Raw genomic sequence first — 55,739 nt, forward strand, 5'->3', positions numbered from 1 at the left:
CTGCGCCGCCCTCGCGACTGCCCCTTTGAGTCCCACCCGGCCCCGCACCTCACGCCTCCCCAGCCTCGCGGTTCGCGCTCTCCGAGCGCTCACCGCGTCCCTCGCGCGTGCGACTCGCGCCCTTCCGGGCGCTCGCCGGCACGCGCCACCGCGCCGTTGTTATTTATAAGCAATCGTCGCCGTGGCTCTCGTATTTAAATACCGTATCGACGACCGTACTCTCGGGTACTCGCTCCCGCCGTCGATCAGATCGCTTGCCGATACGCCTCCAGCGTCCGTTCGACGTCCTCCTCGGTGTGCGCGTAGGAGGTGAACTGGCACTCGAACTGGTTCGCGGTGAGGAACACCCCCTGCTCTTTCATCGCCTGCCAGAACACCCGCTCCCAGCGGTCGGTGGCCGCGTTGGCGACGTCGGCGCCGGTCTTCGGACAGGAATCGTATCGGGCGCAGTCGGGGTCCTGGCGACAGCCGCCCGGACAGCAGGCGTCCGGGTCGTCGGGGGCGTCCCGGGTGAATATCGTCTTGAACATCGAGTCGGTGCCGACGACGGTGTACTCGGGCGCGCGCTCCGCGCAGATGTCGGCGATCCCCTCGCGGAGCTTCCGGCCGAGGCGGTTAACGTGTTCGTACACGTCGTTCTCGGCGGCGTACTCCAGCCCGGCCTTCCCCGCCGCCATCGTCACCGGGTGCCCGGAGAAGGTGCCGGACTGGAACACGTCGCCCGCGGGCGTGAACCCCTCGATGATCTCCGCTTTCCCGCCGATCGCGCCGACCGGGAAGCCGCCGCCGATGATCTTCCCGAAGGTGGTGACGTCCGGCGTGACGCCGAGCTTCGACTGCGCGCAGCCGAGGCCGCCGACGCGGAACCCGGTGATCACCTCGTCGAAGATCAGGAGCGAACCGTGACCGTCACACAGCTCGCGGAGCGTCTCGTGGTAGCCGTCGACGGGCATCACGATCCCCGTGTTGGCGAGGATCGGCTCGACGAGGACGCCGGCGATCTCGTCGCCGTGCTCCGCGAACACCTCCTTGGCGGCCTCCGTGTCGTTGAACGGGATCGGGAGGGTGTGTTGGGCGAACTCCTCGGGGATCCCCGCCGTCGACGGGTGTGCGTCCCCGGGTGACCCCTCGACGAGCGTCGACTCCTGTGCGCCGTGGTAGCCGCCCTGCATGACGACGATCTTGTCGCGGCCGGTGTGGCCACGCGCGAGCCGCACCGCCGAGACCGTCGCCTCCGTCCCCGAGTTGACGAACCGAATCGACTCGACGCTCGGGACGTGTCGCGCCACGAACTCCGCGTGCTCGACCTCGATCTCGGTCGGCGCGCCGTACATCGGCCCCTCGGCGGCGTGTGACTGGACCGCCGCCTCGACCGGGTCGGGCAGGTCGTGGCCGTACAGGAGCGGCCCGTACCCCATCACCCAGTCGACGTACCGGTTGCCGTCGGCGTCGATCACGTGGCCGCCGTCGCCGCGCTCGACGAAGAAGGGGTGCGGCATCGTCGCCCGGACCGAGGAGTTGACCCCGCCCGGCATGACCGACAGCGCGCGGTCGTACAGCGCGCGGGAGCGCTCGTGGTTCATGTCCGACGGTTGGGCCGGAGGGATGAAAGTAGTTGCCGACCGCGTCGCGAGCCCGGCGTCGGACCGCCGGTTTCGTCCCGGCCCGTGCCGCGGCTCGCTGCCTCGGAGTCACCGAAAAAGCGCGCGTCGAGGTCGACCGCTCGATTCGCCTCTCTCCGAGTGCCGGGGCTGACGCCGACTTACACCGCCTCCGGACCGGTCGCGCCGGTGCGGACCTGCAGCGCGTCCTCGACCGGCATGATGAACACCTTGCCGTCGCCCGGCTCGCCGGTCTTCGCGGCGCCGGCGATCGCCTCCGCGACCTCGTCGGCCGGGATATCGGCGACGACGATTTCGACCTTCACCTTCTGGTGAAGGTCGACCGTGAACTCCTCGCCGCGCCACTGGCCCTTCTTCGCGGGCTGGGAGCCGCGACCGGAGACGTTCGTCACGGTGAGCGAGGGGGCGTTGACCTCCGCGAGCGCCTGCTTGATGGCCCCGAGCTTGTCGGGGCGGACGACCGCGGTGACCATCTTGATCTCCGAGCCGACCTCACTGCCGCCGTCGGCGCGCGGGGAGTCGTCGGTGGTGTCGACGACCGAGGGACCGCCGTCGGTCGCGACGCGGTCGCCGCCGAACTCGGGATAGGTCTCGACGCCGTGTTCGGAGATGTCGAGGCCCTCCTGTTCGTGTTCGGGCGTGACGCGAGCCTCGCCGGACAGCTTGAGGACGTACCAGACGGCCGCGGTCGCGGTGAGCGTCCAGCCGCCGATGATGACGACGCCGGTCAGCTGGGCGACGAAGTGTGCGCCGACGCCGGCGCTGAGGGTGCCGGGAGCGGCGACGAACGGGAACAGCAGCGTCCCGAGTACGCCCGCGCTGCCGTGGACCGGGAACACCGCGCAGACGTCGTCGATCTTGAGCGTGTCCGAGACGAACTCGAAGACGAGCGGGAGCTGTCCGCCGGCGAGGAGGCCGACGACCAGCGCACCCCACCACGCCGTGGTGTCGGGGATGGCGGTGATGCCGACGAGCCCGGCCAGCAGGCCGTTGGCGACGTACAGCGTGTCGACCTTCCCGGTGCGGAGCCACACGACGAGCGCGGCGCCGATCCCGCCGGCCGCCATCGCGACCGTCGTTCCCATCGCGACGAGGTTGACGGTCAGCGTGTTGAACATCCCGCCGCTGACCACGGAGGCCGTCCCGACGTTGAAGCCGTACCAGCCGAACGCGAGGATGAGCGTCCCGAGGACGGCGAACGTCAGCGAGTGACCGGGAATAACGTTCGTCGAGCCGTTCTCGGCGTAGCGGTCCATCCGCGGGCCGAGCACGGCCGCCGCGGTGAGTCCCGCGATACCGCCCATGCCGTGGACGATCATGCCGCCGGCGAAGTCGTGGAACGCGGTGCCAGTCAGCTGCGCGACGAGCCCGTCCCCGGACGCCGACCAGGTGAACGCGATGACCATCGGGTAGATGACGGCGGCCAGCAGGAACGTGTAGGTGACGTACGCGCGGAGCTTCGCGCGACCGGCGACCGCGCCGGACACGATAGTCGCCGCCGTCATGGCGAACACCGCGCCGTAGAGCCAGTTGACGTACGGGCCGACCGTGCCGGCATCGACGGCGAGTTCACCGCCGGAGAACAGCGTCCCGGCGGCCGAGACGGGCCCCCCGGAGCCGCTCATCACACTGGTGAACGCCGTCCCGATCAGGAAGAACACCGTCACCCCGACGCTCCACGTCAGGAGGTTCTTTGTCAGCTGGTTGGCGACGTTCTTCGAGCGAACCTGCCCGGCTTCGAGCATGGCGAAGCCCGCGTGCATGAAGAAGATCAGGAACGTCACCATCAGGATCCACGTCCCGTTCACCGCGGACGCGAACGTGCTCGGGTCGACCGTCGCGAGTACGCCGGTCGTCACGCTCTGACCACCTCAACTGAACATACGTCTCCTAAACAGCGCGTTTCGTCCGTGTTCATGTGTTGAATCACGTTCCGACAAGGAGTAGTGGAAGTACATAAACCTTTGACTTGGGTTTCACAAAAAATGGCTTTGATAATGCGGCGTCTGTCAGATATAATGACGGATACATTGTGTATAAGGACGTATGTCCGGCGAAGTTTCCGCAATCCTTGCGATCGAATCGAACGAGTGTTTTATACTTATTCTGTCACTACGCGTCGGATCGGACTGTTTCGGGGCCCACGGCGCCGGGCGCGGCCGCTACTGGCGATTTTTGCCGTCGGATATTCCGGCGATATCTGCGTTATAGCCTCACACGGCCGATCTCGGCCATTTCGGGGGTTTCTCAAGGAAGTTTACGTTCGTCAACCGGATCCGAGATCCGGTTTTCACTCGGGCGGCGCGCCGCTCGTTCGCGTTTGGATCGATAACTGAGAGCCGATCGAAGGGGGCGGTTCCGGCTACTCCGGCTTCAGCCCCTCGCCCTCCACGCGCATCACGGCCTCGCCGTCGGCGAGGTTCGGCGCGTCGACGAGCCGGACGATCCGCTTGTTGCCCTTCGACTTGCGGAGGTAGATCCGGAAAGTGGAGGCGTGCCCGAGGATGTTGCCGCCGATCGCCTGCGTCGGATCGCCGAAGTAGGAGTCCGGGTTCGACGCCACCTGGTTGGTGACGAGGATGGCGGTGTTGTACAGGTCGCCGAGCCGCATCAGGTCGTGGAGGTGCTTGTTGAGCTTCTGCTGTCGCTCGGCGAGCTCGCCCCGCCCGACGTACTCGGCGCGGAAGTGGGCGGTCAGCGAGTCCACGCAGACGATCCGGATGGGCCACTCCGTCTCCTCGTGTTCACCGGCGAGCTCCTTCGCCTTCTCCGCGAGCAGGATCTGGTGGTTGGAGTTGAACGCCTTCGCGACGTGGATCTGATCGAGGAAGGCCTCGATGAGCTCCTCCATCGCCGCGTCGTCGCTCGGGGTGCCCTCGATTTCGCGACGCTCCATCTCGTCGGCGAGGATCTCGTCGTCGAGTCCGCGGACCATGTCGTCGATCCGCTCCGGGCGGAACGTGTCCTCGGAGTCGACGAAGATACAGCCGCCCTCCAGCCCGCCGTTCTCCTTGGAGAGCTGGACGTTGACGGCCATCTGGTGGGTCACCTGCGACTTCCCGGACCCGAACTCGCCGTACACCTCGGTGATCGACTGCGTCTCGATGCCGCCGCCGAGCAGGTCGTCCACCTCGTCGATCTGCCAGGAGAGCTTGCCGATCTCCTCGCGGCGTTCGAGCACGGCCGCGCCAGTCTCGAAGCCGCCGACGTCGGCGGCCTCGCGGGCGGCGTTGATGATGTCGCTGGCGGACGACTCGCCGATGTCCGCGGTGTTCGACATCTCGCCGGGGCTGGCGACGGCGATCGACTGGTAGCTCTCGAACCCGTTGTCGACGAGCTTGTCCGCGGTGGCGGGGCCGACTCCGGGGAGGTCCTCGAGTTCGTCTTCAGGCATGTACACGACCCTTGTTCGCCATCCCGTATAAAGACTGGTTTACACCCAGGTGAAAGTGAAATATCCGGCGGCGGTGCGCTCGGCCCCCGTAGGTTCCGTATATAAGCGTCCGCGCTGGAGCGGCTCGTCGCTTCGTGGGCGAAACTGGTCGTCAGAAACCGATTCGACCGATCAGAACCCCACGCGACGGACGTAGCCGAGCTCCCGGATCTCGACGAGCAGCTCTCCGGGTAACTCCGCGTCCGTGATCACGTACAGCTTCGGGTCGTCGGTGAACTCGGGGTCCTCGCTCAGCACCTGTCGGATCGAAACGTCGTGGTCGGCGAGGATTCCGGTCACCTCGGCCACGATCCCGGCCTCGTCGGCGGCCGCGACTTCGATCGTGAGGACCGTGAGATCGAGGACCGGCGCCAGGTCCATCAGGCTCGGCACCGACGAGATGTTGGTGAAGATGCGCTTCAGCTCGGGGTCCTCCAAGATGGCGTCCGTCGTGGAGTCGACCACACGCCGGTCGACGTCGAGTTCGCGCGCGATCCCGGTGTACGGGATCTCGATCCCGCCGGAGACGACGCGGCCCTCCTCGTTGACGGAGAAGCCGCGCTCTAAGAACAGGCGGATGACGGCCTGCTGGCTCGGTGACCCCTCGAACTTCTCGAGGATCTCGTCGAACATTCGTTACTACGGCCGGTGGCGGCGCGTCGGTATAAATGAGGGTGCGTCGGACCCGCGGCGGCCGTCGGCGTCGCCAATCAGTTCGCGAGCGCGCCGTAGGCGCCGCCGAGGACGACTCCGTACGCGAGGTGACCGACCGCGCTCATCGCGCTGATGTTGGGCAGGGGCGGGTTCGCCGGCGAGCCGACCGCGGAGAGCCAGATCGGCATCGCGATCACGGCCAGGGCGACCCAGACCACCAGGCCGTACGCCGCGCCGGCGCCGAGCGACGTCCCGACGCTCTCGCCGACCGAGGGCTTCAGCCCGACCAGGGCGGCGAAGCCGACGCCGAGGACCGCGCCGTGCGCCATGTGTATCACCCAGCCGACGAACGGCGCCGCCGGCGGTGCGAGCCCGTACATCGACGGGATCACGACCTCCAGCAGCGGGGCCGGAATCACGTACGTCATCAGGAGCCCGAAGACCACGCTCCCCGCGAGCCCGCCGGCCACGCCGGCCTTCCAGTCGCCCGTCGCGGTCGATACCTCGCCCGTCGTCGTCGCCGTTTCGGTTGCCATGTCGGTTCGCTGTTGGCTCAAGAACCGGTAGTATATGCCGGTATTATGTGTTGCTTGCGCACACACCCCGAAGCCATATAAATTTCAAAATTAACTGGTAACAAAATTGTAACTCGGGCGGCGCCGGACCACTTCCGCCGCGGCACCCCACCCCTTTTAGCCGGTGGCGACGAACTCCGTCCCGTGTCAGAGTCGCCGCATCTGCGGTTCTTCCCGTACGAGGAGCCGTATCCGAACCAGCGCGAGGCGATGGACAGGATCGCCAACGCGCTGGACCGCGGGCAGGACGTGCTGTTCGAGGGCGCGCCCGGGACGGGGAAGACCCTCTCGGCGCTCGTGCCCGCCTTGGAGCACGCCCGTGAGCACGACCGCACGGTCGTGATCACGACCAACGTCCACCAGCAGATGCGGCAGTTCGTCGAGGACGCCCGCGCGATCACCCGGGAGGAGCCCATCCGCGCGGTCGTATTTAAAGGCAAATCGTCGATGTGCCACATCGACGTCGACTACCAGGAGTGTCAGACCCTCCGGGACACCACCCGCGAGCTGGTGGAGACGGAGAGCGACGTCCGCGAGCTGGAGGCCCGCCAGCGTGAGCTGCTCGCCGAGAGCCGCGAGGGCGACGCCGGGGCGGCGGAGTCCCGCGAGGCGGTCATGGAGGAGCTCGACGAGCTGGAAGACGAGATCGACGAGTACGAGGCCGCGAACGTCTGCGCCCACTACCGCAACAACCTCGTCGAGGACACCGACGAGTTCTTCCGGTGGCTGTTCGAGGACGTCCGCACCCCGGAAGACGTGTATGCGTACGCGGACGAGCGCGAGCTCTGCGGCTACGAGCTGCTCAAGGAGGGAATGGAGGGAGTCGATCTGGTGGTGTGTAACTACCACCACCTGCTCGATCCGAACATTCGCGAGCAGTTCTTCCGGTGGATCGACCGCGACCCCTCCGAGATAATCACCGTCTTCGACGAGGCCCACAACGTGGAGGACGCCGCCCGCGACCACGCCACCCAAACCCTCACGGAGACCACGCTTGACGCCGCGTTAGAGGAGCTCGCCGACAGCGACGACTCCCGCGCGGAGGCGGCCGAGAACGTCGTCCGCGCGTTCCGCGACGCCCTGGCCGAGACGTACGACGACGCGCTCGGGTTCGGCCAGCGCGAGTCGGTCGGCGAGAGCTGGGAGGACCTCTCTATCGCCAACGAGGACCGTCGCGACGACCTCACCCTCGCGTTCCTCCGCAACTACGAGGGGAACGGGATCGACACGGAAACGGAGCTCGCCGTGCAGCTCGGGGGCGCCTTAGACGAGGAGTACGAGCGCCGCTACCGCGACGGCGAGACGACGACTCGGACCGAGTGTCAGACCCTGCAGGTCGCTCGGTTCGTCTCGACGTGGATGGAGGAGGGCACCGAGCTCGGCCAGTACCCGGTGGTCTCCGTGCGCCGCGACGGCGCGACCGACGAGGTGTACGGCCGCGCGGAGCTGTACACGTGCATCCCTCGCGAGGTGACCGAGGAGCTGTTCGACGAGGTCGCCGCCTCGGTGCTGATGAGCGCCACGCTCCGCCCCTTCGACGTCACGAAGGACGTGCTCGGCTTGGCGGACGTGGCGGCGCTCGCGTACGAGATGGGCTACCCCGAGGAGAACCGCCGGACGTTCGCGGTCGACACGCCGCCGCTGTTCGCCTCGGAGCGAAACGACCCGGAGACCCAGGAGACGGTGTCGTCGGTGCTGCGCGACGCGATCCGATTCACCCCGGGAAACACGCTCGCCTTCTTCCCCTCGTACGCCGAGGCCGAGCGCTACCACGAGCGACTCGGCGGGTCCGCGGGGACCGGCGCCGGCGCCGACGTCGGCTCGGGCGGCGGGCTCGCGGGCGCCGACCTCGGCTCGCTCTACCTCGACGGTCCCGGCGAGGACGAGGAGGACCTGCGCCGGACGTTCGTCGAGAGCGACGACGCCGCGCTGTTCACCTCGCTGTGGGGCACGCTCGCCGAGGGCGTGAGCTTCGACGACGACGACGCCCGGACGGTCGTGGTCGTCGGCGTCCCGTACCCGCACCTCTCCGACCGGATGGAGGCGGTCCAGGACGCGTACAACCGGGCGTTCGCCGACCGCGACCGCGCCCGCGACCCCGGGTGGGCGTACGCCGTCGAGATCCCGACGATCCGCAAGACGCGGCAGGCGATCGGCCGCGTGGTCCGCGGTCCCGACGACTTCGGCGTCCGGATCCTCGCCGACCGCCGGTACACGACCGCTGACATGGGGAAGTACTCGGTCCGCGGCGCGTTCCCGCCGGAGGAGCGCGAGGAGCTGCTCGACGTCGACCCCGAGAAGCTGAAGTTCGCGACGCTGAATTTCTACGCCGACCGCGACGCGTACGACGGGGCGCCGCCGGAGCCCTAATCTCACCCCGGCATCGTCCCCAGCAGCACCGTGACACCGAACAGCACGATGGTGAGAAGCGTCGTGATCACGGCGTGGATCGCCGTCATCGCGATCACGACCCGCCTGGGCTGGTCGTAGCTCCACGCGAACATCGCGCCGTCGACGAGGAGCGCGGCCGGGACGAGCAGCGCCCCGGAGACGGAGAACGCTCCGCCGACGATGCCGATCACCGCGGGGAGCGGGCCGACGTAGAGCGCGCGGCGCGGGTTGACGTCACCGAGAACGTTCCGGGCGGCGAGGTGGGCGGTCACGGAGAGGAACAGCGCGAACAGGAGGGTCGTCCCCAGCACCGTGATCGGCGTCACCGTCTGTAGGAGCATACGCGGGCTACGGGACGGCGGGTAAAAGTGATCGCGGGATCGGGCGAGCGGGCCCGGCGGTCAGCCGAGCAGCCCGAGGCCGTTCAGCTCCTCGACGATCACGTCGACGGCCGCCGCCGCGTCGTCCGGGCTCGTCCCCCCCGTGACGACGAGTTTTCCGCTGCCGAACAAAAGCGCCACGACGTCCGGCTCGTCGAGCCGGTAGACGAGCCCGGGGAACTGCTCCGGCTCGTACTCGATGTGTTCGAGCCCGAGCCCGATCGCGATCGCGTTGAGGTTGAGGCTCTCGCCGAGGTCGGCGGACGTGACGATGTTCTGCACCGTGATCTCGGGGTCGTCGATCGGGATCTGGAGCGCGCCCAGCTCCTCGAACACGATCGCGAGGCTCTCGTGGACGGCGTCGATGGAGTTCGCGCCCGTACACACGATCTTTCCGGACCGGAAGATCAGCGCGGCCGATTTCGGGTCCGTGGTGCGGTAGACGAGCCCGGGGAACTGCTCGGGGTCGTAGTCGGCGCCTTCCAGATCCATCGCGACGCTCTGGAGATCGAGCTCCTGCCCGATCCCCGTGGAGGCAACGACGTTCTCTATCGTGATCGTCTCCTTCGGATCGGCCATCACTACCACCACAATCGCTTGAAATATTTAAAAAGGTGCGTGGTCGGAACCGCTATCCTCTTGCGAGCGGCCGCCCGACCCGGGAGCGTGTACTGGCTCGAACTCGCCGGGGAGACAGACCCGTTCGCTGCCCGGGAGGCCGCGACCGCGGCGACCGGCGTGGAGCTGACCGCGCCCGGGGTCGCGAGGGCCGGGAGCGTCGGATCCGGCCGTCACGGGGGGTCGTCCCCTGTCAGCCGGCTCGCCTACACCCGCGCCGCCCACGAGGCGATCGCCCGGACGGACGCCGACGTTGACGCGGCCGCCGCCGCGCTCGACGCGGCGCCCCTCGACCGCTCCGGAACGGTCGCGGTGCGGGCCCGCAACGTCCGGAACACGACCGACGCCTCGACGACCGACGCCGAGCGCGAGCTCGGGAGCGTCCTCGTCGACCGCGGGTTCGACGTCGACCTCGACGACCCCGACCACGTCCTGCGCGCGCTGTTCGCCGCGGGCGAGCGCGCCGCCCACGAGGCGGTCCCCGGCGCCGACGGCGGCGACGCGTCGGTCTGCGCGCTCGGCTGGGTGGCCGCGGAGGCCGCCCGCGATTTCGCCCCGAAGCCGACCGATCGACCGTTCTTCCAGCCGGGGAGCATGGCCCCCGCCGACGCCCGCGCGTACGCCAACCTCGCGGGCGCCGCGCCCGGTCGGACGCTGCTCGATCCGATGTGCGGCACCGGCGGGCTCCCGCTCGAAGCCGGGCTCGTCGGAAGCGACGCCGTCGCCTGCGACGCCCAGCGGAAGATGGTCCGCGGGACGCGGGAGAACCTCCGGGAGTACGTGGACGCCCGTTCCGAGAGCCCCGACTGGCACGTCGCCCGGGGCGACGCCACGGCCCTCCCCCTGCGCGACGACGCGGTCGACGGGGTCGCCTTCGACGCGCCGTACGGCCGGCAGTCGAAGGTCGCCACCCACGAGCTCGGAGACCTCGTCTCGGGCGCGCTCGCGGAGGCCGCCCGGGTCGCGCCCCGCGCCGTCGTCGTCGCCGACCGCGACTGGCGCGGGCCGGCGCGCGCCGCGGGCTGGACCGTCGACGCCGCCTTCGAGCGCCGGGTCCACCGGTCGCTCACCCGGCACGTGCTGGTACTCGACCGGGCGTGACCGCGGTCGCTCTCGGGGCGCGACAAGCCTGAATTTGGCGCGATCGCACCGTCCCGAGAGTGAACGACCGGTCGGTGATACTCGGCATCTGAGCGTCGCAGCCGACAAGTTTCAGTTTCACTCTCCCTCCGGGCAACGGTTAAGTGGACGGCCTCTCGTGGTGTGCATATGACCGGGGACGCCGGCGGCGACATGCTCTCGTGGGACGAGTCGGTGTTCCGCGACGAGTCGGTGTTCGAGATCGACCACGTCCCCGAGACGTTCCGCCACCGCGAGAGCCAACTGGAGAGCCTGAAGTACGCGCTCCGCCCCGCGGTGCGCGGCTCCCGCCCGCTCAACACGATGGTTCGCGGCCCGCCCGGGACCGGGAAGACGACCGCGGTCCAGAAGCTGTTCAGCGAGCTCGGCGCCCGCACCGACGTCCGGACGGTCCGGGTCAACTGCCAGGTCGACTCGACCCGCTACGCCGTCTTCTCGCGGCTGTTCGAGAGGATATTCGACTACGAGCCGCCCTCCTCCGGGATCTCGTTCAAGAAGCTGTTCGGCCAGATCACCGACCGGCTCGTCGAGGCGGACGACGTACTCGTCGTCGCCCTCGACGACGTGAACTACCTCTTCTACGAGAACGAGGCGTCCGACACCCTCTACTCGTTGCTCCGCGCGCACGAGGCGCACTCCGGCGCGAAGATCGGCGTCATCGTCGTCTCCTCCGATCTGGGCCTCGACGTGATCGACGACCTCGACACCCGCGTGCAGTCGGTGTTCCGCCCGGAGGAGGTGTACTTTCCCGTCTACGACGCGACCGAGATCTACGACATCCTCCTCGAGCGCGCGAAGCGCGGGTTCCACGACGGGGTCATCGGTGACGCCGAACTGGAGCGGGTCGCCGACCTCACCGCCGAGAGCGGTGACCTCAGGGTCGGGATCGACCTGCTCCGCCGCGCCGGCCTGAACGCGGAGATGCGCGCCTCGAAGACGATCGCCGAGGAGGACGTGGAGTCGGCGTACGAGAAGTCCAAACACGTCCACCTCTCGCGGTCGCTCCGCGGGCTCTCGGAGTCCGAGCGCGCCCTCGTCCGCGTGCTCGCGGAGAACGACGGCGAGCGCGCCGGGGCGGTGTACGAGGCGTTCCACGACGAGACCGACCTCGGCTACACCCGCTACTCCGAGATCATCAACAAGCTCGATCAGCTCGGCGTGATCGAGGCCGAGTACGCCGACGTGGAGGGACGCGGCCGCTCCCGCGAGCTCTCTCTAGCGTACGACGCGGAAGCGGTGCTGGACCGGCTGGAGTAGCCCGACGCCTTTTCAGTCTCCCCCCGCCCAATCGACGGTATGAAGACGAGCGGCGGGAGCGACGCGGCGAAGCGACGCGCCGGCGAGTCGGCGGCCGGGGCGGTCGACGACGGCGACGTGGTCGGACTCGGCACAGGCTCGACTGCGGCACACGCGATCCGACGGCTGGGCGACCGGGTTGATGGCGGGCTGAGCGTACGGGGCGTCCCGACTTCCTTCGCGAGCCGCGAGCTCGCCGCTTCTCGGGGGATCCCCCTGCTCGACCTCGACGAGGCGGTGGGTCCGGACGCGCCCGGGATCGACGTCGCGATCGACGGCGCGGACCAGGTCGCGGTCGGCGACGGCGACGAGCCGACCGCGGGGGCCCTGATAAAGGGCGGCGGCGCCGCCCACGCCCGCGAGAAGCTGGTGGACGCCACGGCCGACCGCTTCCTCGTCGTCGCCGACCCCTCGAAGGAAGCCCCGGTGCTCGACCGGGCCGTCCCCGTCGAGGCCCTCCCCGCCGGTCGGTCGGCCGTCGCCCAGGCGGTCCGCGCGGCCGGCGGCGAGCCGACGCTCCGCGCGGCGGAGCGGAAAGACGGGCCGGTCGTCACCGACAACGGGAACCTCGTGCTCGACTGCGCGTTCGGCGAGATCGCGGCGCCGTCGGAGCTCGCCGCGACCCTCTCCGCGACGCCGGGCGTCGTCGAACACGGGCTGTTCGTCGACCTCGCCGATGAGGTCCACGTCGGGACGGAGTCGGGGGTTCGGGTGCTTACGCGCTGACCGCGCGGGAGTCGGCCACCGAGGACGACCGGGACAGGCGCGTCGCCGCCGAGACGGGCGGACGGACGCGTCGCTCGCCGGTCGGCCTGGGATAAAAAAATCGGGTCGAGAGTCGCGTCCGCCTTAGAGGTCGCGCGGCTGCACCGTCTTCCGGTCGTTGGCCTCGGCGCGGCGCGCGGCGTCTTCGAGCAGCTCGTCCACTTCGTCGTCCAGCGCGTCGTAGAAGTCCGAAGCGACGTTCTTGTCGTCCAGCGCTTCCTTGACGGCCGCTTTGACAATAAGGTCTGCCATGCGATCGGTGGTATCCGTCGATAGTTAATAAGAGTTCCTGAATTCGCCCGCGAGGGGCTCCGTGCGGCCCGTTCGCGAGGGGTTGCCGGATTGGTGACTTATAAACTTTGTGAGAACGGTCGGCGAGCGAGAACTATCCCGGCGAGATCGACCCGGAATCGACCCGGAGTGGTCCCGATTTCGCTCCGAACTCGGGTCGAACCGCCCTCGCGGGTCCGCCCGTCCGCCGCGGACCGATAGGTTCGACCCCCTCCGACTCCGACGGGCGTTCATGCGCGACACGCTCGAGGCGCTCGACGCCGGGGAGATCGGCGTCGCGGAGGCGGAATCGCGGCTCGCGGGCTACGCGACCACGGCGGCCGGTCGCTTCGACGCCGCCCGCGAGCACCGGCGGGGGATCCCCGAGGCGGTCCTCGCGGAGGGGAAGACGCCGGCCGAGGTCGCGGCGCTGGCGACGACCGCGGTCGAGACGACCGGCCGCGCGCTCGTCACCCGGGCCGACGCGGAGGACGCGGCCGCGATCCGGACGGCGGCGGCGGACCTCGATCTCGACGCGGCGGACTCGATCGACCCCGCCGTCACTCACGACGAGCGGGCCGGGACGGTCGTCGTCCACGCGGCCGACTTCGATCCGCCCGCGTTCGACGCCACGATCGCGGTCGTCGCCGCCGGTACCGCGGACGCGGCGGTCGCGGGCGAGGCGGCGGTCGTCGCCGGCGAGGTCGGCGCGGAGATCGATCGCGTCGACGACGTCGGTGTCGCGAACCTCGACCGGATCTTAGACCAGCGCGACCGGATCCGCGAGGCCGACGTCGTCGTGGTCGCCGCGGGCCGCGAGGGGGCGCTCCCCACGGTCGTCGCGGGGCTCGTCGCGGCGCCGGTGATCGCGCTCCCGGTCTCCACCGGGTACGGCGTCGGCGGCGAGGGCGTCGCCGCGCTACAGGGCGCGCTCCAGTCCTGCTCGGTGCTCACGACCGTGAACGTCGACGCCGGCTTCGTCGCCGGCGCGCAGGCGGGGCTGATCGCCCGCGCGATCGACGCGGGGCGGGGCGAGTGACCGGCGGTTCGACACCCGACTTATGACGGGGGTTTATATGCGATTCTCCGGAAGCTGGCGGGGGTGAGAAAGGGTATTTGTTCGTCGAACCCATACAGTAGTACGCCGGTGAACACCGGTACCGAATGCCACGCTGTGACCACTGCGGGTCGCACGTCTCGGACCGTTTCGCGCGCGTCTTCACGGACGAGTACGGCGACCTGAACGCCTGTCCGGACTGTTCCGCGAACGCCGGGATCGCCGAGGTCTCTCGGGAGCGCGCCCGTACCGGAGACTGAACCGGTCGAGCCCCCGCGACGCCGGACCGAGACCGCCAGCTATTCGTCTCGGTCGCGTCGATCCCGCACCGTGTCGACGTCGAATCGAGACTCCCGCCACCACGTCTACGTGATCGAGTGCGCGGACGGAACGCTTTACACCGGCTACACCACCGACGTCGAGCGACGCGTCGCCGAGCACGACGCCGGCGAGGGCGCGAAGTACACCCGGGGGCGGACCCCCGTGACGCTCCGGCACGTCGAGTCGTTCGACTCGCAGTCGGCGGCGATGTCGCGCGAGTACGCGGTCAAGTCGCTCACCCGCGCGGAGAAGGAGGCGCTGATCGGGGCCGAAGACGACTGAGAAGGCGGGCTTCCGACTACTCGATCAGCCGCTCGATCTCGGTAACGAGGATCCCGCTGGCGCCGACGGCCTTCAGTTCCGAGATGGTCGCGAACACGTCGTGCTCCTCGACGACGGCGTGGACCGCTACCATCCCGTTGCCCTCTTCGTCGGCCTCGACGTCCATCACCGTCGGGCCGCCGAGCCCGGGGATCACGTCTTTCACCTCGTCGAGCCGCGCCTTCGGGGCGTTCATCATCAGGTAGCGGCGGCCGTCCGCGGCGAGGACGGACTCGAAGGCGGTCACCACCTGCTCGACCTTTGGGTCGTCGACCACGTCGGGGCGGGCGAACAGCCGCACCGAGGAGTCGAGCACGTCGTCGATCACCGCCAGCCGGTTCACCTTCAGCGTCGTCCCCGTGGAGGTGATGTCGACGATGGCGTCCGCCATGTCGACGTGGGGGGTCAGCTCCGTCGCGCCGGTCACGGTGACCACGTCGGCGTCGACGCCCACCCGGTCGAGGTAGTCGCGGGTGACCGCCGGGAACTCGGTGGCGATCGTCCCGCCGTCGAGGTCCGAGACGACAGAGATGTCGCCGTCTTCCGGCGCCGCGAGGACGAGCTTACAGGAGCCGTACCCCAAATCGAGCAGGTCGACGAGGTCGTCCTCGCCCGCCTCGCTCGCGGAGTCGGGGACGCCGCCGGACTCCGCGGCTTGGTCGAGGCCCGTGATCCCGAGGTCGGCCGCACCGTCGCGGACGTACTCGGGGATATCGGCCGCGCGCGCGAAGAGGATCGACACGTCGGGGTCGACGGTGTCGGCGTACAGCTGACGGTCGGCGGTCTCCTCGACGTGAAGCCCCGCGCGCTCCAACAGCGAGAGCGTCGGCTCGTGTAGGCGGCCCTTGTTGGGGACGGCGATGCGCATACGGAACGCGTCGCGGGGACAGGGGGAAACGTTTTCGTCCGGCGGGCGGAACGGATGTCGACGCGAGATCGCTTATAAATAGTCGCGGTGGCGCGTGCCGACGAGCGCCCGCAGGGCGCGAGTCGCACGCGCGAGGGAGTCGCTGGCGCCATTACTGGTAGTCATAACTTTTGAAAAGATAAGAAGCGATCAACCCACGCTCTCGCAAAGCTGAGGCGATGAGCATATTTACGAAAAATGTCACAGATGAGCGTTCGATACGTTTCTACATCGGGTGCATCAAGCGGCGACAGATCGCGTTTTACACTCTTCCAGATCTGTTCGATCGGATTGAGATCTGGTGAATACCGCGGTAATGCTACTCTCGTCAGATCGAGCTGTTCTACTATATTATCGACATACTCAGCAAAATGAGACGAAAAGTTGTCGCAAACGATGATGATCGGTCGCTTAGGATTCTTCTCGCGGATCTTGTGGGAAAAAATCGCCCACAGATTCCTTGCTTAGATCCGCTTTGCAGTCGACGACACTCGTTCCATTAAGCGCGTAAAATCCGAAGACGACATCGTCAAAATTCTCTGTCGGCGTCTCCTTTTGGATCGTTGGTTTCTCGAAGGCCCACAACCGCCGGCTGTTGTCCGTCGGTCGAGGCCACGCTTCGTCAAGAAACCCGACGACGACACCGCCGTCAGTCATCGCGTCGTCATCAAGATCGTCGAGAGCGGCCTCAAGACGTTCTTCGAGCTGCTCTTCAGCATCATCAGGGCGATCCGGAGATTCTGGTCGAGGGATCGCGTATTTAAGTCCAAGATCTTTGAGAACTCGTGAAAGATGTCGTTGTGAGTAAGATACGTTAAATCCATCTTCGATAAGCCGCTGAACTTCGTGGGTGGTGAGCGGTTGATGCCGTTCAAGCACCTCTCGAAGTCTTTCGCGCTGGTGCTCGTCAAGTTTTGGCGGACGGCCATCACCGAACTCGGGTCGAAGACCGTCGACAGCGCCGTCGTTCCAGCGATCGATCCAGCGGCTCGCGGTCGGCGTCGAGACGCCGACACGCGTCGCCGCTTCGGTGACTGTATCGCCGAGATAGACGTTTTTAATCAAGCATAATCGCCGGACGAGACGAGGTTCTTCGTCCGATTGAGCTTGATCAATCGTCTCGTCGATCTCCTCTTCAGTGAGATGTTTGACGAGCTGCTTCGACGGTCCAGGCATACCTGACGATCTCACGCGAACATTACAAATTTTTCGACTATCACTATCGGCGCCAGCGACGAGGTTGGGGAGGCGTGAGGTGCGGGGCGGTGCCGTGCGGGGTGGGACTCAAAGGGGCAGTCGCGAGGCGGGCGCAGGCGACGTAAGCACCGCAACGAAGGAGCGTAAGCGACTGAGTGAGGAGCACAGCGAGCGTGCGTCCGCCTCGCAGCTGGGGCTTTGGCGGTGTTCGCCGCCGATCTGCTGTCAACCATTTATAAGCGGCCGGCTGGGACTTTGGACGCGTTCGACGGCGATCTGCTATCAGCTATTTATAAGCAAGCGGCTGGGATGTCGGAGGAGATCACAGTTGCCGACCTACACGCTCTGGTCTCGGAACCGACGAACGTCGACCTCGATGGGCAGGTCGTCGAAGTCGTCGTCCGCGCCGGCGACGAGCGTCGCGTCGCGATCACGAGCGAGCGCGACGGCGTACGCGTCGGCGAGCGAGATGTTCCCGTGAGCTTTCACCTCGGCCGCCAGTCGCCAGTCCGCCGACTCGATGTCCAATCCTCGCCGCTCAAGCGCGCGGAGGTCCCGGTCGGCCTCCCGAAGCGAGGCGTCCGTCGGGACGTCGTCGACGCCCTCGAACCGGGAGACGAGGTAGAACACCTCGCCGGCGTTCGTCTCGGCGAGCGCCCCCGCCGATTCGCCGGCGAACACGTCGTCGAGGAGCGCGGCGACCGCTTCGTGACCGGGTTCTCCGTAAAGGTACGCGACGATCGCCTCGGTGTCGAAGACGTAGCCGCCGCTCATTCGTCCTCGGACGGGCGGAGCCGGTCGGCCCGCTCGGCTTCCCGACGCTTCTCCTCGTCTCGCAGCTCACGGAGCCGCTCCGTTGCTTCCCCGCGCTCGTGGCCCTCGGCGTGGATCCCGTGGAGTTCGTCCGGCGAGGGGACCGGTTCGACGACGATTCGCCCCTCCTCCTCGTAGATGAACACCTCGCCGGGCGCCTCGATCCCGAACTTCTCGCGGAGCCCCTTCGGGATCGTGGCCTGCCCTTTCTGTGAGACACGTACTACCATTGGTTCACTTGTACTACTCATCTGTCTTAGTTGTACCTACGAGTTCGGTATTACTAAAGGCACCGCCGATCGAGTCGCGTACTCTCTCGGTGAACGTCCGCGCGGAACCGGTTTCGCCGCAGTCACCGACGTAGCCCCGCCGCTCAAGTGTTTCGCCGCCCAACAGGGCGTATCGTGAGCGACGCCGACTCCCCCCTCTCCGAGGACCGCCCCACCGTCGACCGCCCCCTCCGCGTCGACGCCCCGTTCGAGCCCGCGGGCGACCAGCCGGAGGCGATCGAGCAACTGGTCGAGGGGTTCGAGTCGGGCGCCGACAAGCAGACGCTGCTCGGCGTCACCGGCTCCGGGAAGACGAACACCGTCTCGTGGGTCGCCGAGGAGTTAGACCAGCCGACGCTCGTCTTAGCGCACAACAAGACGCTCGCGGCCCAGCTGTACGAGGAGTTCCGCGAGCTGTTCCCGGACAACGCCGTCGAGTACTTCGTCTCCTACTACGACTACTACCAGCCGGAGGCGTACGTCGAACAGACGGACACGTTCATCGACAAGGAGATGTCGATAAACGAGGAGATCGACCGCCTGCGCCACTCGGCGACGCGCTCGCTGCTGACGCGCGACGACGTGATCGTGGTCGCGAGCGTCTCGGCCATCTACGGGCTCGGCGACCCGGGGAACTACCGCGATATGGCGCTCCGCTTGGAGGTCGGCGAGGCGGTCGGCCGCGAGGAGCTGCTCACCCGGCTCGTCGACCTGAACTACGAGCGCAACGACGTGGACTTCACGCAGGGCACCTTCCGCGTCCGGGGCGACACGGTTGAGATCTACCCGATGTACGGGCGCTACGCGGTGCGAGTCGAGCTGTGGGGCGAGGAGATCGACCGGATCATCAAGGTCGATCCGATGCACGGCGAGGTCGTGAGCGAGGAGCCCGCGGTGATGCTCCACCCGGCGGAACACTACTCGATCCCCGACGACAAGCTGGAGCAGGCGGTCGCGGAGATCGAGGACCTGATGGAGAAGCGCGTGAGCTACTTCGAGCGCCAAGGCGATCTCGTGGCGGCCCAGCGCATCGAGGAGCGCACCACCTTCGACATCGAGATGCTCCGGGAGGCGGGCTACTGTTCCGGGATCGAGAACTACTCGGTCCACATGGACGACCGGGAGTCGGGCGACGCCCCGTACACTCTGATGGACTACTTCCCCGACGACTTCCTCACCGTGATCGACGAGTCTCATCAGACGATCCCGCAGATCAAAGGACAGTACGAGGGCGACAAGTCGCGGAAGGACTCCTTAGTCGAGAACGGGTTCCGCCTGCCGACCGCCTACGACAACCGCCCGCTGACGTTCGAGGAGTTCGAGGAGAAGACGGACCGCACGCTCTACGTGTCGGCGACGCCGGCCGACTACGAGCGCGAGACCTCCGACCGGATCGTCGAGCAGATTGTCCGCCCGACCCACCTCGTCGACCCCAAGGTGGAGATCGCGGAGGCGACGGGGCAGGTCGAGGACCTCCTCGATCGCGTCGACGAGCGGATCGAGCGCGACGAGCGCGTCCTCGTCACGACCCTCACGAAGCGCATGGCCGAGGACCTCACAGAGTACTTCGAGGAAGCCGGAGTCGACGTCGCGTACATGCACGACGAGACGGACACCCTCGAACGCCACGAGATCATCCGCGACCTCCGGCTCGGCAACATCGACGTGCTCGTCGGCATTAACCTGCTCCGCGAGGGGCTCGACATCCCGGAGGTGAGCCTCGTCGCCATCCTCGACGCCGACCAGGAGGGGTTCCTGCGCTCCACCACGACGCTCGTCCAGACGATGGGGCGAGCCGCCCGCAACGTCAACGGCGAGGTCGTCCTCTACGCCGACCGAACCACCGACTCGATGCAGGAAGCCATCGACGAGACCCAGCGCCGCCGCGAGATCCAGCTCGAGTACAACGTCGAACACGGCTACGAGGCGACGACCATCGACAAGCCGGTCACCGAGACGAATCTCCCGGGGTCGAAGACGGACACCTCGAGCGTCAGCGTCGGCGACGTGGAGAGCGAAGCCGAGGCGGAGGCGCAGATCGAGGCGCTCGAAGATCGCATGGACGAGGCCGCGAGCAACCTGGAGTTCGAGCTGGCGGCCGACATCCGCGACCGGATCGCCGAGCTCCGCCGCGCCTTCGAGCTTGACGCCGACGACGGGGGGGTCCCCGCGCCGGTGGCCGACGAGTAGCCGGGCCCGGCGGTCCAGTCGATCGTCCTCGCGTCGGCTCCGATTCTCACTCCCCGACACGCGCGACGACGGGGTTTTTACCCGCGAGCCGTGGAGGCTGTCACATGTATCGCCGCGCGGTCGTGGCCGTCGCCGTCTCCGCCGCCACCGCGGGCTGCGTTGACCGCCTCCACGACCTCGCGGCGTCGACGCCCCGAGACCTCGCGGTCCGGAGCCGCTACGTCGACGGCAACCCCCTCGCCGACGGGCAGAGCGTCCTCAGCCGTCCCGCGGAGCTCATCACTCACGCCGCCTCCTTCCGATCGACCGCGGCGGCGAGGAGCGCTCTCCGTCCCGGCGCCGCGGAGGCGCGAGCGTTCGTCGACGCGACCGCGTTCGTCGACGACGGCGGGGAGGCCGTGCTCGTCGCCGCACAGCGCCTCACGGTCCCCGAAGTCGAGCTCCGCCTCGGCGCGATCAGCCGCACCGGCGACCGATCCCTCCGGATCGCTGTCGACCGCATCGGCGTCCGCGGCGACGTTGAGCCCGACGACCCGGTGGTCAAGACGCTCCTGGTCCGACTGACGGACGAACGGGGGCCGCCGAAGCGGATCGTCGTCTCGATCGACGGCGACCGCGCCGGCGTGACCGTTTAGATCCCCGCTCGCGATCCCGTCCCCGTCCCGCGATCGTTTTGTGTCTTGCCGGCCTCTTCGCCGATATAATGTCGCTCCGTCGCCGCCTCCTCGGACTCGCTCTCCTCGCGCTCGCCGCCGTCGCGTTCGCGGGCGCGGCCGCCGTCGCGCCCGTGGTCGTCCCGAGAACCGGAACCGTCTCCGGCGGCGTCGACCTCGTCGCGCCGTCTCCGGTGTCGCTGCTGGCCGCGCCCGCGCTCCTCGCGGTCGGCTCAGTGCTGCTGGTCTCCGGCGCCGCCGCGCTCGCCGCCGTCGACCTCTCCGCGCGCGCCGCGCTCTCCGCGCCCGCGCTCGGCGCCGTCGGCGCGCTGGCGCTCGGCGCGGGAATCGGAACCGACGTCGGGGCGCCCCTCGCCGCCTTCGTCGGGTCGGAGACGCTCGCGGCGCTGCGTTCCGGGCCGCCCGCCGCGGTCGCGGCCGGCGCCGTCGTCGGCGGCGCCGTGGCGCCCGTCGTGCGCGCGTCGACCACGGAGGACACGGTCGCGCTGCTCGTCGCCGCGGTCCTGCTGCTCGCGTCGTTCGTCGCGGTCCCTGGCTCCGCGCTCGCGCTCGTCGCCGGCGGCGTCGGCGGCGTCATCGCGGTGAGCGCGCTCTGGGCGGTCGATCCGGCAAACTGGCGACCGTAGGTCGGTCGGATTCGTTCGAGGCCGACTCCGACCCTCGTTCACCGGGCGCTCGCTTTCGGCCTCCAGCTTGATGTCGCCGTTGACCTCGCGGGTCTCGTCCTCCTGCCGGGCGAGGTCGACGTTGTCCGAGTCTCACGTCTCGTCGGTCTCTCGCTCGCGTCCGGCCCCGGGTTCGCGCTTCTCGCCGAACTGCTCGACGGAGTCATCGCGGTTGGACTAGTGTGGGTGCTTGACGCTGCCAGTTGGGCACTGTAGCGACCACCCGTAGCCGGAGATCACCGCTCAGTCCCCGTCTCGGCACCGCCCATTTGTGGATCGGAGGAACGACTCCGTCCTTTCAGTGTGAAAGTGAGTTTGTTATACTACAATTTTGTTAGTAATACTTATACCGGCGGAGTCTGTGTGGTCTGATACGGTTCATACGGCTACACTCAGGTTACGCTGTAAGACCGTCTCCCGAGCAACACGACTGCGGTCGGACTCACCAGACTGATGCTAGACAGTGGCAGCGGCAATCCAACGCGATCGGTCACGTTCGACATGGGCAACGATGAGTGAAAGCGAAGACACAATCACGAACGCGAGTGCAGGCACAGACGTAGAGACGGACATCTTCTCGGAGCGGAAACAGCTGAAGCCCTACGAATACAGCGACTTTCTCGACTACGTCGAGGCAATCCGGAACAGCTACTGGGTACACACGGAGTTTAATTTCGACGGAGACGTCCAAGACTTCAAGGTCAACACGACGCCAGCTGAGCAGACCGTTATCAAGCGGACGATGTTGGCTATCGCGCAGATCGAGGTGCAGGTGAAGACGTTCTGGTCGGACATCTACGAGGAGATGCCGAAAGCCGAGGTCGGGAACGTGGGTATGACCTTTGCGGAAAGCGAGGTGCGGCACATGGACGCCTACAGTCACCTACTCGACGTCTTGGGAATCACGGACGATTTTGAGCAGGTGACTGCGGAGCCGGCGATGAAAAAGCGGATCGAGTACCTCGACGAGTATCTGGAGAAGAGCGAGAGCGACGACGAGCGGGAGTACGTGATGAGCATCCTGCTGTTCAGTACGTTCGTCGAACACGTATCGCTATTCAGCCAGTTCCTCATAATGACGAGCTTCGACAAGCACGAAAAGAAGTTCAAGGGAATAGCGAACGCTGTCGAAGCAACCAGCAAAGAGGAGCAGATTCACGGTCTGTTCGGGATCGAGCTGGTGGAGACGATCAGAGAGGAGAATCCGGACCTCTTCGATGATGACTTCGAGGATGACGTCCAGGAGGCCTGTCTGCAGGCCTACGAGGCAGAGACCGAAATACTGGATTGGATATTCGCTGACGGCGAGCTGGATTTCCTTCCTCGAACGCACGTCGACGCGTTTCTGCGAGATCGGTTCAATCAGAGCCTCGAAACTGTCGGCGTGGAACCGATATTCGAGACGGACGACGACCTGCTCGAGGAGACGCGCTGGTTCGACGAGGACATTATGATGACCAAGGACAACGACTTCTTCAGCAAGCGGTCGACCACGTACAACAAACACACGCAGAGCGTTACCGCCGAGGACATGTTCTAACAATGGCACAAACAGAACTCGATAGCGTTGCGCAACGGCATAACGAACCGTTCTACTGGCTGAACGAGGACAGCAGAGAGTTCCTCAGAGACGGATACCTCCTTGAGGGCGTCGAAGCGGAGGAGCGAGTCAGACAGATAGCGGAGCGCGCCGAGGAGATCCTCGGTGAGGAGGGGTTCGCGGACAAGTTCTACGAGTACATGAGCCGCGGCTTCTATAGTCTCGCCAGCCCAGTGTGGTCCAACTTCGGACTGGATAGGGGCCTTCCTATCAGCTGCTTCGGTAGCTACATACAGGATAACATCGAGAGCATCCTCCACACCCAAGCCGAGGTGGGTGAGATGACCAAGCAGGGCGGCGGCACGAGCGGGTACTTCGGTGAACTGCGGCCGCGGGGCAGTCCGATAACGAACAACGGCAAGAGCAACGGGAGTTACAGCTTCACGGAACTGTTCGATACGATCATTAACGTCATCAGCCAGGGCGAAACCCGACGAGGGCAGTTCGCCGGCTATATCGATGTCGAACACGACGACTTGGACGAATGGCTTAATATCAAAACCGAAGGGGACCCAGTACAGGACATCTACTACGGCGTCATCATCGGTGACGACTGGTTTCAGGCGATGATTGACGGCGATGAAGAGAAGCGAGAGACTTGGGCGGATATCATCGAGACCCGAATCAATATCGGCGTTCCGTATATAATCTTCCGGGGGAACATGAACGAGGGTAAACCACAGGTCTACAAGGACAAGGACTACCAGATAAACGCGTCCAACCTGTGTACTGAGATAGCGCTGCCGGCCACGGAAGACGAGAGCTTCGTCTGCTGTCTCTCGAGTATGAACGCTCTCCACTACGACGAATGGAAGGACACCGACGCAGTGGAGACGTTGACGCGGTTCCTGGACGCGGTGATGGAGGAGTTCATCCAGCGCACGGAGGGCGTACGGTTCATGGAGCGGGCCGTTCGGTTTGCGAAGCGACACAGGGCGATAGGGATCGGCGTCCTCGGGTGGCACAGCTATCTCCAGCGCAACATGATCCCCTTCGACAGCATGGAGGCGATGGAGAAGAACGGGGAGATATTCCGGACGATCAGAGAACGGAGCTACGAGGCGAGTGAAGCGCTCGCCGACGAGTTCGGGGAACCGGAGGTTCTCGAGGGCTACGGCAGGCGAAACACGACGACGATGAGCGTGGCTCCGACGAAGTCGAGCAGCGTCATTCTGGGCCAAGTCAGTCCGAGTATTGAGCCGCTGAAATCGAACTACTTCGTGCGAGACGGTGCGAAGCTAAAGTCGACGCAAAAGAACAGATTCCTTCAAGAGATACTGGCGGAACGGGGCAAAGATACGCGCGAAGTCTGGGACAGCATCGCGAACAAAGACGGGAGCGTTCAACATCTCGACTGTCTGACGGACAAAGAGAAAGAGGTGTTCAAGACCTTCGCCGAGATACCGCAGATGGCGATCATAAACCAGGCGGCACAGAGACAGACGTACATCGACCAAGCGCAGAGCGTGAACGTCTCGATCGATCCGAGTGAAGTGAGCGTCAAGGAGATCAATCAGCTCTACATAGAAGCTTGGAAGAAGGGGGTCAAGAGCCTCTACTATCAGAACAGCGTGAATGCCGCACAGAAATTCAGTCGGGATATTCTCGAGTGTAGAGCCTGTGAGAGCTGATCGCTACTCGTAGCGGCTCGCCTCTCGTCTCAATCACTCTGTCTCCGACTCCAGCTCGATGTCCCGGTCCGCCACGGGGTGGACATCTTCGGCTCTGGGAACGTCAGCGATCGTCTCCATCGACGATGTGTGGCAGCCGCGAGTCGGGCTTACGTCCCCGGCCGCTCGCTTTCGGCCTCCAGCTCGATGTCCCGGTCCGCCTCCCGGGTCTCCTCCTCCTGCCGGGCGAGGTCGACGTCGTCGACCGCCTCGGCGTCGCGGGTCTCGTCGGTCCGCAGGTCGCTGTCGGCCACCGTGTCGAGCTGCTCGAGGGCGCTCTCGATGTCCTCCAAGCCGAGCATCTTCTCCGTCTCTTCGTCGAACTCCTTGCTCTCTAACCCCTCCATGTCCTGCACGTCGGAACCGGAGAGGGCCTTGCCGTAGCGGCCGACGAGGCTGGTGAGCTCCTGCGGGAGGACGAACGTCGTGGACTCGCCTTTCCCGATCTCCTCGAGAGTCTCCATCCCGCGCTCGATGATGGCGCGCTCGCCCATCGACTCGGCGGAGCGGGCCCGCAGCACCGTCGAGATCGCGTCCCCCTGCGCCTCGAGGATCTGGCTCTGCTTTTCGCCCTGCGCGCGGATGATGTTCGACTGCTTGTCACCCTCGGCCTGCTCGACCGCGGAGCGGCGTTCCCCCTGCGCTTCGAGGATCATCGCGCGGCGCCGACGCTCGGCGCCGGTCTGCTGCTCCATCGCGCGCTGGACCTCCTGAGACGGACTCACCTCGCGGACCTCGACGGCCTCGACGCGGATCCCCCACTCGTCGGTCGGCTCGTCCAGCTCCTCGTTGATCCGGTCGTTGATCTGGTCGCGTCGGGAGAGCGTGTCGTCGAGCTCCATGTCGCCGAGGACGGCCCGGAGGGTCGTCTGCGCGAGGTTCGAGACGGCGTTTTTGTAGTCGTCGACCTCCAGAAACGCCTTCTTGGCGTCCATCACCTTGATGTAGACGACCGCGTCCGCCGTCACCGGCGAGTTGTCCCGCGTGATCGCCGACTGGCTCGGCACGTCGATCGTCTGGGTCCGCATGTCGAACGCGTACGTCCGCGAGACGAACGGCGGGACGAGGTGGACGCCCGGTTCGAGCAGTTTCCGGAACTCGCCGAACACCGTGAGCGCCTCCTTCTCGTAGGCGTCGACGATCTCGACCGCGCTGACGACCGTGACGGCCGCCAGCAACACCGCGAGCGCCGCGACGCCGAAGACGAGACTCCGGCTGAGGAGGGCGAATCCGACGAGCAGCGCGGCTCCCAGGGCCGTGTACTGCCAGACGGAGTCCGGGATGCCGCCCATCGCGTCCTCCAACTCGAGGGTATCGTCGCGCGGACCTTGGGTTCCCATACTCGACGTTACGGGCCGACGCTGTTAACGGTTGTCACGAGAGGGATCGCTCGATCCGGAACCGCCGGCGCGCCGCCGAGATCCGTCCCCAAGCCCCGTCTCCGAGGTACCGGAAACGTCCGCAAGGTCCGGGCGGGTTTAAGCGCACGGCGCGCCCACGAAAGAGTATGCCAGCCGACGAAGACGACGTCGACCGCGAGTTCCGCACGCGAAGCGTCCACGCGGGGTCAGATCCGGACCCGGCGACCGGCGCCCGCGCCACGCCCATCTACCAGACGACCTCCTACGAGTTCGAGGACGCCGACCACGCCGCTCGGCTGTTCGCGCTGGAGGAGGCGGGCAACGTCTACTCCCGGATCATGAACCCGACGAACGCCGCCCTCGAAGAGCGGATCGCCTCCCTCGAGAATGGCGTCGGCGCGGTCGCCACCTCGTCGGGGATGGCGTCGCTCGACCTGGCGACGTTCATGCTCGCGTCCGCCGGCGACAACATCGTCTCCTCGTCGGCGCTGTACGGCGGCACGTACACGTACTTCACCCACTCCGTCGAGCGGCGCGGGGTCTCGACCCGGTTCGTCGACCCGCTCGACTACGAGGGGTACGCCGACGCGATCGACGAGGACACCGCCTACGTCCACCTCGAGACCATCGGGAACCCGGCCCTGGTCACGCCCGACATCGAGCGAATTGCCGACATCGCTCACGAGCACGGTGTCCCCCTGTTCGTCGACAACACGTTTGCGACGCCGTACCTGTGCCGCCCGCTCGATCACGGCGCGGACCTCGTCTGGGAGTCGACGACGAAGTGGCTGACCGGTAACGGGACCACCGTCGGCGGCGTCCTCGTCGACGGCGGCTCCTTCCCGTGGGCCGACTACCCCGAGAAGTTCCCGGAGATCGCGCAGGACAACCCGGCGTACCACGGGATCAACTTCGTCGAGGCGTTCGGCGACGCGGCGTTCACCTTCGCCGCGACGACGCGGGGGCTCCGAGACCTGGGCGACCAGCAGTCGCCGTTCGATGCGTGGAACACGCTCCAGCAGACGGAGTCGCTCCCGCTCCGGATGGAGCGCCACTGCGAGAACGCCGGCATCGTCGCGGAGTACCTCGAGGAGCACGAAGACGTGGCGTGGGTGAACTACCCCGGACTGGAGAGCCACGAGACCCACAACGAGGCGAGCGAGTACCTGGAGGGTGGCTACGGCGGCATGATCACCTTCGGGCTGGAGGGCGGCTACGACGCCGCGAGGGGAACCGTCGAGAACGCCGACCTCGCCTCGCTGCTCGCGAACGTCGGCGACGCGAAGACGCTCATCATCCACCCGGCGTCGACGACCCACCAGCAGCTAACGGAGGAAGAACAGGAGGCCGCCGGCGTCACCGGCGACATGGTGCGGCTCTCCGTGGGCATCGAGGACCCGGCCGACATCGTCGCGGACCTCGAGGCCGCGATCGAGCGCGCGTCGGCGTAGCCGGTCCCGAGGCGGCCGTTCCCTCTTATAAACCGTCGGTGTCGAACTTCCAGAGCCCGACCAGCGGCGGCGCGATCGTCCAGAACACGAGCATCGACGCCGCCGAGATCTGCCGGTTGACGGTCTCGCCCGTGAACAGCTGCCCGCCGAGGAACGCGTTCGACAGGATCTCCACGCCGGTCTTCGGGTTCGACACGCGGAGGAACATCCGGACCTGCTCCGTCGACAGCGGGAGCGGGTCGACGATCCCGCCCGCGGCGCCGAGGAACTGCCCGGTGACGGCGCCCCACAGCAGCACGAAGAGGACGTAGATCGAGACGCCCCCGATCAGCGCGCGCCGCTGGGTCGACGCGGCGGCCGAGCACCCGACCGCGATCGCGACGAAGACGACGCCGAGGACCGCGGCGAAGACGGTGAACCCGAAGTACGAGCCGGCGTTGAACGCCGCGATGCCTCCGGTCTGCGCGAGCACGGCCAACACGGCGGCGGGCAGCAGGAAGCCGGCGAACACCGCGACCGACAGCGCGGCGCCCCGACCGACGACCTTCCCGAAGACGACGTCGGCCCGCGAGTGCGGCAGCGAGAGGAGCAGCTTCAGGGAGCCGGACTCGCGCTCCCCGCTCACGGCGTTGTAGCCGATCACGACCCCGACGAGCGGGACGAGCGTCGTCACGAGGAACGGCCTGACGAAGAAGCGCAAGAGGAGCTCCGTCGCGAACTGCTCTCCCTGTCCGGTCGGTCTGATCACGAACGCGAACACGGCCACGAGCAGCGAGAACAGCGCCACGAGGGCGATCATCCCGCGCGAGCGCACCGCGTCCTGGAAGTCCTTCTCCGCGATGGCGACGAGGCTCATCGCTCCACCTCCTCGTCGGCGGCGTCGGCGCCGCCGGTCGACGATCCCTCGTCTGACGCCCCGGTCGTCGGCGCGTCGCCCTCCGTGTACGCCAAGAAGAGGTCCTCGAGCGACGCCTCCCGGGTGTGGAAGTCGTCGACGGCGACCCCCGCGTCCTCCAGCGCGGCGATGACGCGGGTCTTGGCGCCGTCGGCACAGCTCACGACGAGCGCGTCGCCGTCGCGGTCGACGCGGCTGACGCCGTCGACAGCGCGCACCGCTTCGACCCCGGCGTCGCCCGCACCCTCCGTCCCGTCCGCGCCGCCGACCGCGATCTCCAGCGTCTCCTCGCCGCCGACGGCCTCGCGGAGCCCCTCCACGGAGTCCTCGGCGACGAGCTCGCCCTCCCGGAGGATGCCGACCCGGTCGCAGACGGCGTCGACCTGTTCGAGGATGTGCGAGGAGAAGAAGACGGTCGCGCCGCGGTCGGCCTCGCGCTCGACGATCTCGCGCATCTCCTTCGCGCCTGCGGGGTCGAGCCCGGACGAGGGCTCGTCGAGGACGAGCAGGTCCGGGTCGCCGACGAGCGCCATCGCGAGCGCGAGCCGCTGGCGCATCCCCTTCGAGTAGCCGCCGGCCTTGCGGTCGGCGTCGTCGAGAATTCCCACGCGCTCTAACAGGTCGTCCGGGTCGTCATCGGCCTCCTTCGACCGGACCGCGAACTCGACGTGTTTCCGGCCGGTGAGACGCTCGTACACCGAGAAGCCGTCCGGGAGCACGCCGGTCCGCTGGCGGATCGCGACCCCGTCGCCGGTGGCGTCTCTCCCGAGGACGCGCACCGTCCCCGAGGTCGGGCGAACGAGGTCAAGCAGCATGTCGATCGTCGTCGACTTGCCGGCGCCGTTCGGGCCGAGGAACCCGTACACCTCGCCCTCCTCGACGGTGAGGTCGAGGTCACGGACGGCCGTGACGTCGCCGAACTCCTTTCGCACGCCACGCAGCTCGATGGCGGTCATACCCCTCGTTCCAGCGTCTCGGGATAAAGGGTTGCGGGTTCGCTACTCGCTCTCAGGTGGCCACGCTACGCCGCGCTCCCCGAGCAGGTCGGCGAACGCGTCTTCGTCGAGGACGGGAACGCCCTCGCCGTCCGCGTCCTCGCGCTTCGACCGCCCGGGGTCCTCGCCGGCGACGAGGTAGTCGGTGTTGCCCGAGACGCTCGACGTGGCGTTCGCCCCGTGCGCCTCCACGTGCGCCTGCGCCTCGCTCCGCGTCGCCGACAGCGACCCGGTGAAGACGACGGTGAGCCCGTCGAGCGCGTCACCGGTCTCGCCGTCGACCGACTCGGGCCCGACGCCGCGCTCGCGGAGCCCCTCGATCGCGGCCCGGTTCTCCTCGTTGTCGAGGAACGTCCGGATCGAGCCGGCCACCTCGGGACCGACATCGTCGACCGCCCGCAGCGCCGCCTCGTCGGCGTCGAGGAGGGCGTCGAGGTCGCCGAACTCCGCCGCGAGCGCGCGGGCGGTGGTCGCCCCCACGTCGGGGACCCCGAGTCCGGCGAGGAATGCGTCGAGCGGCGGCTCCTTCGTCGCCTCCAGCTCGGCGACGAGGTTCGCGGCGCTCGTCTCGCCCCACCCCTCTAGGGCGGCCAGGTCCTCGACCGTCAGGTCGTACAGGTCCGGCAGCGACTCCACGAGGCCGGCCTCGCGGAGCTGCTCGACGCGTTCGGGTCCGAGCCCCTCGATGTCGAGCGCGTCCCGCCGCGCCCAGTGTTCGACCGCCCGCTCCAGCTGCGCCGAGCAACCGAGCCCGCCGGTGCAGAACGCGAGGGGGCCGTCGCGCTCGACGGGGGCGTCGCAGATCGGACACGTCTCGGGGAACTCGTAGGCCCCCTCCGAGCGCTTCTCGACGACCTCGGGAACGTACGGGATCACGTCGCCGGCGCGGTAGATCCGGACGTGGTCGCCGACGTTCACGCCGAGCGCCTCGATCTCGGCGGGGTTGTGGAGGGTCGCCCGCGAGACGGTGACGCCGCCGACGTCGACCGGGTCGAGCTCGGCGACGGGGGTGAGCCGCCCGGTCCGGCCCACCTGCACCGTGATCCCCTCGACGGTCGTCGTCGCGGTCCGCGGCGGGAACTTGTAGGCGAACGCCCAGCGCGGCGCCCGCGACGTCGACCCGAGCGCCTCGCGGTGGGCCCGGTCGTCGACCGCGATCACGACGCCGTCGATCTCGTAGTTCAGGTCGTCGCGCTCGGCCATGAGGCGGTCGCGGTAGTCGATCGCGTCTTCGACGTCGCCGACGCGATCCACTCGGCTGGCGCGGCGGAGCCCGAACGCGTCGAACGCGTCGAACTCGTCCCAGTGGGCGTCGGGGCGCTCCGGGGGGTTGGGTTCGCTCTCTCCGCTATCGCCGGTCTCCCACACCAATACGTCGAAGAAGAAGACGTCGAGCGGACGCTCGGCGACGACTGCGGGGTCGAGCTGGCGGAGGGTCCCGGCCGCGGCGTTGCGGGGGTTCGCGAACGGCTCCTCGCCGCGTTCGATCAGCGCCTCGTTGTACGCCTCGAACGCGTCGCGGGGCATGTAGGCCTCGCCGCGGACCGCCAGCGTGGCCGGCGGGTCGCCGCGCAGTTTCCCGGGGACGGACCGAACCGTCCGCACCTGCTCGGTGACGTCGTCGCCCTCGGTCCCGTCCCCGCGCGTAGCGGCGCGGGCGTAGACGCCGTCCTCGTAGATCACCTCGACGGAGAGCCCGTCGAACTTCGGCTCGCAGACGTAAGCGACGTCGTCGGGGTCGAACCCATTGGCGCTGAGCCCGCGCCGGACGCGCTCGTCGAACTCCCGGACCGCGTCGGCCTCCGTCGCGTTGTCGATGGAGCGCATCGGCGCGACGTGCTCGACGGTCTCCAACTCGTCGAGCGGCGCGCCGCCGACGCGGCGCGTGGGCGAGTCCTCGGTCGGGAGATCGAACGCCTCCTCCAGCTCCTCGAGCCGGGCGAACAGCCGGTCGTACGTCTCGTCGGGGACGAGGGGATCCGCCTCGACGTAGTAGCGGTGGTCGTGCTCGCGGACCGCCGACCGGAGCAGCGACGCCTGTCCGGCGGCGTCCTCGGCCGAGAGCTCGTCGACCGGCTCGAAGTCGGTCGGCGGCGCCTCGACGTAGGGGTTCTCGTCTGGATCCGCGTGCCGGGCGGACGACCCGGAGTGCGCGCTCGTCATCGGGCGATCCTTGCGGCGGCTCGGATTAAAAACGCGGGTTCGTCTTCGACTCCTGTTCGGACTTAGCGGTGAAGGTCTCCGAAGCCCAAGCCGCTCGCTTATAAATACCTGATTGCGGATCGGCGGTGAACGCCTCCAAATCCCCAGCGGCTCGTTTATAAGCAGGTGATGACGGATCAGCAGTGAACATCTCCAAAGCCCCAGCCGCGAGGACTCGCGCGGCTTGTTGCGCGCTTCAGTCGCTCGTTTCATTCGCTCCTTCCAGTGCTTACTGCGCCGGGCTTCGTCCTCGCGGCTGCCCCTTTGAGCCCCACCCTGCCCCGCACGGCAACCGCACCTCACGCCTCCCCAGCCTCGCGGCTCCCTTCGGTCGCCGCGTCCCTCGCACGCGCTCCTCGCGGTCGCCGAGAGCGACCGCTCGGAGGCGCGCGCCACCGCAGAGGCATTTATAAACGATCGATCCCACCCGAGAAAGATTCTCTTTTATACCATCCGCTCGCCCGCGGCGAACACCGCCTCGGGCTCCTGCCACGCCTCGACGTCCTCGGTCGGGTCGGCGTCGAGGAGGACGAGGTCGGCTTGGTACCCCTCCTCGATTCGGCCGATGTCGTCGATTCCGAGCAGGTCGGCGGCGTTGACGGTGGCGGCCTCCAGCGCCGCCTCCGGCGAGAGGCCGTAGTCGACCATGTACGCGAGCTCCTGCGGGATCTCCTCGAAGAAGTTGAACGGCGTCCCGGCGTCGGTGCCCATCGCGATCGGGACGCCGGCGTCGAGCGCGTGGTCCCACGCGTCGTCGAAGCGGTCGGCGGCGTCCTCGGCCTTCGCGACGGCGTCTGCGGGGATCCCGGCCTCGACCCCGTTGTCGACGATGCCCCGGAGCGCGCTCGCGGTCGGGACCCAGTAAGTCCCCCGCTCGGCCATCATCTCGGCGGCCTCCCGGTCCATGAACGTCCCGTGTTCGACGCTGGAGATCCCGGCCTCGACGGCGTTCTTGATCCCCGCCTCGCCGTGGGCGTGGGCCGCGGTCGGCGTGTCGGTCGGCGCGGCCGCGTCGGTGAACGCGGCGAGCTCTTCGGGCGTCAGCTCGGGGGCGCCCGTCACCGCGCCCTCGGTGAGAACGCCGCCGGTCGCCATGCACTTGAGCACGTCAGCGCCCGCCTTCAGCTGCTCGCGGGCCGCCTTCCGGACCTCGGCCGGCCCGTCGGCCTCCCGGCCGAACCAGTTGCCGTGGCCGCCGGTCATGATCACGTTGCGGCCGCACCCGAGGACCCGCGCGCCGTCGAGGTCGCCGGCGGCGACCGCCTCGCCCGCGTCGAGCGCGAGCGTCCCGCGGCTCCCGAGGTCGCGGACGGTCGTGACGCCGGCCTCGACCGCGTCCTGAAGGTTCCCCGCGGCCCGGTAGCTCGCGGCGTAGTCGCTTTCGGAGACCGCGGTGGAGACGTCGGGACGCCCGTCCATCATGACGTGGACGTGCGCGTCGATCAGCCCGGGAGCGACCACCTTGCCGCCGGCGTCGATCTCCCCGTCGACATCATCGGCGTCGCCCTCGACGTCGTCGCCGACCGCGACGATCTCCCCGTCCGCGATCGCCACGTCGGCCTCACGGATTCCCGCGGCGTCGACGACCCGTCCGCCTCTGAGTACGTACATACTCCAACGAGGGGCGGTTCGACGGGTAAACGCTCGGGTCGCGGTCGTTCGGCCGTCCGTAGCTGTCATGCTGTCACACACAACCACATATAACAGGCCGGAGAATGTCAAACCACGGAAACGAATGGCGAACCGGACCGAGAGGGCGGGGTGTACGAACGGCGAATTGGCACCCCGACAACGAACGACGAGGCGAACGGCTACTGGCTGTTCGGGTTCGGCGTGCTGCTCGGGCTGCCCGGCGTCGCGTTGTTCTCCGTCACCGAGTCGGTGACGGTCACTCGCGGTATCGGGTACAGGCTGGCTGCGTTGGCGCCGCCGTTCATCATGCTCGGGGCCGTGATCCGGTTCCCGCTCCGCCGAGCGGGGACGTACCTCGGGTATCTCGGGACCGCCGTCAGCGTCCTCGGCGTCGTCTGGTTCGTGAGCATCTTCCCCGGCGCGGAGACCGAGACCGTTGACGCGGACGAGTAGGGGCCCAGACGGTCGACGTCGTTGGCTTTTAAATACCGGATCAGGACGCCGCCAACAGCTTCAGCCGCAGCTCGCGCTCGTCGACCTCGTACTTGAACGCCGGGTGGCCGTCGATCAGTACGTAGGGGACCCGCTCGCCGTACTCCTCGGCGAGATCGGGGTCCTCGTCGACGTCGACCATGTCGAGGTCGATCGCCACGTCGATCCCCCCGGCGGTCTCCTCGATGGTCTCCCGGGCGGCGTCACAGAGGTGGCAGTCCTCGCGGGTGTACACCGTCACAGGGACCGCGGCCGTCGCGTCGGACTCGCTCATGGTCGCTCGTTCGGTCGGCGGCGAAGAGTGGCTTTCGGTCGCCGCGCCGTCCCCGATTCGGGCCGTCGACCCGCACGCGGAGCTCCCTCGGCTCAGAACACGTCGGGGTCGTCGCCGACCCGTCGGCGCCCGCTGATGACGCTGGGCGTGCCGCCCGTCTGAATGATGCTGAACGCGGTCATCAGGTCCGAGCGCGAGATGATCCCGACGAGCTTCTCCTCCCGGTCGACGACCGGCAGGCGGCCGACGCCGTGTTCCTGCATCGTCTCGAGCGCGGTCACCGCGCCCGCCTCCGGGCCGACCGCGACCACGTTCGTCGCCATCACGTCGTCGACGCGGTAGGCGTCGCGCTCGACCTCGCGGACCGACCGCGCGTCTTCCAGGGTTACCATCCCGACGAGGTCCTCGCCGTGCAGCACGGGATAGCCCGTGTGGCGCTCCTCGAACATCCGGCTCATCAGCTCCGCGACCGAGGTGTCCTCGGCGACGGTGTGGAGGTCCGCGCGGCGGGTCATCACGTCGTCGACGGTGACATCCTCGAAGGCGGCCTTCAACGTCGTCTGCTGGGCCTCGCCGGAGGCGGCCATGTAGACGAAGAAGGCGAGCACGATCAACAGCAGCTGGAAGGTGAACAGGCCGACGATCCCCATGATGAACGCGAACGCCTTCCCGACCGCGGCGGCGCGCTGGGTCGCCTGCGCGTGCGGCTGGTTCCGGGCCAGGAGCGCCCGGAGGACGCGCCCCCCGTCCATCGGGAACGCCGGGAGCATGTTGAAGGCAGCCAGCACCACGTTCAACAGCGCGAGGTAGCCGAACACGAAGCGGACGGCGTTCGCCCCGGCCGGCGCCAGGGCGAACACCGCGTAACAGCCGACGCCGACCCCGACGCTGACGAGCGGGCCCGCGACCGCGATCCAGAACTCGTGTTTCCAGTCTTCGGGGAACTCCTCGAAGCTGGCGAGCCCGCCGAGCAGCCACAGCGTGATCGACTCGATCTCGTAGCCGTACCGCATGGCGACGACCGAGTGGCCGAACTCGTGGAGGAGGACGCCGCCGAACAGTCCCAGCCCCGCCGCCAGCCCGAGCGCCCACGGCGTGAGCCCCCCGGCCAGCGCGGCCGGGTCGATCCCGGCGCCGAGTGCCCCGTTCATCACCTCGGCGATCATCCCGACCTGCGAGCCGATGAGGTAGGCGAAGAGGGGCAACACGATCAGGAACGTCCAGTTGAGCCTGACCGGGATCCCCAGCGCCGTCCCGATCTTGAGTCCACGCATACGGCCGGGTTGGTCCGGTGTCCGTTTAAACATCCGGGCGGCGGCTCCCGGGGCATCCGCCGACGGTTTCGAGGGACGCGCGACGCCGCCTCCTCCCGTCGCCGCTCGGCCGCCGTTTATAAGCACATCGCCGTCGATCGGTCGGTATGGGCGACACCACTCACGGCGAGGCGGCGGACGGGGTCCTGAAGCGCGCCGACGGGATCGACTACGAGGCGGTCGACGCCGCCGACGGGCTTCGGAAGGGAGTGCTCCTCGACGAGTCCGACGGCGCCCCGCACTTCGCGATGCGGCGGTTCGAGCTCGCGCCCGGCGCCGCGGTCCCTCGCCACACCAACGCGGTCGAACACGAGCAGTACGTGCTCGCCGGCGAGTACGTGGTGGGGATCGGCGACGAGGAACACATCGTCTCCCCCGGCGACGCGCTCCTCGTCCCGGCCGGCGCCGAGCACTGGTACCGGAACGAGGGCGACGAGCCGGGCGCGTTCATCTGCGCGGTGCCGAACGGCGACGACGAGATCGAACTGGTCGAATAGCCCGTCTCGGCCCGTCGAAAGCTCACCTCAGCCCCGCCGCTCACTCGATCGTCCCGACCCGGTCCGCGACGTAGCCGAACTGGTCGCGGTAGCCGTACGGCGACAGCAACACGGGATAAAAGGGCTCGTCGGCGCGGAGCTGCTCCTCGCCGGCGGCCGCGAACGCCTCGCCGACCTCCACCCGCTCGAAGTTGCGCGCGAACACCTCGTACGCCTCGGCCTCTGGCTTCGGGATCCGGTCGCGGAGCCGGAACACCTCGACGGCGTCGCGGCCGCCGGCGTCGACCGCCTCGTCGGCGCCCGGTGCCCGGAGCGCCCCGGTCGCGGCCAGGAACGCCCGCGTCAGCCAGTAGGCGTTGTCGGCGGCGCTGTCGGAGCCCTGCAGGCCGGCCTCCACCTCGAGCGTGTGCGGGTGCTCGATGAGCCGCCCCTCGGTGAACGCGTCGGTCTGGATGACCACGTCCACCGGGAGGTGGGGAGCGACCGCGCGGGCGACCTCGTCCACGGAGTCGATCACCGCGAACGGCTCGGCGGACGACTGCGTCGAGTGGATCGCGAGGGTGGTACACTCCTCGACCTCGGCGAGGAGTTCGGCGGCCAGCCGCTCCTCGAGGGCGTCCGAGTCGGGGTCCCCGGGGAACGCCCGATTGAGGTCGGCGTCGAGGTAGCGCACCCCGGCGTCGAGCGCCGCCTCGTTGGCGACGATCAGCCGCACCGGTCGCTCGACGTCGGGGTCGCTGTCGACGAGCCGTCGAACCGCCCGGGCGCCGCAGGGCTCGTCGCCGTGGATCGCGCCGACGACCGCGACCTCGGGCTCGCCCTCGCCCAGTTCGTACACGTCCATACCCTCTCGACGGGCTCGGCCGGTAAGTCGCGTTCGGATCGCCGCGGAGCACTCCCCGCTCGATCCGACTCAGTGCGCCTCGTCGATCCGCTCGGCGTACTCGTAGTCGGCCGGGTACGCCTCGGGCCGCGCGTCGTCCAGAGCGATCCGCCACCCGTCGAGCGCGGCGGGGTCGCCGAGCGCGGCCCGGAGCGTCGCCCGCACGTCATCGACGTCGACGCCGTAGAAGTCGTCTGGAATCCCACGGAGGTACTCCAGCGCGGTCTCGAACAGCGACCGCATCCCCGCGTCGCTCTCGAAGTCGGCGCGCTTGTACGCGCCCGCCGCGACTTGTACCATTCCATGAAGAAAGGCGCTTTCAGCGGTTCCGCTCCCGTAATTATACCACTCGTCCTCGAAGCAGTCGTGCGATTCGTGGTACTCGCCGGCGTTGAAGAGCCGGACGCCGTGCTCCGTCGCCCGCCGGAGCGTGGCGTGCTCCCAGTGCCCCCCGGCGACCCGGGCGTCGCCGGGAGAGCCCCCGGTGTCCCGGTCATCCGTGTCGCCGCCGCCGGCCGCGTGCCACCCGGTCGGGTCCCCGAGCGGCGGGGCGACGCCGGGGTCCCGGGTGTGCTCGTCCATGCCAGAGTAACGGGCGGCGGGGGTGCTAACGGTTTCGCGCCGACGTCGGGGGAGCGTCACCGGCCTCGTCGCCTCGTCGCCGGCGCGACACTGACGCGTAAGTGTGCGACACGCGCAATATTAATGCCTCTCCAGCGCCTCGATACATCCATGCTCGACAGCGACGAGATGCCGTGTAGCGAGGTCGACGACGGGTCGAAACGCAAGGTCGGATCGTTGCTCGTGATCGGACAGGGGCTCCTCACCGCGGTCGCCCCCGGGCTCAGCGTGTCGCTCACGCGGAAGCTCCTCGCCAAGAACTTCGAGAACGCCGACGAGCTCGAAGCGAAGCCGGCGTACCGCAGGCAGCTCCGCGCCGTCGGCATCGGCGCCGCGGCGGCCGGAATCGCCGGCTACGCCATGGAGGTCGCGAGCGAGGGCGCCACGGACGAGGTGACGTCTCCGGGCGACGAGACGCCCCCGAACGACGCCGACGAGGCGGCCGCGTAAGCGACCGCGCACGCGCTCGCCGGGATCGAACCCCTCTTTCCTGCGGCCGACGTTGAGTCGGTCGATGGACTTCGGGCTCCTCTTCGCGATCGGAGCCGCGTTCGTGTGGGGGAGCTACATTTTCGTATTGAAGCGCTCCTTCTCCGGCTACCCGCCCGCGGGGCTCACGGTGCTCATCAACGCGGCGGCGATCGCGTGGTTCCTCCCCGTGACCGTCGCGACGAACGACCTCGGCGCGGCGGCGCTCGCAGGCGACCCGCTCGGTGCAGCCGGGACGATCGCGGCGTCGCTGGCGGCCGTCGACCCCGTCGCGGTCGCGGTCGTCGCCGGTACCGCGACGGCGACCGCGGCCGCGTTCGTGCTCTTCCTTCGGGCGATCGAGGGCGGCGACGTCTCCTACGTCACGCCGATCAACAAAGTCGTCCCGATGTTCGTGCTCCCGCTGGAGGTGCTGCTGCTCGACCAGGTCCTCGCGCCGATCCAGGTCGCCGGGGTCGTCCTCGCCACCGCCGCCGTGTACGTCGCGAACTACGAGCCGGGGAGCCTGCTCGCGCCGCTCGTGAGCGCGGCTCATTCCCGGCCCGCACAGCTCGCCCTGGTGAGCGCGGCGTGTTACGCCGTCGCCGACCTCGGGAAGCGCGTGGCGCTCCAGGAGCTCGCGATCCCCGGGACGCTCTGGGTCCCCCTCCTCCTTGCCGGGGCCGGACTCGTGCTCCTCCCCGCCGCGGTCCGGACCCCGCCCAGCGTCACCCGGCGCGACGCGCCGAAGTTCCTCGCGGCCGGCGCGCTCGTCGCGCTCGGCGAGCACCTGACCACCGTCGCGTTCGCGTCGCTCCCGGCGAGCGTCGCCTCCCCGGTGATCAACACGCAGGCGATCGTCGCCGTCGTGCTCGGAGGGATCGTCCTCGGCGAGCGCTACTTCCGGGTCCGGCTCGTCGCCGCCCTGCTGGCTGTCGTCGGCGTCACGATGATCGCGCTGTGAGGGTCCCGATACCACCTCGGTGGCGTCCAACCGACGAGATAAAGAGGTGCGGTACCGAACTGCCGGCCGCGTGCGAGGGTAGCCAAGCCCGGAAACGGCGGCGGACTCAAGATCCGCTCCTGTAGAGGTCCGTGGGTTCAAATCCCTCCCCTCGCATGAGCGCGTCCACAACGCGCGAATGCACACGGGGAGAGAATTTGAGTCAGGGAGCGCCTCTGGCGCGACCGTGGTTCAAATCTCTCCCCTCGCATCGCCGGGGTCCACCCCCGTGATGCGGAAGACGCTCTCGGAGCGCTCTTCCCTCGCAAAAATTCTCGAACCCGACGAGCGACGGCTACGCGTACGCGCCACCGATACTATTTAACCACTCCGCGGCAGACGCCATCCGTCCCGGTGCGGTCGGGACCCCGTACCTCTCCCTAGAGCGGTCCCGGCCCCGGACGACCGGGTCGGTCGTCAGAAGGAGATCCTGGAGTCGCCGTCCGCCTCGGCTCCGAGCGTCGCGCTGCCTCGGTCGTCGTAGTATTTGCGGCCGATGAACGTGTCGTCGAGGTTCCCGACGATCGCGGCGTAAAGCGCGTCCGAACTCCGGTAGCCGTCCTCCTCGATCGGGTCCAGTATCTCTCGAATGGTCATCGAGTCGCCGGAGGGAGACGTGATCTCGGTCGCACCGATCTGTTCGACCACGGCTGTCTGTGTCAGCGGGAACTCGAGCGACTGATCGACCATCTGCTCTGTGTCTGTGTATTCCATTTCTGTTGTTTCCGACCGGCATTCCGGTCTCCGTGTCATCCGGCAGGCGACGGAGATGAATCAACCCCGTCAGTTTTTATCCGACGTGAGTTTTTGATTATCCGTGTCACACGCCTCTCGGCTCTCCCGCCCCTCGCGGCTCCGAGGCGGTCGCGCCGATCGGCCGAGGACGTGGCGACCGGCGACGTCCTCGGCGGCCGGTACGGAGGACCGACGGCACGGTCGGTCGCGCCCGAACGCCGTGCCTTTTTGTTCTCACCCGCGAACCGACTCCCATGACCGAACGGACACGCCGCGACTGGCTCCGCGCCGCCGGCGGCGTCGGCGTCGCGGGACTCGCCGGGTGTAGCTCGCTCGGCGACGTCTCGCCGACCGACGGCGACGACGGCGGACCCGGCTTCGACGGGGGCGCCGACCTCCCGCTGCGCCTCGCCGACCGCCCGCAGTCCCCCGACGGGCTCGCCTCGCAGTTCCGACAGGGGCTCCGGAACCACGGCCACGTCGACGCGGCGATCCCCGAGACCGTCGAGGTGGAGTGGTCCGTGCCGGCGAACCGCGGCGACCACACCGCCTCGAAGGGGAGCCCGATGCCGGCCCCGTCTGGCGACGTCCTCCTCGCTGACGACACGGGCCGCGTCCAGTCGATCGCGACCGACGGGGCGGTGAACTGGTCAACCGACGTCTCCGACGACGACCGCGGGAGCCACGGCACCCCCGCGATCGCCGACGGCACGGCGTACGTCGGGACCTACGACGGCGTCGTCTCCGCGGTGACCGTCGAGAGCGGCGAGGTGGAGTGGCAGACCGACGTCGGCGACGCGGCCGCCGCCAGCCCGACCTACCGCGAGGGGACGCTGTACGTCGCCGTCGAGTACGCGACCCCCAGCGGGACCGTCGTCGCGATGGACGCCGAGAGCGGCGAGGTGGAGTGGCGCGACGACCGGCCGACCGACCACCCGCACTCGACGGTCGCCGTCGACCTGGAGCGCGACCGGTTCCTGTTCGGCTCCAACGACGGGAACGTCTACGCGTGGTCGTTCTCGGACCGGGAGCGCGCGTGGACGTACGACACCGGTGGCGACGTCAAGGCCCCGATCGCGGTCAGTCGGGGGATCGCGGTCGTCCCCTCGTGGGCCGAGACGGTCACCGCCGTCGACGTCGCCGACGGCACGGCCCTGTGGGAGTTCGAGGCCGACGACATGGTCATGTGCGCGCCCGCCGTCCACGACGGGACTGCCTACGTCGGGAGCCACGACGGCAACGTCTACGCGATCGACCTGGCGACCGGCGAGGCGGAGTGGTCCACCCCGGTGAACGGCTGGGCGACGGGCAGCGTGACCGCGACGAACGGCCACGTGCTCGTCGGCTCGTACGACACGCACCTCTACGCGCTCGACCGCGAGGACGGCTCGGTGACCTGGTCGGTCGAGGGGAGCGGTGACGTGACCAGTGCCCCGTTCGTCACCGACGACGCGATATACTACGCCGAGCGCGCCCCGGAGGACTCCGAGGAGGCCGGGATGTGTTACAAGCTGGTCGGGGCGTGACGCGGTCGCCTCGCGACTCGGACCGCCGGCCCGACGCTCCCGGCGGGAACGTCACGAACGTCCGCTCGAAACGGAGGGTCCGAAACGGTTTTGCCGGCCCCTGACGGACGGTCGATATGCCAACGGATCCCGACACAGGGTACGACCCGTCGCTGGGTCGGAAGTTCGTGTTCGTCACCGGCGGCGTCATGTCCGGGCTGGGGAAGGGGATCACCGCCGCCAGCACCGGGCGACTCCTCGCGAACGCGGGCTTCGACGTCACCGCGGTGAAGGTTGACCCCTATCTCAACGTCGACGCGGGGACGATGAACCCGTACGAGCACGGCGAGGTGTACGTCCTCAAGGACGGCGGCGAGGTCGACCTCGACTTGGGCAACTACGAGCGCTTCCTCGGCACCGACATGACGTTCGACCACAACGTCACCACGGGGAAGACGTACCAGCACGTCATCGAGCGCGAGCGCGCCGGCGACTACCTCGGCAAGACCGTCCAGATCATCCCGCACGTCACCGATGACATCAAGCGGCGCATCCGCGAGGCCGCCGAAGGGTCCGACGTCTGTCTCATCGAGATCGGCGGGACGGTCGGCGACATCGAGTCGATGCCCTTCCTCGAGGCGCTCCGCCAGTTCGCCCACGAGGAGGACGACGAGGACATCCTCTTCACCCACGTCACGCTCGTCCCCTACTCGAAGAACGGCGAGCAGAAGACGAAGCCGACCCAGCACTCGGTGAAGGAGCTGCGATCTATCGGCCTCCAGCCCGACATCCTCGTTGGCCGCTCCGAGGACCGACTCGACCCGGAGACGAAAGAGAAGATCGCCCTCTTCTGTGACGTGCCCACCGACGCCGTCTTCTCGAACCCCGACGTCGAGGACATCTACCACGTCCCGCTGATGGTCGAAGACGAGGGGCTCGACGAGCACGTGATGGACCGGCTCGGGCTCGCCGACGAGGCGCTCCCGAAGGCCGAGCGGTCGACGGAGTGGCGCGAGCTGGTCACCCGCGACCGCGACCGCGAGCTCGACGTCGCGCTCGTCGGGAAGTACGCCCTCGAAGACGCCTACATGTCGATCCACGAGGCGCTGAAACACGCCGGGATCCACACCGAGACCGAGGTCAACGTGCTCTGGGTCGACGCCGACGAGACCCGCGCCGAGCACGAGGACCGCCTCGCGTCGGCCGACGCGGTCGTCGTCCCCGGCGGCTTCGGCTCCCGCGGGACCGACGGGAAGATCGAGGCGGTCCGGTACGCCCGCGAGAACGACGTGCCCTTCCTCGGGCTCTGTCTCGGCTTCCAGATGGCGGTCGTCGAGCACGCGCGCAACGTGCTCGGGCTGGAGGACGCGCACTCCGCCGAGATCGACCCCGACACCCCCTCCCCCGTCATCGACCTCCTCCCCGACCAGTACGAGACGGAGGACATGGGCGGGACGATGCGGCTCGGCGCCCACGAGACCGACATCGAGCCCGGCACGCTCGCGGCGTCGGTGTACGACGCCGACGCCTGCACCGAGCGCCACCGCCACCGCTACGAGGTGAACCCCGAGTACATCGACGAGCTGGAGGCCGACGGGCTCGTCTTCTCCGGGCGCGCCGACAACCGGATGGAGATCTTAGAGCGTCCCGATCACCCGTTCTTCTTCGGCACGCAGGCGCACCCCGAGTTCCGCTCGCGCCCCGACCGCGCGAGCCCGCCGTTCGTCGCCTTGGTGGAGGCGGCGCTGGGATCGACGGACACAACCGAACGGAACGCGGACGTGACGCTATAGATGGTCGAGACGGAGGCATTCATCGACGAGGCGAAAGCGGAGATCCGGGAGGCGATCGGCGACGCGAACGCCGTGATCGCCCTCTCCGGCGGGGTCGACTCCTCGGTCGCGGCGACGCTCGCCTACGAGGCGGTCGGCGACCAGCTCACCCCCGTCTACGTCGACACCGGGCTGATGCGGAAAGGCGAGACCGAGGAGATCCGCGAGACGTTCTCCTTCATGGAGTCGCTGCGGGTGATCGAGGCGCAGGAGCGCTTCTTTGACCGGCTCGCCGGCGTCACCGACCCCGAGGAGAAGCGCCACGTCATCGGTGAGGGGTTCATCGACGAGTTCGAGAGCGTCGCCAACGACGTCGGTGCCGACTACCTCGTGCAGGGGACGATCTACCCCGATCGCATCGAGTCGGAGGGGAACATCAAGTCGCACCACAACGTCGGCGGGCTCCCCGAGGTCGTCGACTTCGAGGGCATCGTCGAGCCCGTCCGCGACCTCTACAAGGACGAGGTCCGAGAGGTCGCCCGCGAGCTCGGCTTGGAGGAGGTCATCTCCGAGCGCATGCCGTTCCCCGGGCCCGGGCTCGCCGTCCGGATCGTCGGCGAGGTGACCCCGGAGAAGGCCGACGTCGCCCGCGAATCGACCCACGTCGTTGAGGAGGAGCTCGAGGAGTACGACCCCTGGCAGGCGTTCGCCGCCGTCCTCGGGAAGGCCACCGGCGTCAAAGGCGACAACCGCGTGCACGGCTGGGTCGTCGCCGTGCGCTCGGTCGAGAGTCGGGACGGGATGACCGCTCGCGCCCAGGAGATCGACTGGAGCACCCTCCAGCGGATCCAGAGCCGCATCACCGGCGAGAACGACGACGTCGCCCGCGTCGTCTACGACGTGACCCACAAACCGCCCGCGACGATCGAGTACGAGTGATGACGGACGAACCTATCGCCGTCGTCGCCGGCGCCGACGAGCACGGGCTCGGCGAGGAACTGGCCGCGCTCGACGTCGATATCCGCCGCATCGAGGGGCCCGTCACCGCCGACGCGCTCTCCGAGGCGGGGATCGACGAGGCCGACCACTTCGTCCTCACCGACGTTGCGGAGGCGACCGGCATCCCGATCGCCAAGGAGCTGAACCCGGACGCCCTCGCCGTGACGTACGCCGAGCGGTCGCTGCCGGAGTTCGTCGCCGGCGTCGCCGACCTCGCGATCGACCCGGCCCTCATGGACGCCGCCACCGTCGCCGAGGAGCTGGTCGACGGCGCCGCAGACCGCGCTGCGTAGCCGGTCGGTCCGTGTCATCTTTTTAAGCGTCCGTTCCGCGAACAGCAGCGTTATTTCGGTCTCTCGCGTAGAGTGATATGGTATGTCACAACAGAACGTGAGCGAGGAGCTGTACGTCGATCAGTACACGCTGGGGCTTGTCGGTCCGGACCAGGAGTGGGCCGGTACCGTCGCCGACGGCGGGAGGGTGAAGACGTACACGCCGCCGGGGTGTTGGGGACCGATGGTCACTCCCTCGTTCCGGGGCGGCCACGAGGTGACGCGGCCGATCCGGGTCGAGGGAGCCGAGGTCGGTGACGCCGTCGCCATCCATATCCGCGACGTGGAGGTGACCAGTATGGCCACCAGTACGGGATCGATGGCCGAGCGCGAGGAGGCGTTCACCGACGACCCGTTCGTCGACCACCGCTGTCCGGAGTGCGGGACGACATGGCCCGACTCGGTCGTCGAGGGGACCGGTGAGGACGCGATCCGCTGCGCCGAGTGCGGCGCCAACGCCTCCTCGTTCGGCTTCGAGTACGGCTATACCGTCGCGTTCGACCACGAGAATGCGGTCGGCGTCACCCTCGACGAGGAGGGCGCCCACGAGCTCGCGACCGACGCCGACGAGGCGATGGACATCCCCGAGAACTCCCGGCAACACCCCATTCTCCTGTACGAGCCCGACGGGATGCCCGGCACGCTCGGCCGCCTCCGGCCGTTTATCGGGAACATCGGGACGACGCCGTCGGTGACCATGCCCGACTCGCACAACGCGGGCGACTTCGGGCAGAGCCTCATCGGCGCCGACCACGACTACGGCGTCGAGACGGAGGAAGACCTCGAGAAGCGCACCGACGGCCACATGGACATCCCCGAGGTCCGGCCGGGGGCCACCCTCATCTGCCCTGTCGACGTTGACGGCGGCGGGATCTACGTCGGCGACCTCCACGCGAACCAGGGGGACGGCGAACTCTCCCTCCACACCACCGACGTGAGCGGCACCGTCACCATGGACGTCGAGGTGATCGAGGGGCTCGAGCTCGACGGGCCCGTGCTGCTCCCGAACGAGGACGACCTCCCCTTCATCAGCGCGCCGTACACCGACGCGGAGCGCGAGGCCGGCCGCGAGCTCGGCGCCGAGCACGGCGTCGAGACGGAGACGGAGATGGCACCGATCCAGGTAGTCGGCTCCGGCGCCACCGTCAACGACGCCACGCAGAACGCCTTCGACCGCGCGACGAAGCTGCTGGACATGAGCGAGGGCGAGGTCCGGGGACGCTGCACGTTCACCGGCGGCGTCCAGATCGGCCGGCTCCCGGGCGTCGTCCAGCTCGACATGCTCGCGCCGCTCGACGTCCTCGAGGAGCGCGGCCTCGATAGGCTGGTCCGGGAGCAGTACGACCTGTAGCGCCGACGGCGTCCCTCCGTCCTCGCCGGCGCCCTCGACTGCCCCGAACGACGGGGGTGTCATAGAACTATTCGCAAGGGCTTGATTTCATTCAGGATTCGGTGAATCAGCCGTCAGAACGACTCTGCGTGATGAGCGGAGCGAATTGGTGTGATCCACTCAACCACGAATTTCAAGTTAGTGTATAATCAATCTATGGTATGGGAATCGTCCGGGACTCCGAACACAGTGACGGTGCGCCGACAATCGAGGAGACGGGAATTCGTGTCAAGGATATCGCCTCGGCGTACGAACACAGCGGCTACGACCCCGACGAGATTACACAACTGTACCCTGACCTCAGTCTCAGTGACGTCCATCGGGCGCTCGCGTACTACTACGATCATATCGGCGACTTCCGGTCGGCGTCGTCTGAACCGGCATCCGTATGACACGGCCGTTATACTGTGACGAGAGTATATGGCTTCCTGTTGCTGACGGACTCAGCAGACGCGGATGGACAGTTCACACTGCCCGAAATGAAGGTTCTCTTGGCGACTCAGACCGCGAGCAGTTGAGATACGCGGTCGCAAACGACTGGCTTCTCCTGACGTTCGACGATGATTTTCTCTCACTCGTTGAAGGTCAAGAACTCGAACATCGAGGTCTGATCTACGTACAGCAGGCCGGACGGCAAATCGGCGATGTCGTGAAGGTCGTTGATGAGCACCTACAGAACCGATCCGAAGACGATCAGTCGATTCAGTACTTGTGATCTGTCAGCCAGAACTGTTCCGTAGATCCACTGTACTGAACGATTCACGGGCGGTTACTGAGGTATGTGAACTGTTCTATAACACCCTCCCGAACGGCACCTATATTACACCACTCTCGGATCCGTCGGACGAACAATGATGCGCCACGACGTCGCCATCGTCGGCGGCGGCTGCGTCGGGCTGTCGGTCGCCAAACACCTCGCCGAGCGCACCGACCTCGACGTCGCCGTCTTAGAGAAGGAGCACCACCTCGCCTCCCACCAGAGCGGCCGGAACTCCGGCGTGCTCCATCCGGGGTTCAACTACCCGCCGGGCTCGAAGAAGGCGCGGTTCGCCACCGAGGGGACCGCCCGCATGAAGGCGTACTGCGAGGAGCACGATATCCCGTGCGAGGAGCTGGGCGTCCTCGTCGTCGCGACGGACGACGAGGAGGAGGCGCGGCTCGACGAGCTCGCCGAACAGGCCGAGGCCAACGGCGTCGCCTACGAGCTGCTCGACTCGCGCGAGGCGATCCGCGAACACGAGCCGCACGCGGAGGGCCAGGCCGCCTTCCACGCCCCGGAGGCCGCCTCCGTCGACTCCGAGCAGTACGTGTACGCGCTGGCCCGCGAGGCCCGGGAGCTCGGGGTCACGGTTTATACCGGCTACGAGGTCTCACAGATCGAGGAGGCGGCCGAGGGGTACCGGCTCGACACCAGCAACGGTCGGTTCGAGGTCCCGTCCCTCGTCAACGCCGCGGGCCTCCACGCCGACACGCTGGCCCACCAGGTCGGGGTCGGCGAGGAGTACCAGGTGGTCCCGTTCCGCGGCGAGTACTACGAGGTGCGCCCCGAGCGCGCGCACCTCTGCGAGACGATGATCTACCCGACGCCGAACCCCGAGCTCCCCTTCCTCGGCGTCCACTACACGCGCCGCACCGACGGCAAGGTGATCGTCGGCCCGAACGCGGTCCTCGCGTTCGGCCGCGAGGCGTACGACAACACAGATATAAACCCCCGCGAGCTGCTGGAGACGCTCACCTACGGCGGCTTCCGGCGGCTGCTCGCCTCGCCGCTGATGCTCTCGGTCGCGTGGGCGGAGCTGAACAAGTCGTATCGGAAAGGGAAGTTCGCGGCCGCCTCGCAGAAGCTGGTCCCCGACGTGCGCGCCGAGGACCTCGAAAAGAGCTACGCGGGCATCCGCGCGCAGCTCGTGAGCGCCGACGGCGAGCTGGTGAAAGAGCCGCTGTTCGTCGAGCGCGAGGACGCCGTTCACGTCCTCAACGCGGTCTCCCCCGGACTCACCTCCTCGCTGCCCTTCGGCGAGCACATCGCCGAGCGGCTCGCGGCGAAGGTCACCGTTTAAGTCTCGACCGGCCGACGTTGGGACCACCGGCCGCGGGACGACGCCGACGGAGCGCTCGCTCCGGTCCGGTGCGTCCCGCTCTCAGGACCATGACACCCCACGCGTACCCCTCGACTCGCGGCGGCCCCGTCCGGGTCGCCACCGACGGTCGCACCGCCTCCTCCGAACGTTCCCCCGTCCCGGACCGAGGGGGCCGATGAGCCGAGGCCCCGATCGGCGGCCGGTCGAGCGCCGGCTCCACGGCGACCTCCCGACCGTCGACGCGGAGGCGGCGGCCGCCGCGCTCGACGCCGACGCGACGGTGCTCACCAGCGGCTTCGGCAGTGTGGGCTACCCGAAGGCGATCCCGCTCGCGCTGGCGTCGTCGCCCCGCGACCTGTCGCTCACGCTGGTCGCCAGCGGGAAGGTCGGCGACGAGATCGACACCGAACTCGTCGGCTCGGGACAGGTCGCCCGGCGCTTCTCCTACCAGTCCTCGCGGGTCGCCCGCGAGAAGACCGACGCCCGCGAGATCGCCTTCAGCGACCGCAACGCCTCCTCGATCGGCGACGAGGTCCAGTACGGCGGGCTCGTCGACCCCGACGTCGCCGTCGTCGAGGCGGTCGCCGTCGGCGAGGACTGGTTCATCCCGTCTACGTCGCTCGGGCAGGTGCCCGCCTTCGTCGAGGCCGCCGACGAGCTGTACGTCGAGCTGAACCGCCACCAGCCGCTCGAACTACAGGCGCTCCACGACGTGTACCGGCCGGACGCGCCGCCGGACCGCGAGCCCATCCCGCTGTCTTCCCCCGGCGAGCGCATCGGGACCGCGCACGTCGGATTCGACTCCGAGAAGCTCGCGGGCGTCGTCGAGACGGAGATCTCCGACTCGACGTACACGTTCCGAGACCCGACCGACGACGACCTCGCGATCGCCGCCAACCTCGGCTCGTTCCTCCGCGAGGAGCTGGCGCGGTCTCCGGTCTTCGACGACGCGGTCCACCTCCAGTTCGGCGTCGGCTCGCTCGGCAACGCCCTGATGGGCGAGCTGCAGGCGCTTGACTTCGGCGACCGCGAGGTGGTCTACTTCGGCGAGCTCATCCAAGACGGGCTCTTCGACATGCTCGATGCCGGTGGGCTGGCGGCCGCGAGCGCGACGTCGCTCGCGCTCACCGACGAGGGCCAAGAGCGGCTCTTCGAGGACGTCGAGCGCTACGCTGAGGACGTGGTGCTCCGCCCGGCTGACGTCTCCAACCACCCGGGGCTCATCGACCAGTTCGGCGTGATCGGCGTGAACAGCGCCATCGAGTTCGACCTCTACGGGAACGTCAACTCCACGCACGTCCGCGGCGAGCGCATGATAAACGGCGTCGGCGGCTCGGCCGACTTCAACCGGAACTCGCTGATCACGGTGTGTGCGCTCCCCTCGACGCTGAACGACGGCGCGGTCTCGCGGGTCGTCCCGCAGACGTTCCACGTCGACCACACCGAACACGACATCGACGTCTTCGTCACCGAGCAGGGCGTCGCCGACGTGCGCGGGCTGTCGCCGGTCGAGCGCGCGGAGCTGGTAATCGAGCGCTGCGCGCACCCCGAGTTCGCGCCGGAGCTGCGCTCGTATCTCGACGACGTCTGCGAGCGGGACTACCACATCCCGCAGGACGTCGAGCGCGCCGCGGAATGGTTCGAGTAGCGCTCAGCGAACGACCGTTTCCGCGGTCGCGTCCATTGCGAGACGCGCCGCGAGCGAGCGGCGAACGGTCGACCGGTCGGACGGCGACTACAGGCTAACGCCGCCGCCGGTGAAGTAGAGTAACACCCACCAGCCGTAGCCGACGGCCAGCGCGGTCGCCGTCAGTATCTCCAGGGCCGTGACGTAGGTGTTCCCGTGGGCTCTGCGGAAGTCCTGAATCAGTTCGATCCGGCGCCAGACCGGCATCAGTGGCTCTGGAATGACTTCTTCGAGGCCGCCCACGTTGGACGTGTCGACCTGGTCTTCGGGGGCTTCTCTGTTCTGGCTCATTGTTTTACCTCTCTGGTGAACGGGCTCTTGAGACCGCGAACCATCACCTTCTCACCGACGAAGACGGCGACGAAGACGGCGATCCCCGCGATCTTCGCGAGCACCATCGGGTACGTCATGATGAGGACGCCGAGCACCGTGAGCGCACTTCGGGCGAAGATTATGCGCCCGACAGACATCTCGAACGGGTAGTTCAGCCCGTAGATGATGGCGATAGCGCCCATCACGACCAAGAATCCCGTGAAGAGCGTGTTGAGGCCCGGTGTCATCGAAATCAGGGCGGGGTTGTAGACGAACGCGACCGGGAGGACGAACAGCGGCGCGGCGATTTTCAGCGCCGCTCCGCAGGTCCGCCAGAAGTTCGCCTCCGCGATGCCCGCCGCGACGACTGCCGCCGTCGCCACCGGTGGTGTGATACCCGCGAGGATGGCCGCGTAGAACATCGTGTAGTGGGCGGTGATCTGCGCGACGCCGAACTCGGAGACGAACGTCGGGACGATGAGGATGGCCACGATGACGTAGGCCGCCACCGTCGGCATCCCGACGCCCATCACGATGGCGACGGCCATCCCGAGCAGCACCGCGAACAGCAGGACGCCGCCGGAGAGGTTGATCATCAGCAGCGCGATCTTCGCGGGAACGCCGGTCGTCGAGAACAGGTTCACGACGCCGCTGATGACCACGAGGATGATGGCGATGGGCGCGAGGATGATGGCGCCTCGCCGGAAGCCGTGAATCGTGTTCCTGACCTGCGTGACGAACTCCGAGACCGGCGAGACGTCAGACCCGTCGACGAGCCGCTGTACTGGCGGCATCAGGACCCCCGTGAGTATCATCGCGAAGACGGTGTACATCGCCGATGTCATCACCGTGTACTGGGCGAAGCCGAGGTAGTAGATGAGGACGCCGAACGGGACGCCGAATCGGAGCGACTCGGCGATCTTCTCGTTGCGAGTGAGCTCGTGGTCGAAGAACTCCGAGAACTCCATGTCTTGGTCGCTGGAGTCACTGATCGCGGTGTAGTGGACCGCAATGGCGATCGACGTGACCAGAATCGCTGCCGGGACGAGCCCGGCGACGACGATGTTGAGGTACGCCACGCCGAGGTACGACGCCATCACGAACGCGGACGCCCCCATGACCGGCGGGAGCACCTGCCCCGCGGTCGAGGCGACGGCCTCGATGCCGGCCGCGCGGTGGCCGGACATCCCGCTCTCTTTCATCGTCGGAATCGTGAACGACCCCGTCATGGCGGCGTTAGCCGTGTACGAACCGTTGATGGAGCCGATGACCGCCGAGGAGAGCACCGCCGTCTGTGCCACGCCCGAGCGGATGCGACCGGCCGCGACGATGGCGAGCCGGAGAATCAGGTCGAACGCGCCGTACGCGAACAGCAGCCCGGCGTACAGGAGGAACGGCGCGATCCAGGACGCGGTCAGCTGCGTGAGCGAGCCGTAGAACCCGTACAGGTCCGTGACCGTCGCCTGGAGGAGCGTCAGCTGTGACATTCCGGCGTGCCCGAGGACGCCGGGGACGGCGTCCCCGAACATCGCGTACATCATCACGCCGATGACGAGTCCGAGGAACAGGTTCCCGAACTCGCGCCAGGTGAGGTACAGCAGTGAGATGATGATGAGCCGCGCGAGCATGTACTCGTGTTCGCTGGCGAACCCCTGACGCAGGAGATACACCATCTCGAAGTTCAGGAAGAAGTAAAACGACGCCGTGATGAGTACGCCCGCCGCCGGAAGCAACACCAAGGCGTCTATCCGGCTGCCTTCTTCGAGCGATTCGCGGGTTTCGTTGAGGGCGTACACCGTCATGATGCCGCCGACGAACAGCACGGCGTACTTGACCGGCGACCACTGCTGAGTGGACGCCCACCAGAGGACGGTCACCCAGAACAGGACGGCTGTGAGCGTGACGCTGACGTCGAGGCCTCGTAGCCACCCCGCGGGACCGGTCTGTTGTTCGGATTGTGTATCCATGTTTGGGTGTGGGTTTGTTTGTAGTAAAATATTAATATTAGTTGGATTCCGCTTCGCCAGTCGGAATTACGCCAGGGGGAGGTTACGCCGTGTCGCCCTCTTGGAGGCTGTCGTCCCAGGCGTCGTTGTCCTTGTAGTACTGGACTGCGCCGGGGTGGACCGGGATGCTCTCCTGCGCGTAGGCGAGCATCTCCTCGGCGGAGTCGTAGTCGTTGAACTGCGCCTCCCCGTTGTTGACGACGTCGTTGTGCTCGACGGCGATGCGGCAGAGCTCGTAGACGGCGTCCGGGTTGGCCTCGGGGTTGAACGTGTAGTTGACCTCGAGGTCCCAGGTGAACACCTCGTCGGTACCGATGTCCGTGTCCGCGATCGGCCACTCGCTGTAGGGCGTTCGGGTCGTGCCGGCACCCGAGTACGACTCCGCGGACTCGATGAGCGCGTCGGTCGGCTCGACGTAGTGGAGGTCGACGCGGGAGGCCATCTCCTGAACGAAGCCGGTGTACCGGACCCCCGGCGCGCCGTACGCGATGGACGCGTCGATGCTGCCTTCCTCCATCGCGCCGGGCGCGTCACCGACGCCCATGTTCTGGATGTTCATCTGGTCGTAGACGTCTGCGGTCGGATCCTGCGACCAGACGTCGAGGGTCGTCGCGCGCGTCGAGTACCCCGGCTCGGCGGGGTAGACGTTCTTCCCGGCGAGGTCGTCGAACGTCTCGATGTCCGTGCCGTCGCGAGCGACGACGTAGATGCTGTACGGGAACGCGCCGAATCCGTACTGAGGGATTCGGGACACCGACTGCTCGGAGAATCGGCCGCGGTCGTCGAGCGCCTTGTTGAGGGAGTTGTTGTCGGTGATGCCGGCGTTGAACTGTTCCTGGGCCATCCGGTAGATGGTCCCGATGTACCCCGGGCTCTCGATGGTCGAGTAGTCGAGCGTGTCGCTCTCCTGGCTGACGGCGCGCTCGACGGCGAGCCCGACGTCTTGGGTCCCGCCGGCGGACGTGCCGACACGGAGCGAGAGTTGCTCGCTGCCGCCGTCGTCGCCGTCGGATCCGTCAGATCCGTCGGATCCGTCCATTCCGTCGTCGCCGTCGGATCCGTCAGATCCGTCGGATCCGTCGGACCCATCCGACCCGTCCCCACCGTCGCCGCCGCTACAGCCGGCGAGTCCGGTGATGCCTACTGCGCCCGTACCGTATAGGAACTTGCGTCGATTAACTGAGTTATCTGCCATACTCAACCGTGACATTACGGCCGATGATTAACAATGTATCTGTTTGTTTCAGTTTAAACAGCGAGAATACTCCTCGTGACGCCTGTCGAACATGTTATCTGTGTCAATTCACCAATGTTAAAGATGTATCGCCGCCATTTACCAGAATGAAAGGAGAGATTCCCGCGCTTCAGGACGAGAAGATTGTCACCCGCTGAGAACGTCACTCGTCAAGGATGACTGTCACGGGACGGTCGGCCCCCAGGAGCACCGATTGGGTGGTGCTCCCGAACAGCATCTTTCCGGTCGGACTCCGGTGCCGCCCGCTCATCGTGATGTTGTCGGCGTCGATCTCCGCGGCGACGTCGACGATCGTGTCGGCGGGCTCGCCGTGTTCGCGGCGCCGAGTCGTCTCGACCCCGGCCGCAGTCAGCCGGTCCTCGACGGTGTCGACGACCTCGGGGTAGTTCTCCTCGTCCCACACGTCCTCGGAGTCGACGCGGCCGGCCTCGCCGCTGACCTCGAACCCCTCGTAGACGTTGAGTATCACCACTTCGACCTCTTCGTCGGCGTTCGGCAGCGACGCGACGGAATCGACCGCGGCCAGTACGTGCTCGGAATCCCCGCCGACGGGGAGCAGTACGCGGTACATACGGAGACCTAACAGAACACGGATAATAAAGGTGGCTGCCGGTGCCGGAGCTGAACGCCTTACCGCGTCACCGGCGCGCCGACGGTCCCGATCGACTCGACGACCGCCCGCACCTCGTCGCCGGGGTCGATGGGCGCCGCGCCGGGCGTCCCGGTGCTGAACAGGTCGCCGGGCTCCAGCGTCATCACGTCGGAGTGGAACGAGACGATCTCGGCCGGCGGGAACAGCATGTTCCGGATCTCGTTTTCCGCCCGCACCTCGCCGTTGACCTCGGTCCGCACCGAGAGCCCGCCGAGGTCGAGGGGCCCCTCCGGCACCGCCAGCGCGGCGCCTGGCACGAGGAACGTGTCGTAGCTCTTCGCCCGCGTGAGGAACCGGGGGTTCCGCTGGAGCACGTCCTCGGCGGTCATGTCGATCACGGGGAGGAAGCCGGCGACCACGTCGCCGACGTCCCCCTCGTCGACGTTCCGGCAGGTCCGGCCCGTCACGACCCCTAGCTCCGCCTCGGCGGTCACCCGCTCGCTCTGCGACTCCGGCGGCAGGCGGATCGGGCCGCCGGGCCCCGTCAGGACCGACGACGGCTTCATGAAGCTGGCCGGCTCCTCCGGGCGCTGCTCGTCGAGGTCGCCGGCGTGCTCCTCGTAGTTCAGGCCGATCCCCCACAGCTTCCCGAACGACGCCAGGGGCGCGCCGAACGAGATGTCGGCGGCCGGGACGGGCTCCGCGGTTGCGTCGGCGACGTCGCCCAGGTCGCCCGCGGCCGCCCGGGGGAGCGCGTCGCGGACGGTCTCGACGCCCGGCTCGACGGCGCTGAGAGGGACGTACCCCTCGCCGCCGCCGAGCAGGGGATCGCCGGTCGCCGTGCGTGCGAGGTACTTCATCGCGGGTTCGCCTCGGTCGCCCTCATCGGGCGTTCGCTCCGTTCATGATCACTCCTCGCGGTCCGTCCAGAAGTCGAACGAGCGCCCGGGCGCGAACACGTCGAGCCCGACTGCGCGCTCGTCGCCGGTGTTCTCCACTCGGTGGGTCTCGTCGGACTCCAGGAGGACGGAGTCGTTCTTCCGGAGAGTGACCTCGTCGTCCTCGGTGGCGACCGTGAGCTCGCCCTCCAAGCAGAGACACACCTGCTCGTTCTCGTGGTCGTGCATCGGCGAGCTGTGGCCCGCCGGCTTCTCGAACCACTCGAAGGAGAACTGGTCGCTGCCCGCCATCGACACGCGCCGCCAGCCCTTGTCCGGCTCGTACGTCTCCGCCTCGTCGAACGCGACCGGCTTCATAGGTTCGCCCCGGTCGAGCCGCCGTCTATCGGGAGCGCAGTCCCGTTGATGTACCCCGACTTCGGCGACGAGAGGAACGCGACGGTGTTGCCGAGCTCCATCGGGTCGCCGATGCGCCCGAGGGGGTTCTGCGCCCAGTCGTCGAGCCCCTCCTCGTAGGAGTCGTAGTCGCCGCGCTCGACGGCGGCCTCGACGAGGTCACGGATCCGGCTCGTCTCGTGGGGGCCGGGGAGGACGGCGTTCGCGCGGATCTCCGGGGCGAACTCCTTCGAGAGCGTCTTCTCGAGCCCGATGACGCCCATCCGGACGGAGTTGGACAAGACGAGGCTGTCGATGGCCTCCTTCACGCTCCGGGAGGTGATGTTGACGATGGTGCCGCCGTCGCCCTCCTTGAGGTGCGGGTACGACTCCCGCGCCAGCCGGACGACGCTCATCACGAGCAGGTCGTAGGCGTGCTGCCAGTCCTCGTCGTCGGTGTCGAGGAAGGAGCCGGACGGCGGGCCGCCCGCGCTCGTCACGAGGTGGTCGATCGTGCCGAACGCGTCGACGGTCGCCTCCACGAGCGCCGCGACCTCGTCGGCGTCGGTCAGGTCGGCGGAGTGGGCCACGACCTCGCCCGTCGCGACCGCCTCGACCTCCTCTTTCGCGGCCGCCAGTCGCTCCTCGTCGCGGCCGTTGATGACCACGTTCACGCCCTCTCGGGCCAGCGCTTTCGCCGATGCCTTGCCGAGTCCGCTGGACGACGCCGTGACGAGGGCCGCGTTCCCGTCGATCTGTAAGTCCATGCCTCATTCATCCCCGGTCCGGCGTGAAAACGTTTCCCTACAGGCAAGCGGACGGGCTCGCCCTCACGCGCCCGAATCGCCCGCCGGTTCCGCCTCGAACCCTGCTGTCCCGTCGTC

At 67.9% G+C, this 55,739-nt stretch carries 56 protein-coding genes, 1 tRNA gene and 1 pseudogene (1 of these 58 only partly in view); 27 read left to right on the forward strand and 31 right to left on the reverse strand.

Features of this window, described 5'->3' with window-relative positions:
* Positions 1-245: 245 nt before the first annotated feature.
* From hemL to N5096_RS13505, 5 genes are all read right to left on the reverse strand, one after another.
* The gene (gene hemL / locus N5096_RS13485) at positions 246-1,583 is read right to left on the reverse strand and encodes a glutamate-1-semialdehyde 2,1-aminomutase (RefSeq protein ID WP_267665338.1); all 1,338 of its coding nucleotides are present in this window, start codon (positions 1,581-1,583) and stop codon (positions 246-248) included.
* Between the two features lie 179 nt (positions 1,584-1,762).
* On the reverse strand, positions 1,763-3,481 hold the full coding sequence (locus N5096_RS13490; RefSeq protein ID WP_267665339.1) for an ammonium transporter: 1,719 nt from the start codon (positions 3,479-3,481) through the stop codon (positions 1,763-1,765).
* A 503-nt stretch (positions 3,482-3,984) separates the two neighbouring features.
* A complete protein-coding gene (radA, locus tag N5096_RS13495; protein WP_267665340.1) occupies positions 3,985-5,016 on the reverse strand; it encodes a DNA repair and recombination protein RadA in 1,032 nt (343 codons plus the stop codon).
* 171 nt (positions 5,017-5,187) lie between these two features.
* Positions 5,188-5,688, reverse strand: coding sequence for a TrpY family transcription regulator (gene trpY, locus N5096_RS13500; RefSeq protein WP_267665341.1), 501 nt, complete (start codon positions 5,686-5,688; stop codon positions 5,188-5,190).
* Positions 5,689-5,765: 77 nt separating this feature from the next.
* Complete coding sequence (locus tag N5096_RS13505) at positions 5,766-6,245, reverse strand: histidine kinase (RefSeq protein WP_267665342.1); 480 nt, start codon at positions 6,243-6,245, stop codon at positions 5,766-5,768.
* Positions 6,246-6,428: 183 nt separating this feature from the next.
* Between N5096_RS13505 and N5096_RS13510 the strand changes: the two genes are divergently transcribed.
* Positions 6,429-8,654 (forward strand): ATP-dependent DNA helicase, encoded by a 2,226-nt coding sequence (locus tag N5096_RS13510; RefSeq protein ID WP_267665343.1) that lies wholly within the window; start codon positions 6,429-6,431, stop codon positions 8,652-8,654.
* Positions 8,655-8,656: 2 nt separating this feature from the next.
* On the opposite strand, the gene N5096_RS13515 is transcribed toward N5096_RS13510, so the two are convergent.
* Positions 8,657-9,016, reverse strand: a complete 360-nt coding sequence (locus tag N5096_RS13515) for a DUF7473 family protein (protein ID WP_267665344.1) — start codon at positions 9,014-9,016, stop codon at positions 8,657-8,659.
* A gap of 60 nt (positions 9,017-9,076) precedes the next feature.
* Complete coding sequence (locus tag N5096_RS13520) at positions 9,077-9,634, reverse strand: TATA-box-binding protein (protein WP_267665345.1); 558 nt, start codon at positions 9,632-9,634, stop codon at positions 9,077-9,079.
* An 87-nt stretch (positions 9,635-9,721) separates the two neighbouring features.
* On the opposite strand from N5096_RS13520, the gene N5096_RS13525 reads away from it, so the two are divergent.
* The 3 genes from N5096_RS13525 (at position 9,722) to rpiA (ending at position 12,835) form a co-directional block, all read left to right on the forward strand.
* Positions 9,722-10,774, forward strand: a complete 1,053-nt coding sequence (locus N5096_RS13525) for a THUMP domain-containing protein (protein ID WP_267665346.1) — start codon at positions 9,722-9,724, stop codon at positions 10,772-10,774.
* A 168-nt stretch (positions 10,775-10,942) separates the two neighbouring features.
* Positions 10,943-12,070 (forward strand): ORC1-type DNA replication protein, encoded by a 1,128-nt coding sequence (locus tag N5096_RS13530; protein ID WP_267665347.1) that lies wholly within the window; start codon positions 10,943-10,945, stop codon positions 12,068-12,070.
* A gap of 39 nt (positions 12,071-12,109) precedes the next feature.
* Positions 12,110-12,835 (forward strand): ribose-5-phosphate isomerase RpiA, encoded by a 726-nt coding sequence (rpiA, locus tag N5096_RS13535; RefSeq protein ID WP_267665348.1) that lies wholly within the window; start codon positions 12,110-12,112, stop codon positions 12,833-12,835.
* Between the two features lie 123 nt (positions 12,836-12,958).
* On the opposite strand, the gene N5096_RS13540 is transcribed toward rpiA, so the two are convergent.
* Positions 12,959-13,126, reverse strand: a complete 168-nt coding sequence (locus tag N5096_RS13540) for a DUF1931 family protein (RefSeq protein ID WP_004047560.1) — start codon at positions 13,124-13,126, stop codon at positions 12,959-12,961.
* 271 nt (positions 13,127-13,397) lie between these two features.
* Here N5096_RS13540 and larB point away from each other — a divergent pair, with 271 nt between their 5' ends.
* The 3 genes from larB (at position 13,398) to N5096_RS13555 (ending at position 14,804) form a co-directional block, all read left to right on the forward strand.
* Positions 13,398-14,183 (forward strand): nickel pincer cofactor biosynthesis protein LarB, encoded by a 786-nt coding sequence (gene larB, locus N5096_RS13545; RefSeq protein WP_267665349.1) that lies wholly within the window; start codon positions 13,398-13,400, stop codon positions 14,181-14,183.
* Positions 14,184-14,308: 125 nt separating this feature from the next.
* Positions 14,309-14,461, forward strand: a complete 153-nt coding sequence (locus N5096_RS13550) for a DUF7563 family protein (RefSeq protein ID WP_176329378.1) — start codon at positions 14,309-14,311, stop codon at positions 14,459-14,461.
* 70 nt (positions 14,462-14,531) lie between these two features.
* On the forward strand, positions 14,532-14,804 hold the full coding sequence (locus N5096_RS13555; RefSeq protein WP_267665350.1) for a GIY-YIG nuclease family protein: 273 nt from the start codon (positions 14,532-14,534) through the stop codon (positions 14,802-14,804).
* A gap of 16 nt (positions 14,805-14,820) precedes the next feature.
* Here the strand turns inward: N5096_RS13555 and hisG are convergent, their stop codons facing one another.
* The 5 genes from hisG to N5096_RS13575 all read right to left on the reverse strand — a co-directional run bounded on the left by hisG (position 14,821) and on the right by N5096_RS13575 (position 17,990).
* Positions 14,821-15,711 carry an ATP phosphoribosyltransferase gene (gene hisG / locus N5096_RS13560; RefSeq protein WP_267665351.1) on the reverse strand — a complete coding sequence of 297 codons (891 nt, stop codon included), beginning with the start codon at positions 15,709-15,711 and terminating at the stop codon, positions 14,821-14,823.
* A 161-nt stretch (positions 15,712-15,872) separates the two neighbouring features.
* Entirely contained in the window at positions 15,873-16,205 is a 333-nt protein-coding gene (locus tag N5096_RS16565) for a transposase (RefSeq protein WP_379790477.1), read from the reverse strand.
* Positions 16,162-16,926: an IS630 family transposase gene (locus N5096_RS13565; protein ID WP_267665352.1), complete on the reverse strand. Its 765-nt coding sequence runs from the start codon at positions 16,924-16,926 to the stop codon at positions 16,162-16,164. The genes N5096_RS16565 and N5096_RS13565 overlap by 44 nt, the downstream gene beginning before the upstream one ends.
* Positions 16,927-17,283: 357 nt before the next feature.
* Positions 17,284-17,721, reverse strand: coding sequence for a PIN domain-containing protein (locus N5096_RS13570; RefSeq protein ID WP_267665353.1), 438 nt, complete (start codon positions 17,719-17,721; stop codon positions 17,284-17,286).
* Entirely contained in the window at positions 17,718-17,990 is a 273-nt protein-coding gene (locus N5096_RS13575) for an AbrB/MazE/SpoVT family DNA-binding domain-containing protein (RefSeq protein ID WP_267665354.1), read from the reverse strand. The genes N5096_RS13570 and N5096_RS13575 overlap by 4 nt, the downstream gene beginning before the upstream one ends.
* A gap of 174 nt (positions 17,991-18,164) precedes the next feature.
* Between N5096_RS13575 and uvrB the strand changes: the two genes are divergently transcribed.
* The 5 genes from uvrB to N5096_RS13600 all read left to right on the forward strand — a co-directional run bounded on the left by uvrB (position 18,165) and on the right by N5096_RS13600 (position 24,789).
* Positions 18,165-20,219 carry an excinuclease ABC subunit UvrB gene (gene uvrB / locus N5096_RS13580; RefSeq protein ID WP_267665355.1) on the forward strand — a complete coding sequence of 685 codons (2,055 nt, stop codon included), beginning with the start codon at positions 18,165-18,167 and terminating at the stop codon, positions 20,217-20,219.
* Positions 20,220-20,323: 104 nt separating this feature from the next.
* Positions 20,324-20,854: a hypothetical protein gene (locus N5096_RS13585; protein ID WP_267665356.1), complete on the forward strand. Its 531-nt coding sequence runs from the start codon at positions 20,324-20,326 to the stop codon at positions 20,852-20,854.
* Positions 20,855-20,919: 65 nt separating this feature from the next.
* Positions 20,920-21,519 (forward strand): hypothetical protein, encoded by a 600-nt coding sequence (locus N5096_RS13590; protein ID WP_267665396.1) that lies wholly within the window; start codon positions 20,920-20,922, stop codon positions 21,517-21,519.
* A gap of 550 nt (positions 21,520-22,069) precedes the next feature.
* Positions 22,070-23,098: a ribonucleotide-diphosphate reductase subunit beta gene (locus N5096_RS13595; protein WP_267665357.1), complete on the forward strand. Its 1,029-nt coding sequence runs from the start codon at positions 22,070-22,072 to the stop codon at positions 23,096-23,098.
* Positions 23,099-23,100: 2 nt separating this feature from the next.
* Complete coding sequence (locus N5096_RS13600) at positions 23,101-24,789, forward strand: ribonucleoside-diphosphate reductase subunit alpha (protein WP_267665358.1); 1,689 nt, start codon at positions 23,101-23,103, stop codon at positions 24,787-24,789.
* Between the two features lie 149 nt (positions 24,790-24,938).
* Here N5096_RS13600 and N5096_RS13605 read toward each other — a convergent pair whose 3' ends face one another.
* Entirely contained in the window at positions 24,939-26,168 is a 1,230-nt protein-coding gene (locus tag N5096_RS13605) for an SPFH domain-containing protein (RefSeq protein WP_267665359.1), read from the reverse strand.
* 167 nt (positions 26,169-26,335) lie between these two features.
* Between N5096_RS13605 and N5096_RS13610 the strand changes: the two genes are divergently transcribed.
* The gene (locus tag N5096_RS13610) at positions 26,336-27,640 is read left to right on the forward strand and encodes an O-acetylhomoserine aminocarboxypropyltransferase/cysteine synthase family protein (protein WP_267665360.1); all 1,305 of its coding nucleotides are present in this window, start codon (positions 26,336-26,338) and stop codon (positions 27,638-27,640) included.
* 25 nt (positions 27,641-27,665) lie between these two features.
* Here N5096_RS13610 and N5096_RS13615 read toward each other — a convergent pair whose 3' ends face one another.
* From N5096_RS13615 to N5096_RS13630, 4 genes are all read right to left on the reverse strand, one after another.
* A complete protein-coding gene (locus tag N5096_RS13615) occupies positions 27,666-28,496 on the reverse strand; it encodes an ABC transporter permease (RefSeq protein WP_267665361.1) in 831 nt (276 codons plus the stop codon).
* The gene (locus N5096_RS13620) at positions 28,493-29,491 is read right to left on the reverse strand and encodes an ABC transporter ATP-binding protein (RefSeq protein WP_267665362.1); all 999 of its coding nucleotides are present in this window, start codon (positions 29,489-29,491) and stop codon (positions 28,493-28,495) included. Before N5096_RS13620 ends, N5096_RS13615 begins: the two co-directional genes overlap by 4 nt.
* Before the next feature lie 42 nt (positions 29,492-29,533).
* Complete coding sequence (gene ligA, locus N5096_RS13625; protein ID WP_267665363.1) at positions 29,534-31,693, reverse strand: NAD-dependent DNA ligase LigA; 2,160 nt, start codon at positions 31,691-31,693, stop codon at positions 29,534-29,536.
* A gap of 483 nt (positions 31,694-32,176) precedes the next feature.
* Positions 32,177-33,343, reverse strand: a complete 1,167-nt coding sequence (locus N5096_RS13630) for a metal-dependent hydrolase family protein (RefSeq protein WP_267665364.1) — start codon at positions 33,341-33,343, stop codon at positions 32,177-32,179.
* A gap of 150 nt (positions 33,344-33,493) precedes the next feature.
* On the opposite strand from N5096_RS13630, the pseudogene N5096_RS13635 reads away from it, so the two are divergent.
* Positions 33,494-33,799, forward strand: a pseudogene (locus N5096_RS13635) (cell division protein CdpA domain-containing protein); the annotation flags it as partial.
* A 58-nt stretch (positions 33,800-33,857) separates the two neighbouring features.
* On the opposite strand, the gene N5096_RS13640 reads toward N5096_RS13635, so the two are convergent.
* Positions 33,858-34,130, reverse strand: coding sequence for a glutaredoxin family protein (locus N5096_RS13640; protein WP_267665365.1), 273 nt, complete (start codon positions 34,128-34,130; stop codon positions 33,858-33,860).
* Between the two features lie 92 nt (positions 34,131-34,222).
* Positions 34,223-35,404: a CBS domain-containing protein gene (locus N5096_RS13645; RefSeq protein WP_267665366.1), complete on the reverse strand. Its 1,182-nt coding sequence runs from the start codon at positions 35,402-35,404 to the stop codon at positions 34,223-34,225.
* A gap of 146 nt (positions 35,405-35,550) precedes the next feature.
* Here N5096_RS13645 and N5096_RS13650 point away from each other — a divergent pair, with 146 nt between their 5' ends.
* On the forward strand, positions 35,551-35,940 hold the full coding sequence (locus tag N5096_RS13650; RefSeq protein WP_267665367.1) for a cupin domain-containing protein: 390 nt from the start codon (positions 35,551-35,553) through the stop codon (positions 35,938-35,940).
* 40 nt (positions 35,941-35,980) lie between these two features.
* Here N5096_RS13650 and N5096_RS13655 read toward each other — a convergent pair whose 3' ends face one another.
* On the reverse strand, positions 35,981-36,784 hold the full coding sequence (locus N5096_RS13655) for a M14 family metallopeptidase (RefSeq protein WP_267665368.1): 804 nt from the start codon (positions 36,782-36,784) through the stop codon (positions 35,981-35,983).
* 69 nt (positions 36,785-36,853) lie between these two features.
* Complete coding sequence (locus tag N5096_RS13660; RefSeq protein ID WP_267665369.1) at positions 36,854-37,405, reverse strand: DUF309 domain-containing protein; 552 nt, start codon at positions 37,403-37,405, stop codon at positions 36,854-36,856.
* A gap of 150 nt (positions 37,406-37,555) precedes the next feature.
* Here N5096_RS13660 and N5096_RS13665 point away from each other — a divergent pair, with 150 nt between their 5' ends.
* The 3 genes from N5096_RS13665 to N5096_RS13675 all read left to right on the forward strand — a co-directional run bounded on the left by N5096_RS13665 (position 37,556) and on the right by N5096_RS13675 (position 39,032).
* On the forward strand, positions 37,556-37,894 hold the full coding sequence (locus N5096_RS13665) for a hypothetical protein (RefSeq protein WP_267665370.1): 339 nt from the start codon (positions 37,556-37,558) through the stop codon (positions 37,892-37,894).
* Between the two features lie 64 nt (positions 37,895-37,958).
* Complete coding sequence (locus N5096_RS13670) at positions 37,959-38,876, forward strand: EamA family transporter (protein WP_267665371.1); 918 nt, start codon at positions 37,959-37,961, stop codon at positions 38,874-38,876.
* Positions 38,877-38,948: 72 nt separating this feature from the next.
* Positions 38,949-39,032 (forward strand) — tRNA-Leu (locus N5096_RS13675).
* Positions 39,033-39,332: 300 nt separating this feature from the next.
* Here N5096_RS13675 and N5096_RS13680 read toward each other — a convergent pair.
* Positions 39,333-39,629: a DUF5789 family protein gene (locus N5096_RS13680; protein ID WP_267665372.1), complete on the reverse strand. Its 297-nt coding sequence runs from the start codon at positions 39,627-39,629 to the stop codon at positions 39,333-39,335.
* Between the two features lie 275 nt (positions 39,630-39,904).
* Between N5096_RS13680 and N5096_RS13685 the strand changes: the two genes are divergently transcribed.
* The 9 genes from N5096_RS13685 (at position 39,905) to N5096_RS13720 (ending at position 49,377) form a co-directional block, all read left to right on the forward strand.
* Positions 39,905-41,176, forward strand: a complete 1,272-nt coding sequence (locus N5096_RS13685) for an outer membrane protein assembly factor BamB family protein (RefSeq protein ID WP_267665373.1) — start codon at positions 39,905-39,907, stop codon at positions 41,174-41,176.
* A gap of 116 nt (positions 41,177-41,292) precedes the next feature.
* A complete protein-coding gene (gene pyrG, locus N5096_RS13690) occupies positions 41,293-42,948 on the forward strand; it encodes a CTP synthase (protein WP_267665374.1) in 1,656 nt (551 codons plus the stop codon).
* Positions 42,949-43,866, forward strand: coding sequence for a glutamine-hydrolyzing GMP synthase (gene guaA, locus N5096_RS13695; RefSeq protein ID WP_267665375.1), 918 nt, complete (start codon positions 42,949-42,951; stop codon positions 43,864-43,866).
* A complete protein-coding gene (locus tag N5096_RS13700; RefSeq protein WP_267665376.1) occupies positions 43,866-44,219 on the forward strand; it encodes a DUF7126 family protein in 354 nt (117 codons plus the stop codon). Before guaA ends, N5096_RS13700 begins: the two co-directional genes overlap by 1 nt.
* Before the next feature lie 82 nt (positions 44,220-44,301).
* Positions 44,302-45,609: an acetamidase/formamidase family protein gene (locus tag N5096_RS13705; protein ID WP_267665377.1), complete on the forward strand. Its 1,308-nt coding sequence runs from the start codon at positions 44,302-44,304 to the stop codon at positions 45,607-45,609.
* 200 nt (positions 45,610-45,809) lie between these two features.
* Positions 45,810-46,040 carry a DUF433 domain-containing protein gene (locus N5096_RS13710; protein WP_267665378.1) on the forward strand — a complete coding sequence of 77 codons (231 nt, stop codon included), beginning with the start codon at positions 45,810-45,812 and terminating at the stop codon, positions 46,038-46,040.
* The gene (locus tag N5096_RS16570; protein WP_379790469.1) at positions 46,037-46,363 is read left to right on the forward strand and encodes a DUF5615 family PIN-like protein; all 327 of its coding nucleotides are present in this window, start codon (positions 46,037-46,039) and stop codon (positions 46,361-46,363) included. Before N5096_RS13710 ends, N5096_RS16570 begins: the two co-directional genes overlap by 4 nt.
* Positions 46,364-46,499: 136 nt before the next feature.
* Positions 46,500-47,708 carry an L-2-hydroxyglutarate oxidase gene (lhgO, locus tag N5096_RS13715; protein ID WP_379790471.1) on the forward strand — a complete coding sequence of 403 codons (1,209 nt, stop codon included), beginning with the start codon at positions 46,500-46,502 and terminating at the stop codon, positions 47,706-47,708.
* Between the two features lie 196 nt (positions 47,709-47,904).
* Complete coding sequence (locus tag N5096_RS13720; RefSeq protein ID WP_267665380.1) at positions 47,905-49,377, forward strand: acetyl-CoA hydrolase/transferase C-terminal domain-containing protein; 1,473 nt, start codon at positions 47,905-47,907, stop codon at positions 49,375-49,377.
* Positions 49,378-49,464: 87 nt separating this feature from the next.
* Here N5096_RS13720 and N5096_RS13725 read toward each other — a convergent pair whose 3' ends face one another.
* From N5096_RS13725 to N5096_RS13760, 8 genes are all read right to left on the reverse strand, one after another.
* A complete protein-coding gene (locus tag N5096_RS13725; protein WP_267665381.1) occupies positions 49,465-49,707 on the reverse strand; it encodes a hypothetical protein in 243 nt (80 codons plus the stop codon).
* Positions 49,704-51,695, reverse strand: a complete 1,992-nt coding sequence (locus tag N5096_RS13730; RefSeq protein WP_267665382.1) for a TRAP transporter permease — start codon at positions 51,693-51,695, stop codon at positions 49,704-49,706. The genes N5096_RS13725 and N5096_RS13730 overlap by 4 nt, the downstream gene beginning before the upstream one ends.
* 82 nt (positions 51,696-51,777) lie before the next feature.
* On the reverse strand, positions 51,778-52,929 hold the full coding sequence (locus N5096_RS13735) for a TAXI family TRAP transporter solute-binding subunit (protein ID WP_267665383.1): 1,152 nt from the start codon (positions 52,927-52,929) through the stop codon (positions 51,778-51,780).
* A gap of 202 nt (positions 52,930-53,131) precedes the next feature.
* The gene (locus N5096_RS13740) at positions 53,132-53,560 is read right to left on the reverse strand and encodes a universal stress protein (protein ID WP_267665384.1); all 429 of its coding nucleotides are present in this window, start codon (positions 53,558-53,560) and stop codon (positions 53,132-53,134) included.
* Positions 53,561-53,619: 59 nt separating this feature from the next.
* Positions 53,620-54,441: a fumarylacetoacetate hydrolase family protein gene (locus tag N5096_RS13745; RefSeq protein ID WP_267665385.1), complete on the reverse strand. Its 822-nt coding sequence runs from the start codon at positions 54,439-54,441 to the stop codon at positions 53,620-53,622.
* Between the two features lie 48 nt (positions 54,442-54,489).
* The gene (locus tag N5096_RS13750) at positions 54,490-54,837 is read right to left on the reverse strand and encodes a cupin domain-containing protein (RefSeq protein WP_267665386.1); all 348 of its coding nucleotides are present in this window, start codon (positions 54,835-54,837) and stop codon (positions 54,490-54,492) included.
* Positions 54,834-55,622, reverse strand: a complete 789-nt coding sequence (locus N5096_RS13755) for an SDR family oxidoreductase (protein WP_267665387.1) — start codon at positions 55,620-55,622, stop codon at positions 54,834-54,836. Before N5096_RS13755 ends, N5096_RS13750 begins: the two co-directional genes overlap by 4 nt.
* A gap of 63 nt (positions 55,623-55,685) precedes the next feature.
* Positions 55,686-55,739, reverse strand: the final stretch of a protein-coding gene (locus tag N5096_RS13760) for a nickel pincer cofactor-dependent isomerase, group 22 (RefSeq protein WP_267665388.1). Its footprint extends 1,266 nt past the window's final position; only the last 54 of its 1,320 coding nucleotides appear in the window; its start codon lies beyond the right edge, outside the window; it ends in the stop codon at positions 55,686-55,688.

The organism is Halorubrum yunnanense (assembly GCF_026586675.1).
In the GTDB taxonomy this organism is placed as follows: Archaea; Halobacteriota; Halobacteria; order Halobacteriales; family Haloferacaceae; genus Halorubrum; species Halorubrum yunnanense.

Bases quoted from the DNA above. Each gene is read 5' to 3' on its own strand.
- N5096_RS13735 (WP_267665383.1), bottom strand. From the start codon at position 52,929: ATGGCAGATAACTCAGTTAATCGACGCAAGTTCCTATACGGTACGGGC.
- N5096_RS13630 (WP_267665364.1), bottom strand. From the start codon at position 33,343: ATGTACGTACTCAGAGGCGGACGGGTCGTCGACGCCGCGGGAATCCGT.
- hemL (WP_267665338.1), bottom strand. From the start codon at position 1,583: ATGAACCACGAGCGCTCCCGCGCGCTGTACGACCGCGCGCTGTCGGTC.
- N5096_RS13710 (WP_267665378.1), top strand. From the start codon at position 45,810: ATGGGAATCGTCCGGGACTCCGAACACAGTGACGGTGCGCCGACAATC.
- N5096_RS13610 (WP_267665360.1), top strand. From the start codon at position 26,336: ATGCCAGCCGACGAAGACGACGTCGACCGCGAGTTCCGCACGCGAAGC.
- lhgO (WP_379790471.1), top strand. From the start codon at position 46,500: ATGATGCGCCACGACGTCGCCATCGTCGGCGGCGGCTGCGTCGGGCTG.
- N5096_RS13550 (WP_176329378.1), top strand. From the start codon at position 14,309: ATGCCACGCTGTGACCACTGCGGGTCGCACGTCTCGGACCGTTTCGCG.
- N5096_RS13740 (WP_267665384.1), bottom strand. From the start codon at position 53,560: ATGTACCGCGTACTGCTCCCCGTCGGCGGGGATTCCGAGCACGTACTG.
- N5096_RS13570 (WP_267665353.1), bottom strand. From the start codon at position 17,721: ATGAGCGGCGGCTACGTCTTCGACACCGAGGCGATCGTCGCGTACCTT.
- rpiA (WP_267665348.1), top strand. From the start codon at position 12,110: ATGAAGACGAGCGGCGGGAGCGACGCGGCGAAGCGACGCGCCGGCGAG.
- radA (WP_267665340.1), bottom strand. From the start codon at position 5,016: ATGCCTGAAGACGAACTCGAGGACCTCCCCGGAGTCGGCCCCGCCACC.
- N5096_RS13615 (WP_267665361.1), bottom strand. From the start codon at position 28,496: ATGAGCCTCGTCGCCATCGCGGAGAAGGACTTCCAGGACGCGGTGCGC.
- N5096_RS13730 (WP_267665382.1), bottom strand. From the start codon at position 51,695: ATGGATACACAATCCGAACAACAGACCGGTCCCGCGGGGTGGCTACGA.
- pyrG (WP_267665374.1), top strand. From the start codon at position 41,293: ATGCCAACGGATCCCGACACAGGGTACGACCCGTCGCTGGGTCGGAAG.
- N5096_RS13505 (WP_267665342.1), bottom strand. From the start codon at position 6,245: ATGGCAACCGAAACGGCGACGACGACGGGCGAGGTATCGACCGCGACG.
- N5096_RS13685 (WP_267665373.1), top strand. From the start codon at position 39,905: ATGACCGAACGGACACGCCGCGACTGGCTCCGCGCCGCCGGCGGCGTC.
- N5096_RS13565 (WP_267665352.1), bottom strand. From the start codon at position 16,926: ATGCCTGGACCGTCGAAGCAGCTCGTCAAACATCTCACTGAAGAGGAG.
- N5096_RS16570 (WP_379790469.1), top strand. From the start codon at position 46,037: ATGACACGGCCGTTATACTGTGACGAGAGTATATGGCTTCCTGTTGCT.
- N5096_RS13650 (WP_267665367.1), top strand. From the start codon at position 35,551: ATGGGCGACACCACTCACGGCGAGGCGGCGGACGGGGTCCTGAAGCGC.
- N5096_RS13645 (WP_267665366.1), bottom strand. From the start codon at position 35,404: ATGCGTGGACTCAAGATCGGGACGGCGCTGGGGATCCCGGTCAGGCTC.
- N5096_RS13680 (WP_267665372.1), bottom strand. From the start codon at position 39,629: ATGGAATACACAGACACAGAGCAGATGGTCGATCAGTCGCTCGAGTTC.
- N5096_RS13540 (WP_004047560.1), bottom strand. From the start codon at position 13,126: ATGGCAGACCTTATTGTCAAAGCGGCCGTCAAGGAAGCGCTGGACGAC.
- N5096_RS13660 (WP_267665369.1), bottom strand. From the start codon at position 37,405: ATGGACGAGCACACCCGGGACCCCGGCGTCGCCCCGCCGCTCGGGGAC.
- N5096_RS13745 (WP_267665385.1), bottom strand. From the start codon at position 54,441: ATGAAGTACCTCGCACGCACGGCGACCGGCGATCCCCTGCTCGGCGGC.
- N5096_RS13670 (WP_267665371.1), top strand. From the start codon at position 37,959: ATGGACTTCGGGCTCCTCTTCGCGATCGGAGCCGCGTTCGTGTGGGGG.
- N5096_RS13515 (WP_267665344.1), bottom strand. From the start codon at position 9,016: ATGCTCCTACAGACGGTGACGCCGATCACGGTGCTGGGGACGACCCTC.
- N5096_RS13530 (WP_267665347.1), top strand. From the start codon at position 10,943: ATGACCGGGGACGCCGGCGGCGACATGCTCTCGTGGGACGAGTCGGTG.
- hisG (WP_267665351.1), bottom strand. From the start codon at position 15,711: ATGCGCATCGCCGTCCCCAACAAGGGCCGCCTACACGAGCCGACGCTC.
- N5096_RS13575 (WP_267665354.1), bottom strand. From the start codon at position 17,990: ATGGTAGTACGTGTCTCACAGAAAGGGCAGGCCACGATCCCGAAGGGG.
- guaA (WP_267665375.1), top strand. From the start codon at position 42,949: ATGGTCGAGACGGAGGCATTCATCGACGAGGCGAAAGCGGAGATCCGG.
- trpY (WP_267665341.1), bottom strand. From the start codon at position 5,688: ATGTTCGACGAGATCCTCGAGAAGTTCGAGGGGTCACCGAGCCAGCAG.
- N5096_RS13620 (WP_267665362.1), bottom strand. From the start codon at position 29,491: ATGACCGCCATCGAGCTGCGTGGCGTGCGAAAGGAGTTCGGCGACGTC.
- N5096_RS13520 (WP_267665345.1), bottom strand. From the start codon at position 9,634: ATGGCCGATCCGAAGGAGACGATCACGATAGAGAACGTCGTTGCCTCC.
- N5096_RS13725 (WP_267665381.1), bottom strand. From the start codon at position 49,707: ATGAGCCAGAACAGAGAAGCCCCCGAAGACCAGGTCGACACGTCCAAC.
- N5096_RS13655 (WP_267665368.1), bottom strand. From the start codon at position 36,784: ATGGACGTGTACGAACTGGGCGAGGGCGAGCCCGAGGTCGCGGTCGTC.
- N5096_RS13720 (WP_267665380.1), top strand. From the start codon at position 47,905: ATGAGCCGAGGCCCCGATCGGCGGCCGGTCGAGCGCCGGCTCCACGGC.
- N5096_RS13595 (WP_267665357.1), top strand. From the start codon at position 22,070: ATGAGTGAAAGCGAAGACACAATCACGAACGCGAGTGCAGGCACAGAC.
- ligA (WP_267665363.1), bottom strand. From the start codon at position 31,693: ATGACGAGCGCGCACTCCGGGTCGTCCGCCCGGCACGCGGATCCAGAC.
- N5096_RS13640 (WP_267665365.1), bottom strand. From the start codon at position 34,130: ATGAGCGAGTCCGACGCGACGGCCGCGGTCCCTGTGACGGTGTACACC.
- N5096_RS13665 (WP_267665370.1), top strand. From the start codon at position 37,556: ATGCTCGACAGCGACGAGATGCCGTGTAGCGAGGTCGACGACGGGTCG.
- N5096_RS13750 (WP_267665386.1), bottom strand. From the start codon at position 54,837: ATGAAGCCGGTCGCGTTCGACGAGGCGGAGACGTACGAGCCGGACAAG.
- N5096_RS13755 (WP_267665387.1), bottom strand. From the start codon at position 55,622: ATGGACTTACAGATCGACGGGAACGCGGCCCTCGTCACGGCGTCGTCC.
- N5096_RS13585 (WP_267665356.1), top strand. From the start codon at position 20,324: ATGTATCGCCGCGCGGTCGTGGCCGTCGCCGTCTCCGCCGCCACCGCG.
- N5096_RS13700 (WP_267665376.1), top strand. From the start codon at position 43,866: ATGACGGACGAACCTATCGCCGTCGTCGCCGGCGCCGACGAGCACGGG.
- larB (WP_267665349.1), top strand. From the start codon at position 13,398: ATGCGCGACACGCTCGAGGCGCTCGACGCCGGGGAGATCGGCGTCGCG.
- N5096_RS13605 (WP_267665359.1), bottom strand. From the start codon at position 26,168: ATGGGAACCCAAGGTCCGCGCGACGATACCCTCGAGTTGGAGGACGCG.
- N5096_RS13600 (WP_267665358.1), top strand. From the start codon at position 23,101: ATGGCACAAACAGAACTCGATAGCGTTGCGCAACGGCATAACGAACCG.
- N5096_RS13705 (WP_267665377.1), top strand. From the start codon at position 44,302: ATGTCACAACAGAACGTGAGCGAGGAGCTGTACGTCGATCAGTACACG.